Here is a 55893-nt window from a genome sequence, read left to right as displayed (position 1 = left end):
GATGCATTAGCGTGTGCAGGCGCGGCAGACACCAGACGGCGACCATACCGACGGCGATTGCGATCAGGGCGACGATCATGCCGCTGACGATATCGACGAAGTGCATCTGGCTATAGTGTGGGAGCGGCAGCGTGAAGTGGGGGTGGAAAAACAACCCGGTCGTCAGCGCGCCCGCAGCGGCGGCAAGCATCGGGGCAAACAGACGATCCCATAGCGGCGACTCGTTGCTGCTGTTGAGGGTTTGCGAAAAAATCAGCGCGGCGGCCACCGGGGTGCCGAAGAGGGCGCCGATGGTGCCTGAGGCCGCGAGAATGGTCCAGTCCAGAGAGCTGACCCGCGGGAACAGTCGGGAGCCGACGGCGACGGCCAGCGCAATATTCACCACCATAATCGGATGCTCCGGGCCGAGGCTGACGCCGCCGGCGAGGCCAAGGATCAGCGCCGCCAGCAGCCCGGGCAGCGCGCCGGTGGCAATGGGCGCGCCGATTAACGACTCGGTCGCCGGGTCCGGCCCGGCATGCCCCGGGCTGTAACGGACGACCAGGCCCACCGCGATCCCCGTCGCCGTGAGAATGGCGATGATCCACAGCGGGTTCTCGGCGCTTACTCCAAACTGCACAGGCAGATTGCTCCACAGGATGCGCTGCAGCAACGCGGCAACCTTCATCGCGCCGATCAGGATCAGACTGGAGGCGATGCCAATCAGGATAGCCGGCACCGACAGGATCAGCATTGTTCTGGCGCGAGGATGGAGCATGACAATGTCCTTGTTAAAGTTCAGGAGCACTACTTTGCCTTTGTCGGCGGGGACCGTCGATGCAAATGGTGCTGAAACGATAAAGTTAAGGCGGCGTCTGATACCCGTGGCCTCGTTAATAGGCTACTTTGCATTGATTACAAACTAAATGTGACCTGTGTCGCTAAACAAGGGGCGTCCGCGAGTTGGACGTTGTTGTTAAGCCGCCATGAATTTACAGTGTGCCAAAAGATTTATTTTGACTTTAGCGGAGCCGTAACGGAATGACAAAATTTGCTTTAGTAGGAGATGTCGGGGGGACCAACGCCCGCCTGGCGCTGTGTGATCTGGCGAGCGGAGAGATCTCTCGTGCAAAGACCTATTCCGGGCTCGATTACCCCAGTCTGGAGGCGGTGGTACGCGTCTATCTCGAGGAGCATCAGGTGACGGTCAGCGAAGGCTGTATCGCTATCGCCTGCCCGATCACCGGCGACTGGGTGGCGATGACCAACCATACCTGGGCTTTCTCCATCGCCGAGATGAAGCGCAACCTTGGCTTTGCGCACCTGGAGATTATCAACGATTTCACCGCCGTTTCAATGGCCATCCCGATGCTGAAAGCCGAGCACCTGATTCAGTTCGGCGGCAGCGCGCCGGTAGCCGGCAAACCGATCGCCGTTTATGGCGCCGGAACCGGGCTGGGCGTAGCCCATCTGGTACACGTTGATAAACGCTGGGTCAGTCTGCCGGGCGAAGGCGGCCATGTCGATTTTGCGCCGAACAGCGAAGAAGAGGGCATTATTCTGGAAGAGCTGCGCGCTGAGCTGGGGCATGTCTCCGCAGAACGCGTCCTCTCCGGTCCTGGTCTGGTCAACCTTTATCGCGCGATAGTCAAATCGGATGGTCGACTGCCGGAGAACCTGCAGCCGCGTGAGGTCACCGAGCGGGCGCTGGCGGATAGCTGCACCGACTGTCGCCGGGCGCTGTCGCTGTTCTGCGTCATTATGGGGCGCTTCGGTGGAAACCTGGCGCTGACCCTGGGGACGTTTGGCGGCGTCTATATCGCTGGCGGCATCGTGCCGCGCTTCCTGGAGTTCTTTAAAGCCTCCGGCTTCCGCGGCGGTTTTGAGGACAAAGGTCGTTTTAAAGCCTATGTCCAGGATATCCCGGTTTACCTGATCGTGCATGACAACCCAGGCCTGCTGGGCTCCGGCGCGCATCTGCGTCAGACGCTGGGTCAGGTGCTGTAAGCGCATTTCTCCCGGGCTACTGTCGTAGCCCGGCCAGGCGGGGCTCCCCGCCGTCTACAGATTCATCAGCTGGCGAAACTCTTTCACTTTACTGCGACTGACCGGAACCTGAAACTCCAGGTCGCGCAGGCGTAGCACATAGGTATTGTTAAACCACGGCTCAATTTCCCTAATTTTGCTGAGATTCACACAGTACGAGCGGTGACAGCGAAAGAACTGTGCGGTGGGCAGTTTGCTGCAGAATTCGGTAATGTTCATCGGCATGACGAATGACTCCCGGCGAGTGTAGACGAAGGTCATCTTCTCGTGCGCCTCGGCATAATAGATATCATGAATGCTGGTGACGATGATCCGCTCATCTTTTATCAGATTGATGGTGTCGTTTTCCCGAGGCGCCACGCTGGTCAACCCGGAAGCGGCGTTATTTTGCTGCTGCCAGGCGGCGGTCAGCTTCTGCAGCATATTGATGATGCGCGACTCCTGGTAGGGCTTCAGAATGTAGTCAAACGCCTCCAGCTCAAAGGCTTCCACGGCGTGTTCTTTCCACGCGGTGATAAAGACGATAAAAGGCTTATGGGCGAACTGGCTGATGTTCTGCGCCAGCAGAACGCCGTCCAGCGACGGAATATTGATATCGAGAAAGATGGCGTCGACCTTGTTGTGCTGGAGAAATTTCAGCACGTCCAGTCCGTCGTCAAAGCTGCCGACGATCTCCATCTGGCTGTGGGTGTTGATAAGCCAGGAGAGTTCCTGTTGGGCCAGAAACTCATCCTCCACAATGATAACTTTCATCTTTTCTCCGCTCATGACAACAGAGACTCCGTCAGCGCCTGCGGCGTAGAGTGATTGGGGACATAAAAAGCGATCTCCGTTCCTGGCGTCAGGGTGCGGATATGCAGCCCCTCGCCATAGAGAAGTTTCACCCGATGATGAACGTTGAGCAGGCCGATTTTGTTACCCGGCATTTCATCGGCTTCCACGCGGGCGACCACGGCGGGATCGATGCCGTTGCCGGTGTCGCGAACGCTGATGCGAACCCGATTTCCGCACTCATTGATGCCGATCGTCACCACGCCTTTCCCTTTACACGGCTGAATGCCGTGCACAATGGCATTTTCCACCAGAGGCTGGATAAGCAGGCTTGGGATCACGCAGCTGACGTCGTCGTCAATATCATAGATAACCGTCAGTTTGTCGCCGAATCGCGCCTGTTCAATGGCGATGTAATCTTTGATCTGATACAGCTCTCGTTTGATATCAATCTGCTCATCGTCTTTTAATTCGATGTTATAGCGCAGATAGCGCGACAGATTAAAAATGAGCTGGCGCGCGGTGTCCGGATTAAGGCGAATCGAGGAGGAGATCGCGTTCAGGGCATTGAATAAAAAGTGCGGGTTAATCTTGCTTTGCAGAGCGCGCAGCTCCGCTTTGTTGGCCATCTCCCGTAGCTGTTCGGCGCGGGAAACCTCCAGCTGGGTGGAGATGATTTGTGACAGGCCTATTGCCATCTCCTGCAGCGTCGAGGTGATGCGATGGGCGTGGCAGTAATAGATTTTTAGCGTACCGGTGACCACCCCTTTTTCCCACAGCGGAATGACCATCAAGGAGTGGATCTCCGGCGTGCGGTGGGCTTCATCATTGTTTTTAATAATGATTTTTCCATAACGGATGGCCTGTCGGGTGGTGGGACTGATGACATCGTTATGATGTTGATAGTTGGCTTCACCGACGCCCACGTAGGCCAGCACGTGTTCCGTATTGGTGATCGCCACCGCGTCGGCGGTAATGTCGCGGCGGATAATGTCGCAAACCTGGCGCAGAGAATCGCTGTTGACCTGACGGAACAGCGGCAGGGTTTTGTTGGCAATGTCGAGCGCCAGTTTCGCCTGCCGCGCGGCGCTGGCCTCCTTTTCCCCTTCCACGCTCTGCACCAGCAGCACGATAAAACCGATGCAGACGCTGCCGAGGATCATCGGGATACCAATTTTCGAGACAATATCCACGCCGAGGCTGAGGGAAGGGGCCCAGACCACCACCAGGATCATGGTCAGAGTCTCGCAGACCATTCCGGCCAGAATGCCGATTTTCCAGCGTTGATCGCGGGCCACTTTGCGGTTAATCAACCCCGACAGCAGGCCGGCGATGATGCTGGTGATAAAGCAGGGCACGGCGGTCACGCCGTCAATATCAATCAGATAGCGGTGCACACCGGCAATCACCCCGACAATGGCCCCCACCCAGGGACCAAACAGGATCCCGCCGGACATCACGGCGATGATGCGCACGTTTACCAGCGATCCTTCCACCGGCACACCGGACCAGGTACTGAAGAGCGCGAACAGCGAGAAAATGGCGGTGACAGCCAGCAGCTCTTTCGGCGTATGCGCCGACTTATGCAACAGTTCGCGGAACAGGCGCAGGCGAATGAGAAAAAACAGGCAAATAAGCATCAGGGCCGCACGATCATAGACCGCCAGCATCATAGTAAAGATTTCGTGCATGGGTGCGCCGCGTCAGTGGCCAGAAAAGGACATGATAAAAAACCTGACGACAGAAGACCAGCCGCAGAAAAATAATGAGGAAAAGGCGCACTTTTAAAAGGGGATTGAGGGGTGGGGAGGCGATGTACCGCCAGACGCCAGAAGAAACGATAAATACCCGTGATAGAAAAGATATCAATATGTTACCACTTGCAGACAAAACGGTATTCATTCCGCAGCGTACTGCCGTATTTAGCGCAGACGATACCCGTTTTTAACGCCAGTGATTATTTTTCGTCAGGGCACTCGACAACGTGATTTTTTTCAGGTTATTTTCTAAACGAGCCGCAACAGCGGCAGCGTCGCTCGGACGGTCCGGGCGCTAACGTTAATCAGAGGAACCTATGGCTGAATCCAGTCCTGAACGCCGTTTTACGCGTATCGATCGTCTCCCCCCGTACGTTTTTAATATTACTGCCGAACTGAAAATGGCTGCGCGCCGGCGCGGCGAAGATATTATCGATTTCAGTATGGGCAATCCCGATGGCGCGACGCCGCCGCATATCGTGGAAAAACTCTGCACCGTCGCTCAGCGGCCTGACACCCATGGTTACTCTACCTCGCGGGGGATCCCACGCCTGCGTCGCGCTATTTCGCGCTGGTATGAAGAACGCTATAACGTCGATATCGATCCGGAATCGGAAGCGATCGTCACCATTGGTTCGAAAGAGGGGCTGGCGCATCTGATGCTGGCGACGCTGGATCATGGCGACACCGTGCTGGTGCCGAACCCCAGCTACCCGATCCATATCTACGGCGCGGTGATTGCCGGGGCGCAGGTGCGCTCGGTGCCGCTGGTGGAAGGGGTGGATTTCTTTAACGAACTGGAACGCGCCATCCGCGAGAGCTATCCGAAGCCGAAGATGATGATCCTTGGCTTTCCCTCGAATCCGACCGCGCAGTGCGTCGAGCTGGATTTCTTTGAAAAGGTTGTCGCCCTGGCGAAGCAGTATGACATCCTGGTCGTCCACGATCTGGCCTATGCCGATATCGTGTATGACGGCTGGAAAGCGCCCTCCATCATGCAGGTGCCCGGCGCGCGCGATGTCGCCGTCGAGTTCTTTACCCTGTCGAAAAGCTATAACATGGCCGGCTGGCGCATTGGCTTTATGGTCGGTAATAAGACCCTGGTGAACGCCCTTGCCCGCATCAAAAGCTACCATGACTACGGCACGTTTACGCCGCTGCAGGTGGCGGCGATCGCTGCCCTGGAGGGCGATCAGCAATGCGTGCGGGATATCGCTGAACAGTATAAGCGCCGCCGCGATGTGCTGGTGAAAGGGCTCCATGAGGCCGGCTGGATGGTGGAGTGTCCGAAAGCGTCCATGTACGTCTGGGCGAAAATTCCGGAACCTTACGCCGACATGGGCTCGCTGGAGTTCGCGAAAAAGCTGCTTAACGAAGCGAAGGTTTGCGTTTCTCCGGGGATTGGCTTTGGCGATTATGGCGATACCCATGTCCGCTTCGCGCTGATCGAGAACCGGGACCGGACGCGTCAGGCGATCCGCGGCATTAAGGCGATGTTCCGCGCGGATGGCTTGCTGCCCGCCGCGAGCTAGCGCTTCGGCGAATACGCTATAACAAAAACGGGAGCCTCTGGGCTCCCGTTTTTTTTGACACCGCTGCAGTCTAGATCATCAGGGCAAAAGTACCGGCCCAAACGATGACCATAAAAGAGAGGCCCATAAAGAAGTATTTCACGACTCATCACTCCACGCGCTTATGCGACGTTCAAATGAATTAATTGTTCTGTTTTTCAAGGGCTGTCGCTGGTGAAATCTCACCCTGCGGCAGCTCGCAATTCTGTGCGTTAAGTGCTCCAGATGGCGCTAATGTACGCCTAAAAAATCAGGGAAACAAGAGGCATTTTTTTATTAATTTTTAGTTACTTACGAGTGTCGTGATTCGGCGACACATTAATTTCGCCCGGTAATAAATTTAGCGCCAGCGACGCTGCGAAAACGGGTTTCTCATCAGGGCGATTAGCGGGGCTAGTCAGGCTTGGCGCGCGGCATTCACGTTGCCACGCGCCACCGGTTTAATGCAGATCAGAGGCGCGCTGTCGCCACTCGGCAGGGTAGTGTGCCGGGATAAAGCGCAGCGTGATCGCCATGAGTAACAGGACACAGAGCGCATGCCAGGACCAGTCAAGGGTGTAGTTCCCGCTCAGGCTACGCAGCAGGCCGGAAAGCCAGGGCGACAGGCCGGCGATAATAAATCCGATACCCTGCATAAAGGCTACCAGCCGGCCGGCCACCGTCGGTTGTCCGGCATGATCGAGGGCCAGCACCAGGCACAGGGGAAACGCGCCGCCCAGACCGACGCCGCAGGCGAGAGCCCAGAGCGCGGAGAAGTGCTGCGGCAGCCAGATGAAGCCGCAGAAGCCAATCAGCTGGAGCGCCAGAGCACACAGCAGAAGCTGGCGCCGGTCATCCTGGCGAGCCAGCGCCGGCAGCAGCAGCGCGCCCGCGGTTTGCCCAACCGTCAGCAACGCCAGCAGCGAGCCGCTGTACTGGGCGCTGTCGCCAAGCTGCATATAATAGGGCGGCAGCCAGGCGATCAGACTGGCGTAGCCAGCATTGATCAGTCCGAAATAGAGCCCCAGCGTCCAGGCGCGGCGCTGGCCAATAATCGCTACCCGGGGGGCGGCGCTGGTCTGATGCGGAGCACGGGGCAGGTGCCGGCAAATCGCCAGCCAGCTGAGCAGGGCGAGGAGGGCGGGGAGCGCCCACCAGGCCAGCGCATCCCGCCAGGCTGTGCTGTGCGACGCCAGCCACGGCGTTAACGCGGCGCCTAACCCGCCACCGCCCATTAGCGCAGCTGACCATAGCCCCATTACCAGCGGCGTCCGTCGGGCGAATAAGCGCTTAATCACCGCCGGGATGGCAGCCTGGATGATGCCGATGCCAACGCCTCCTGCCAGGGCGCTGGTGAGCAGTAGGCCGCTATTCGGGGCGATTTCCCGCAACAGGGCGCCCGCCGCGATAATCAGCAGGCTTAGCGCAATGCTACGGTTTTGACCGACATGACGATCGACCCAGCCGCCGGCCAGCGCCAGCACGCCCATCGCTACCACCGGCAGGGCGGTCAGTAGCGCGGCCAGGGTATAGCTCATCCCGCTGGCGGCGCGGATCTCCGGAAGCAAAGGGCCGATGGAGGTGAGCAGCGGCCGCATATTTATGCCGATCAGCACCAGGATCCCCAGCGTCAGATTCTGTCGCAACACGGCTTTCATGGCTGCTGTTCCGCCCACCGCTGATAAACTGCCAGCCCCTCCGGCTGGGGGCGATGATGGATCGGCAACGTCTGCTGCGCCAGCGGCTGCTGCAACTGCTGATAAATCGCGGCGGTAGATAGCTGAAAAGGCTCTCCGTCCTGATTGCTGTTGGCGAAAAATACTTCCCGCACGCCGGTTAAATAGAGTGCGCTAAGACACATCGGACAAGGCTGTCCGCTGGCGTAAATAACGCATTCGCGCAGAACTTCGCTTCCCAGCCTGGCGGCAATATCGCGAACAGCATTCAGTTCGGCATGCGCCGTTGGGTCGCCGCTCAGATGAAAGGTGTTGACGGCTTCGGCGACAACCTCGTTATGGCGCACCATCACGGCGCCAAAGGGGCGACCACCGTGGGTTGTGTTGTGTTTTGCCAGCGCTAAGGCGCGCTGGAGATAGCGATCGTGAGCGGACATAGTCACTCCTGCACAAGATAATGTTCAAGGTAAAAGAGGCAACGGGTCGTGCGTAGAGGGTACGTAACTTGTTTCATAAGTTAAAAGACTTATTTATGATGAACCCTAGTTGAATTACTTATAGGTAAGCGGATGCTCCTGCGCCATCTTTCCTACTTTATCGCTGTGGCAGAACACCGTGGCTTTACCCGAGCCGCCGCGGCGCTGCACGTCTCCCAGCCGGCGCTGTCACAGCAGATCCGCCAGCTGGAAGCCATGCTGGAGGTTCAGCTTTTCGACCGCTCTGGCCGTTATATCCGGTTAACCGATGCCGGAGAGATCTGGCTGGAGTATGCCCGCCGGGCGTTACGCGATCTTGAGGAGGGGCGGCGCGCTCTGCATGACGCTGAGGATCTGCAGCGCGGCAAACTCCGCATTGCCATGACGCCGACCTTCACCACCTATATGCTGGGACCGCTGGTGGAAAACTACTATCGACGCTACCCCGGCGTGAAATTGCTGATCCAGGAGATGAACCAGGAGCGCATGGAAATGATGTTGCTGCAGGATGACCTGGATGTCGGCATCGCCTTTGACGACAGTCGTTCCCCGGATATTGTCGTTCAGCCGCTGCTGACGGAAACCCTCGCGCTGGTGGTGAGCCGCACGCATCCTCTGGCCAGAGAGAACGCGCTCAGGCTGCAGGCGCTCGACGAGCAGCCGCTGATTTTACTGAGCAGCGAGTTTGCCACCCGGGAGCAGATCGATCGTTATTGTCGTCGTCATCGGCTCGAACCTGACGTGCAGATGGAGGCCAACTCTATCGGCGCCGTTCTGTCGGTCATTCGGCGAACGCCCCTTGCGACACTGCTGCCGGCGGCGATCGCCGGGCAGTATGATGATGTGGTGGCGATTGAGCTGGAACCCGCGCTGCTGCAGCGAACGGCCTGTTTGCTCCAGCGCAGGGATGCGTGGCAGAGCGCCGCGGCACGCGAATTTATCGCCCTGGCGCGGGAGATTGCGCTAACGCTTGAGCAGGAAAACCGCCTGCCTCCTGCCTGAAGGCGTGCGTCGCTCGACGGCGAACCAGGATTAACGATGGGCTGCGTTGCTGGTGTCGGCCTCGTCGGGCAGGGCATTCTCTCTAAGCATGACTTCCTCCTTCAGCCTTTCCAGCACGTGATGAAAGAGCTGGGTCTTGTCTGGCTCAGCCATGGTCTGCAATTTCACATTAAATAAAGTATGGGACAGAATAAGATCGTGGATAAATTCCAGCAGTACCTCACTTTGCGGAAGTGAGGTTAATTCCTGATGGATATAACCGGTTTGTTGCCGTAGCGGATTTTTTGTGACATCCATCGGTCGGGCGCTAATGCTATGGGCAAATATTTTCTCAATTGCCTGACTGGTAATATAGAGCCGATTCAATGACAGGATGGGGTTTTCGGCTTCCTGCGGAATGAAGTGACAATAAACAAACGGTTTCTCAGGCAGCATCATGCTGAACCCGTTTTCACGATGAATATCGTTAGGCGCCTCCAGTAACGCCATTAAATTCCGGCCGTGCGGATGCCAGAGTCCTGAAGCTGTGACCTTGACGTTGAACTGCGTGACGGTATTCCCGCTCTGGGTTTCCATGACGGGAATATCGTCATCCATCCGCAAAATGCTATGGATATGCGAGTGTGGCGACCAGTAGGTTTCCAGCGTCTCTGATGAATTGAGTGGATTAAATGTGTCGGTTACCTCTTTTTCCTGATGAGAAAGGACGGCGAGTTTTAGTGTTCCCCGCGTCGGGTTAAGCTTCAGGCATAGATTGATCGCACCGATATCATGCCAGTGAAGAATGTCTTCAATTTCGCAGTTTAATAATTTTTGCGCCCGGGAAAGGGAACAATACTCCATTGGCGGTAAATTATTTAATTTCCAGATATTCCGTTCTGTTATATTCATAAGGATTGTTTATTGCAGAAAAATAGCGGTCAGTATTAGCAATGAAAATCTGATGGTCATGTGCTTTTTTTGTTAACGTCGCTGGTCTGATTGATGAAATTCATTCATGTTGAGAATATTATATCAATAAGATGATTATTCTTATTGTTACGTCAGCCATTCACTTGATGGTGTAATCCTATCATTTATTTCGCTCGAGAAAAATAGTTTGCTTAGCGCCTGAATACAACACTTTTTTGTTTTTTTATTAACGACCTCGACGAGAGGGAACGCATCATGAAGAGAATGTGGATCTTGAGATCAATGCCTGGACGACAGGGATAACGCAAACGGATACTCGCGGCATCCGTTTGCGGCGGCCAAGCTTACCGGGTTACAGAGGGATAGCGATCTCCTGGCTGCGCGATGGCATACCAGGCCATCATCTCCGCGGTACCCGGCTGACCTTCTGCTGGCGCCCAGTCCATAGTGTCGATTTCAGCAAGCGGTTGATAAGCGCCTTGTTTGACTTCAAATACCATCCCACCAGCGTCGAGTGAGAGCACCGTATGCCAGGTGCCAGGCTCCATTTCCAGCGCCGTGCAGGTTTCACCCAGCACCACCCGGTTAGTGATCGCGCCATGATCATCAAAATTTAGCACCACAAAGCGACCTTTCAACGGCAGCAAAAGTTCAAAGGTATGTCGGTGCCGGTGCGGGCGGATATAGGTGCCGGGTTCCATAGCGATAGCCAGACGCTGCACCGGGTCGCTCAGCTCAGGGTGAAAATTGCGATGGGCACGTAAGCGCGGGGAACTGGCCGCCGCTTCGCTCTGCTGCTGCATATCGCTAAGGGTGATCTGTTTCATATCAACGCCTGGCTCCTTTGTTGTCCAGAGAGTGTTGCATCGGCTGGGCGGCAGGTTGACGACCAGGCCACGCGATATTGTACGCATAAAGCGTGTTGCTGTCGGTTAATTGTCGAGGCTATAGAGTGCAGGAGGGCTTCTGCCAGGCAACCACGCAATTCCTACCTGCTTTTTTTGTCTGGTACAGGGCGCCGTCGGCACAGTTAAGTCATTCATTCTATACCGTTTTAGGATCCTCCGTTGTGGCAAGACCGATACTGATCGTGACGCTTTCGGGCAGTTTAACCCTGCTGCTGACGTCGCCTGGATTGATAATGGTCTGGCGGGTCCGCTCGGCGATGAGTTGCGCCTGCTGTTGGCCCACGTCAGACAGTAATAGCGCAAATTCCTCGCCGCCTGTTCTGGCCACAATATCATCTCTGCGAACCTGATCCTGAAGTACCCCGGCCACATACTGAATAACAAGATCTCCCTGAAAGTGACCATATTTGTCATTGATGCGCTTGAAATGATCGATGTCGCATAACAATTTAGACAATGGTTTTGCACAGAGACCCGTTGCATTTTTTTTATCAGCACAAGGTAAAAATAACGGCGGTTATACAGCTGCGTCAGATAATCACGAATCGAGTTCTGATAGGCATTCTCATATTTATTGTTGGATAATTGATAAAGATTAAACGCATTAAGGAAAATAATGATAATAAAGTTCAGAGTGCCCAGCGTTTCGAAAAGCCTCGTTTTATACCCTGTGTTCTCGCTAGCGACATCTGCGGTTGTTAAGAAAGAGAAGGTTAAGATATAAACGAAGTAGTAAAAATAGATTCCTGTCCAGAATATATTTCTGAAGCGGGTTAATGCCATCGTCGTTAAAAAAAGAACGTCCATATGTAAACCATTATATTACTGGCTAAGCGAATCGTTGGTTCATACAGGTGGATTGAGGAAAATCCAACAATCAGGACGATAGCTAAGGTCAGGCTTACACAGGCAAAGGTAATAATAATGTGATTATGGGAGGCCAGCAGGCGATGCGAACGAAACTTGAATACTAATGCCGCGGTGATGATTTAGGTGAGTGTTAACGCGTTGCGGTAAAAATAGATGAGTCTGATGGCCTGTTCATTAGGTCATACCTGTCAGGGCAAGAAAACTATGTTTTTATGATCGTGAATATCAATATTTTGAATGTCTGTCGGGAGTGAGCAGTATGCTTTTCGTGCGGTCGCTGCGGACGATGTCATTACGTTTTACAACTCGTCTTTTCCTGTGGGTTGTTCATTTTAGTCGCAAAATTATAACTGGTGTTTTCCTCTTTTTAAAAAGAGGAATGGCGCCACGGGTTTTATATCTATAAATAAATCACTTTGTGCGTTAACAGGAAGGGGGCATTGATGATCAGGTCGGTACCACCTTGAGTAGACTGTCTACAGGAGCTGCAGAAAAACCATCAAAAGTCGGCGTGGATCCGACATAAAGCAGGAGGGTTATGGTGTCCCCTGCAGGAATCGAACCTGCAACTAGCCCTTAGGAGGGGCTCGTTATATCCATTTAACTAAGGGGACAAGGCGGCACGAGTATAGCGTTTTTCGCCCGCCTGAGTAAGAGCTATACCGTCTGACTGCTTAAACCCTCGCCATTCTGAGCGCTTTTTTATGCCCGGTCGGCATTTTTGGCTTTTGCAGCGGCCTGCGCGCGGGCTTCCGCTTTTCGCTTGTTGCTCATGTCGTTACGGATCTGCGCATGGCTAAGCAGTGCGAAGATGAAGGTCCCGCCGCAGATATTACCCGCCAGCGTCGGCAGGGCGAAAGGCCAGATGAAGTCGCTCCAGGGCAGGCTTCCATTAAACACCAGATAGAGGATCTCCACCGAGCCCACCACGATATGGGTGGTATCCGCCAGGGCGATAAGCCAGGTCATCAGAATGATCACCACGATCTTGGCGGCGCCGGCGAGGGGAAACATCCAGACCATGGTGGCGACCAGCCAGCCGGAAATAATCGCATTGGCGAACATCTCCGTCGGGCTGTTTTTCATCACATCTTCGGCGATGCTGACGAAGGCCTGGCGGGTCGGCTCATCAAAAACAGGCATATAATTGAAGGCCCATGCGGCCACCGCGGTGCCGATGAGATTGCCCGCCAGCACCACCGACCATAGCCGCATGAGTAAACCGACGTTTCCGGGGGTGGGATTGTGCATCACCGGCAGTACGGCGGTGACCGTATTTTCCGTGAACAGCTGCTGGCGGGCCATAATCACGATAATAAAGCCGAAGGTATACCCGAGGTTCTCGAGTAAAAACCCTCCCGGGATCCCCTCCAGCTTGACGTGAAAAATCCCTTTCGCCAGCAACGAGGCGCCCATCGACAGACCGGCCGCAATCGCAGACCACAGCAGGGCCAGCGCATCGCGCTCCATCTCTTTTTCCCCTTCCTGACGAATATGTTCATGGATCGCCATCGCCCGCGAGGGAAGACGGTCTTCATCCACTTCTATCTCCTCCCCGCGCTGCTTTTCTTCACTTTCGACCTCACGTTCGTCGTCCGCTGGCTTTAATTTGTTATCATCAAGTTCATCCATTTCGTGGCCCTCGCTATCACTCTGTATAGTAATAGCGTAGCGGCTTTACCTGGCGTCTGGCTGGGCATACTCTGAAATCGCAAAAATGGTAACGTCAGATTTTTGTCGCTCCGCTAGAATAGGAGCCCCGCGATCTCGTTATTCCCAGGCTATGATCAAATCAACAACTTGGGTGATATAGACATCGTTCAACGTGCTGTTACAATCGCTCACATCTGTACGGGCGGAAACGTTGTCTTTCCGTCATGGATGGCAACTCGCGATAGCCATAAAAACCAGGGAGACATCTATGAATTATCGCCTGTCGGCGCTTGCGCTTGGCGCCACATTGCTGGTGGGATGTGCCAGTTCCAGCTCTGGCGATCGGCCGCAGGGGCGCTCAGACCCGTTAGAAGGGTTTAACCGCACGATGTTTGACTTCAACTTTAACGTGGTTGATCCTTACGTGCTTCGTCCCGTCGCGGTGGCATGGCGTGACTATGTTCCGCAGCCGGCGCGCAATGGCTTAAGCAACTTCACCAGCAACCTGGAAGAGCCGGCGGTGATGGTGAACTCCTTCCTGCAGGGCGACCCGTATAAAGGGATGGTCCACTTTACCCGCTTCTTCCTGAACACCATCCTCGGGATGGGTGGTCTGATCGATGTCGCCGGGATGGCTAATCCGCAGCTGCAGCGCGTTGAACCGCATCGTTTCGGCAGCACGCTCGGCCACTATGGCGTCGGCTATGGCCCGTATGTGCAACTGCCATTCTACGGCAGCTTTACCCTGCGTGACGAAGGTGGCGATATGGCCGATGGCCTCTATCCGGTGCTCTCCTGGCTGACCTGGCCGATGTCGATCGGCAAATGGGCGGTAGAAGGGATTGAGACACGCGCTCAGCTGCTGGATTCCGACGGCCTGCTGCGTCAGTCTTCCGATCCTTACATTCTGGTGCGTGAGGCTTACTTCCAGCGTCATGACTTTATCGCCAACGGCGGTAAGCTGACCCCGGCGGACAATCCGAACGCCCAGGCCATTCAGGATGAACTGAAAGATATCGATTCACAGTAATCTGCGAATAAAAAAAGGGTGAACATGATGTTCACCCTTTTTTGTTGCGCGCTGCTTATCAGAAGCGGTAGTTGAAGTTGGCGCCGTACAGCCAGGCGGTCCCTTCGGAGCGGAAGGTATACGGGCCTTCCTTGATTTCCACATGCTGCCCGTGCATATAGGAAATCCCGACGTCAACCGACGCATCCTTGTTGAACGCGTAGGTGGTACCCGCGCTCAGCCACAGGCGATCCTGGTCCGGAATGGAAATGGAGCGATTGTTGGCCGGTACCGGGCTGTCGTCGAAGGCGATACCGGTGCGGAAGGTCCAGTTATCGTCGTAATAATAGGTCGTCCCCAGCGCTACGCGGTAGGCGTCCTTAAAGCCTTCCTCTTTATAGAACAGCGTCTGGCCGTTGCTGCCGGTGGCTTTCAGCTCCTGGAACTGGCTCCAGCTGGTGTAGGTCAGACTATAGTGGACCGCCCACTGCGGCGCCACGCGGTTATAGCCCGACAGTTCCCACATTTCCGGCAGGTTAAGGGTCAGTGAACCGCCGGTGGTCTGGCCGTTAGTACCCGCCGGCAGACCGAAGTTGCCAAGGATCTGGTTATAGGCCGCTGGCAGACTGCTGCGATAGTTACCGTCGAAATCGATCTTGACCTCGGAACGGTAGGTTAAACCGTAGCGGTTGTTCTTATCCAGCTCATAGAGGATACCGGCGTTCCAGCCAAAGCCCCACGCATTGCCGTTAAGATGGGCGATCTGCGTGTCGGCTGGGATCTTCGCCACCTGGCCTGCCAGCGCCGGCGGCAACGCGCCAGAGCCAGCGACAATTTGGCCCAGATCGCCTGCATAGCGCTCGATCTTCGCCTTAGCGTAGACCGCATCGAAACCTAAGCCAAAGCTCCAGTTGCTGTCGAGGCGATAGGCGCCGCTCAGGTTGAAGTTAGCCGTAGTCAGGTCGGTTTTACCGCCCATGCTGCCGGCCGCATAATCATCGTTATACTCTGTTGCCAGGCCGTAGTTGGAGGTGATGGACGCCCCCCAACCGAACTGATCGTTAATCGGCGCGACAAAGTGGAAGTTGGGTACCCACGCCGTCGGGGCGATATTGTCCGAATTCAGGCTTTTGCCGGTGGGGGAAGTGCCGGAGACATTGACGCCCGGGTCGACAAAAACGGCGCCCGCCGACATAGTCGGACGGTCAAACATCATAATTAATGCCGGGTTACGACTGGCATTGCCTGCATCATCTGCGATAGCCCCTTCACCGGAATAGGCCCGACCCAGCCCTGATGAAGAGAATTCGTTGAGCTGGAAGCCTGCTGACCAGGCCTGGGTGGAAACAAGTGCGACAGCCACTGCAAGGGCAGATTGGGTAAAGCGGGTTTTCTGGCTCATGCCCATAACCTCATTGAGTTATTTTTTTTTAAACTATGTTACATGCCGTAACAGAAGCGCGGAAGTGTAGGGTCTGCGGTACAACAGAGAAATCAGACCAGTGCGCTGAGTATAGGTCTGACCAGATGAGTTGTTGCAAGTTTGTTTATGAAGTTTTTCAATTGTGATAACAGAAACGCGATCCAGCTGGCAAAATTGTCGGGGGGAAGGCGACGGAGAAAAGGTGATTTTTGTTTTAGATCATTTTTAAGTGTGATTTCTGTCACTTAACGCCGTGATAGCGATTCTCGGCTGGAGGCAAACCGGAGGGCGGGCGTAAAATAGGCACATTAATTGTCTGGCACCGCAGGTGCATATCCAGAGGAAATCTACGATGAGTAAATGTAGCGCTGATGAAACCCCGGTTTGCTGCTGTATGGATGTTGGGACCATTGTCGACAACACCGACTGCACCGCCTCATACAGCCGCGTATTCGCCAACCGCGCGGAAGCAGAGCAAATGCTCGCCGCGCTGAGCGAAAAAGCCCGCAGTGTGGAATCTGAACCGTGCAAAATTAATCCCGTCTTCGCCGACGTTGACGGCGGCGTAAAGCTGGATATCGATTTTGTGTTTAGCTGTGAAGCCGAATCCCTCATCTTCCAGCTGGGTCTGCGTTAATCCCTCCGCTTAGCGCCCCGTGAACGGGGCGTTATCTTTTCTGTTCAATGTGTTTTGGCTCGCAATTTTTCGCTTCCCCGATTGGCTTAATGTAAAAAATTAGTTAACAATGCTATCAGGTCAGACCACTTGGTTGTCTTGGTTAACAGGGGAGAGTTATGAGTCAGGCATTACCGCTTATCACCCGTCAGGGCGATCGCATTGCCATTGTCACAGGGTTACGCACGCCGTTTGCGCGTCAGGCGACGGCATTTCATGGCGTTCCTGCCGTTGATTTAGGAAAAATGGTGGTTGGCGAAATGCTGGCGCGCAGCGACATTCCTGTGGAAGCCATTGAACAGCTGGTCTTCGGTCAGGTCGTGCAGATGCCGGAGGCGCCGAATATCGCCCGGGAAATTGTGCTCGGTACCGGAATGAGCGTGCACACCGACGCCTACAGCGTCAGTCGCGCCTGCGCCACCAGCTTCCAGGCCGTGGCGAATGTCGCTGAAAGCCTGATGGCCGGCACCATCCGCGCCGGTATCGCCGGCGGTGCCGATTCCTCCTCTGTGCTGCCTGTCGGCGTCAGCAAAACGCTGGCCCGCGCGCTGGTCGATGCGAACAAAGCCCGCACGCTGAGCCAGAAACTGAAGCTGTTTTCCCGCCTGCGGCCGCGCGACCTGCTACCGGTCCCCCCGGCGGTGGCGGAATATTCAACCGGCTTACGGATGGGCGATACCGCCGAACAGATGGCGAAAAGCTGGGGGATCAGCCGGGAACAACAGGATGCGCTGGCGCATCGATCACACCAGCTGGCGGCTAAAGCCTGGGAAGAGGGAAAGCTGTCCGCGGAGGTGATGACCGCCTATGCGCCCCCCTTCCGCGAGCCGCTGGAGCAGGACAACAACATCCGTAAAAATTCAACCCTCGCAGATTACCAAAAGTTACGCCCGGCCTTCGACCGTAAACATGGCACCGTTACCGCCGCCAACAGCACGCCGCTGACGGATGGCGCGGCGGCGGTGATCCTGATGACCGAATCGCGGGCCAAAGAGCTGGGTCTGACGCCGCTGGGTTATCTGCGCAGCTATGCCTTTACCGCCATCGACGTCTGGCAGGATATGCTGCTGGGGCCCGCATGGTCCACGCCGCTGGCGCTGGAGCGCGCTGGCCTGACGCTGGCGGATCTCACGCTTATCGATATGCATGAAGCTTTCGCCGCGCAGACGCTGGCTAATCTTCAGTGTCTGGCAAGCGACCGCTTTGCCCGCGAGGTGCTGGGCCGCGCGCAGGCCACCGGTGAGGTGGATGAGAGTAAATTTAACGTCCTCGGCGGCTCTATCGCCTACGGTCATCCCTTTGCCGCCACCGGCGCGCGGATGATCACCCAGACGCTGCATGAGCTACGGCGACGGGGAGGGGGATTTGGTCTGGTGACGGCCTGCGCGGCAGGCGGTCTGGGCGCGGCGATGATTGTGGAGGCTGAATAATGGATACGGTTTCCGCTTTTAAGCTTGAGGTCCGTGCGGACAACATCGCGGTGATTACCATCGATGCCCCGGGTGAAAAAATGAATACCCTGAAGGCCGAGTTCGGCAATCAGGTGCGGGGACTGATACGCCAGATACGCGACGATAAGTCGGTGCGCGGCGTGGTATTTATCTCCGCCAAAGCCGATAACTTTATCGCCGGCGCAGATATCAACATGATTGCCCGCTGCCGCAGCGCGCAGGAGGCGGAAGCGCTGGCGCGCCAGGGGCAGCAGATTATGGCCGAGATCCATGGCTTGTCGATTCCGGTCATTGCCGCCATCCATGGCGCTTGTCTGGGCGGCGGACTGGAGCTGGCGCTGGCCTGCCATGGCCGCATTTGTAGCGATGACGAAAAAACCCGACTCGGGTTGCCGGAGGTACAGCTTGGTCTGCTGCCGGGTTCCGGCGGGACGCAGCGTTTACCGCGGCTGATCGGCGTCAGCACGGCGCTGGATATGATGCTCACCGGCAGGCAGTTACGGCCGCGCCAGGCGCTGAAGGCCGGTCTGGTGGACGAGGTGGTGCCGCAGACAATTTTACTGCAGGCGGCGGTGGAGCTGGCGCTGAAGGGGCGCCCGGCCAGCCGCGAGGTGCCTGTTCGCGAACGCGTGCTGGCGGGCCCCTTGGGTCGCCATCTGTTATTCCAGTACGTCGGCAAGCAAACGCAGCGCAAGACCCAGGGCAACTACCCGGCGGTGAAGCGAATTTTGCAGGTCGTCGAGAATGGTCTGGCCCATGGCTGCAGCAGCGGTTACGCCGAAGAGGCCCGTGCGTTTGGCGAACTGGCGATGACCCCGCAGTCGCAGGCGCTGCGATCGATCTTCTTTGCCAGTACCGATCTGAAAAAAGACCGTGGCGCCGAGGCGGAACCCGCTCCGCTGAGAAGCGTTGCCGTCCTGGGCGGCGGCCTGATGGGCGGGGGGATCGCCTATGTGACCGCCTGTAAAGGCGGACTGCCGGTGCGAATCAAAGATATTCAGCCGGGCGGGATCAACCACGCCTTAAAGTACAGCTGGGATCTGCTGAACAAACAGGTTCGCCAGCGTCGACTGCGCCCCAGCGAGCGCGATCGTCAACTGGCGCTGATCACAGGCACAACCGACTATCAGGGCTTTACCCATCGCGACGTGGTGATTGAGGCGGTATTCGAGGACCTGGCGCTGAAACAGCGGATGGTCAGTGAAGTGGAGCAAAACGGCGGGCCGCAGACTATCTTTGCCTCGAATACCTCGTCGTTACCGATAGGCGATATAGCCGCCCATGCCAGCCACCCTGAGCGGGTGATCGGCCTGCACTTTTTCAGCCCGGTGGAGAAAATGCCGCTGGTTGAGGTGATCCCGCATAAGGGAACCGATCCGCAGACCATCGCCACGGTGGTGCAACTGGCTAAACGTCAGGGGAAAACGCCGATCGTGGTGGCGGACAAAGCGGGCTTCTATGTAAACCGCATCCTCGCGCCGTATATAAATGAAGCGATGCGCCTGCTGGTGGAGGGAGAACCGGTTGAGGTGATTGATAAGGCGCTGGTGAAATTCGGCTTCCCGGTGGGACCGGTTCAACTGCTGGATGAAGTGGGTATCGATACCGGCACCAAAATTATTCCCGTGCTGGAGAATGCCTTTGGAGAGCGTTTCAGCCCGCCTGCAAACATCATTGACGCGATTTTGAAGGACGATCGCAAAGGTAGAAAAAATAATCGTGGTTTCTATCTTTATGAGACAAAAGGGCGTAAAAGCAAAAAACGACCCGACCCGGCAGTCTATCCGCTGCTGGACATCGACCGCCCCCAGTCGCGGTTGTCCGCGCAGCAGGTGGCGGAGCGCTGTGTGATGATGATGCTTAACGAGGCGGCGCGCTGCTTTGATGAGCAGATTATCCGTAGCGCGCGCGATGGTGATATCGGCGCCGTATTTGGTATAGGGTTTCCGCCATTTCTTGGCGGCCCGTTCCGGTATATGGATACTATCGGCGCGGGTGAAGTTGCCGCGATCCTGCAGCGCCTGGCCGCCCAGTACGGCCCACGTTTTACACCCTGTGACACTTTATTACGCATGGCCGAACAGGGGACCACCTTTTGGCCAGCGGATGAACGGATGACCTAAGTTATGGTCAAAGAAGGTAAATCCGGCTGCGGATGACGCTGTTGATTGGCTGTTTTGTAAACAATCATTGACTATACTTACGCCATTGAGGTAAAAAACAGCGTTTCATTCGTTGAATGGATCAGGCACAATGCCCGGCCACCGGGTCACCTGCGTATTGTCTTCGCAGGCCAAACTACGGTGCTTCTGGTTAACAAAAGCGGTGCAATATGCAAGTTTTTATTATGCGTCACGGCGACGCTGCCCTCGATGCAGCCAGCGACTCGGTTCGTCCATTAACCGTATGCGGTTGTGATGAGTCTCGTCAGATGGCAACCTGGCTGAAAGGTCAAAAAGTGGATATTGAGCGCGTTCTTGTCAGTCCCTATCTGCGTGCGGAACAAACGCTGGATATTGTTGGGGAGTGCATGAACCTGCCGAAACATGTCGACGTGATGCCGGAACTCACGCCGTGCGGCGATGTGGGAATGGTGAGCGCCTATCTGCAGGCGCTGGCAAATGAAGGCGTGGCGACGGCGCTGGTCGTCTCCCACCTGCCGCTGGTGGGGTACCTGGTCTCAGAGCTGTGCCCGGGGGAAACGCCCCCGATGTTCACCACCTCGGCTATCGCCTGCGTTAATCTGGACGCCGACGGCAAGGGTGAATACCTCTGGCAGAAAAGCCCCTGCAATCTCAAGATGGCCAACGCCATCTGACGACCCCGGAGCTCGCCGTCAAGGCAGCTCCGGCGGTTGCCACTCCTCGACCTCAATCAGAATCAGCAGTGCGGCGTCACCGCCGTACTCTTTTGGCGCCTGATGAAAAGCCATGATGTGCGGATGCTGCGCCAGCCACAGCGGGGTTTGCTGTTTGAGAATGTGCTTCCCGTGCCCGTGCATCACGCAGGCGCAAAACACATGCTCGCGGCGGCAGGCGGCAATCAGCGCGCCCAGTTCCTGTTTGGCCTGCTGCTGGGTGAGCCCATGCAGATCGAGAAACAGTTCCGGGGAATAATCTCCACGGCGCAGCTTTTTCAGCTCAAAATGGCTGACGTCGGCGCGGACATATTTTGTCGAGCCTTCGGTATTCAGTAACGGCTGAAACTCATCGGAAAAATAGTGGCTGTTGTCGGCCTGCTCCTGCAGCAGACGCTTAGGGGCAACCTCGGTGATTTTCTTGCGCTGCGGGCGGTGAACGATGGTGTCCTGTTTGATCTTCCGCGTGCCGGTCATCAGCTGACGGAACAGCGCCTGATCCTCCTCGCTAAGCGATGTCTTCTTTTTCATTGTCCGCTCTCATTAATACTTTGCGCTAGTTTACCCGACTCAATATCCCTTCGGGCAAGGAAAACCTGTTTTTTCCCCCGCCACCCCACGCAAGAATGCTGATTTATCGCCGTCTTCATGGCACACTAGCCGCCGAATTTATAGCAGAGTGTGCCCTGGAGGATGTCGTGGATAAAATTTTTGTTGATGAGGCAGTCAATGAGCTGCATACCATTCAGGACATGCTGCGCTGGGCGGTAAGCCGTTTCAGCGCTGCTAATATCTGGTACGGCCACGGGACTGATAACCCATGGGACGAGGCGGTACAGCTGGTGCTGCCTTCGCTGTATCTGCCGCTGGATATTCCGGAAGATATGCGCACTGCGCGCCTGACCTCCAGCGAGAAACACCGCATTGTAGAGCGGGTGATTCGCCGCGTGAACGAGCGTATTCCCGTCGCCTATCTGACCAACAAAGCGTGGTTCTGCGGCCATGAGTTTTACGTCGATGAGCGAGTGCTGGTGCCGCGCTCCCCGATCGGCGAACTGATCAATAACCAGTTTGCCGGGCTGATTACCCATAAGCCGCAGCATATCCTTGATATGTGCACCGGCAGCGGCTGCATCGCCATTGCCTGCGCCTATGCCTTCCCGGAAGCCGAAGTCGACGCCGTGGATATCTCCCCGGACGCGCTGGCCGTCGCCGAGCACAATGTGGAATCCCATGGCCTGATCCATCACGTGACGCCGATCCGTTCCGACCTGTTCCGCGACCTGCCGAAGCTACAATACGATCTGATCGTCACTAATCCGCCGTATGTCGATGAAGAGGACATGGCCGATCTGCCGGAAGAGTATGAGCATGAGCCGGTTCTGGGTCTGGCCTCCGGAAGCGATGGCCTGAAGCTGACGCGTCGCATCCTCGGCAATGCGCCGGATTATCTCAGCGACGACGGGATTCTGATTTGTGAAGTCGGTAACAGCATGGTACATCTGATGGAGCAGTATCCGGACGTGCCGTTTACCTGGCTTGAGTTTGATAACGGCGGCGACGGCGTCTTTATGCTGACCAAACAGCAGCTGATTGACGCTCGCGCGCACTTCGGTATTTATAAAGACTAAAAAAAACAACACGCCAACATAACGACAAAGAATGGAGCCGTGATGGCAGGAAATACAATTGGACAACTCTTTCGCGTCACCACCTTCGGCGAGTCGCACGGCCTGGCGCTGGGCTGCATCGTTGACGGCGTGCCGCCGGGCATTCCGCTGACCGAAGCCGATCTGCAGCACGACCTCGATCGTCGTCGCCCGGGTACCTCGCGTTACACCACGCAGCGTCGCGAGCCGGATCAGGTCAAAATCCTCTCCGGCGTCTTCGAAGGCGTCACCACCGGGACCAGTATCGGGCTGCTGATTGAGAACACCGATCAGCGCTCGCAGGATTACGGCGCGATCAAAGATCTGTTCCGTCCTGGCCATGCGGATTACACCTACGAGCAAAAATATGGTCTGCGCGACTATCGCGGCGGCGGTCGCTCCTCCGCCCGCGAAACCGCGATGCGCGTGGCGGCCGGGGCGATTGCCAAAAAATTCCTCGCCGCGAAGTTCGGCATCGTCATTCGCGGCTGCCTGACGCAGATGGGCGACATTCCGCTGGCTATTAAAGACTGGGATCAGGTTGAACAGAATCCTTTCTTCTGCCCGGACCCGGAGAAAATCGACGCTCTCGATGAACTGATGCGCGGTCTGAAAAAAGAGGGCGACTCCATTGGCGCCAAAGTGACCGTCGTCGCCGACGGCGTACCGCCGGGCCTTGGCGAGCCGGTCTTTGACCGCCTTGACGCCGATATCGCCCACGCGCTGATGAGCATCAACGCCGTGAAAGGTGTGGAGATTGGCGACGGTTTCGACGTGGTGAAGCTGCGCGGCAGCGAAAACCGCGATGAGATCACCAAAGCCGGATTCCAGAGCAACCACGCCGGCGGCATTCTTGGCGGCATCAGCAGCGGTCAGCAGATCGTTGCCAACATCGCGCTGAAGCCGACCTCCAGTATTACCGTTCCCGGTCATACCATTAACCGCTTTGGCGAAGAGGTGGAGATGATCACCAAAGGGCGTCACGATCCGTGCGTCGGCATACGCGCCGTACCGATCGCTGAGGCGATGCTGGCGATTGTCTTAATGGATCACTTTATGCGTCAGCGCGCGCAGAATGGCGACGTGACGACGACAATTCCACGCTGGTAACCATGAAAAACACCGTTATCGCCCTGCTGGCGCTGCTGGCCAGCGCCGGCAGCCTGGCCGCCACGCCATGGCAGAAGATATCCCAGCCAATCGGCGGCAGCGCGCAGTCGATTGGCGCGTTCTCCAATGGCTGTATCGTTGGCGCCGAGGCGCTGCCGCTGAACGCCGCCGGCTATCAGGTGATGCGTACCGATCAGCGTCGCTACTTCGGTCATCCGGATCTGGTTCAGTTTATTCAGCGCCTGAGCAATCAGGTGCACAATAAAGGCATGGGGACCGTGCTGATTGGCGACATGGGGATGCCGGCAGGCGGCCGCTTTAACGGCGGCCACGCCAGCCATCAGACGGGCCTCGATGTCGATATCTTCCTCCAGCTGCCGCAGACGCGCTGGACTTCGTCCCAGTTGCTGAAGCCGCAGGCCCTGGATCTGGTCGCCAGCGATGGCAAACGCGTGGTGCCGTCGCTGTGGAGTCCGCAAATCAGCCAGCTGATCAAGCTGGCGGCGGAAGATAGCGAAGTGACCCGCATCTTCGTCAACCCGGCGATTAAACAGCAGCTGTGTCTGGATGCGGGCAACGACCGCCAGTGGCTGCGCAAAGTTCGTCCCTGGTTCCAGCATCGCGCCCATATGCACGTCCGTCTGCGCTGCCCGGCGGGCAGCCTGGAGTGCGAAGATCAGGCGCCGCCGCCGGCCGGCGATGGCTGCGGTGCGGAGCTGCAGAGCTGGTTCGAACCACCTAAACCCGGGTCTACCCCACCTGTGAAGAAGACGCCGCCGCCGTTGCCGCCTTCCTGTCAGGCGCTACTGGATGAGCATGTGCTGTAATGGATAGTTTTATCGAGTTGTTTTCCGTATCGCCGCTGGTGCTGGTGGTGCTTTTCTTTGTCGCCATCCTGGCCGGTTTTATTGACTCACTGGCCGGGGGCGGGGGCTTACTGACCGTGCCGGCGCTAATGGCCGCCGGTATGCCGCCGGCCCAGGCGCTGGCGACCAATAAGCTGCAGGCCTGCGGCGGATCGCTGTCGGCGACCCTCTATTTTGTCCGCCGCAAGGTGGTCAATCTCGCCGATCAGAAGCTGAATATTCTGATGACTTTTATCGGTTCAACCGCCGGCGCGCTGCTGGTCCAGCACGTGCAGTCCGATATTCTTAAGCAGATCCTGCCGTTGCTGGTGATCGGCATCGGTCTCTATTTTCTGCTGATGCCGAAACTGGGCGAAGCGGACCGACAGCGTCGGCTCTACGGCCTGCCGTTTGCGCTGGTCGCCGGCGGCAGCGTCGGGTTTTACGATGGCTTTTTCGGCCCCGGCGCCGGTTCGTTTTATGCGCTGGCGTTTGTCACCCTGGCCGGGTTTAACCTGGCGAAGTCGACGGCCCACGCCAAACTGCTCAACGCCACCTCGAACGTCGGCGGCCTGCTGCTGTTTATTATCGGCGGAAAGGTTATCTGGGCCACCGGCTTTGTGATGATGGCCGGCCAGTTTATTGGCGCCCGCGCCGGCTCCCGGCTGGTGCTGAGCAAAGGGCAATCGCTGATCCGACCGATGATCGTTATCGTTTCGGCGGTGATGAGCGCGAAACTTCTCTACGACAGCCACGGGGCTGAGATTTTGCAGTGGTTGGGAATTCATTAATGCAACAGCAACACCATTATCAGCAGCTTATTGACCTCTTCGACAGCTGCTTTGCCGCAGATTTTAATACTCGCCTGGTGAAAGGCGACGATGAGCCGATCTACCTCCCGGCGGACGATGACACGCCATATCACCGTATCGTCTTCGCGCACGGTTTTTTTGCCAGCGCTCTGCACGAGATCTCCCACTGGTGCATCGCCGGCAAAGCCCGCCGCGAGCTGGTGGATTTTGGCTACTGGTACTGTCCGGACGGCCGCGATGCGATGACCCAAAGCCAGTTTGAGGACGTGGAGGTGAAACCGCAGGCCCTGGAGTGGCTGTTCTGCGTGGCGGCGGGATTTCCGTTTAACGTCAGCTGCGACAATCTGGAAGGTGACGTTGAACCCGATCGCATCGCCTTTCAGCGCCGGGTACATGCCCGGGTGATGACTCTGCTTGAACAAGGGATCCCCGAACGTCCGGCGCGTCTTATTCGCGCATTACAACACTATTATCAAACGCCGCCATTGACGGCAGAACACTTTCCGTGGCCGGAAGACCTGCACTAAGGCCACACATTACATGACAAGAGGTAAGATGATGATCGCGGAGTTTGAATCACGCATTCTGGCGCTGATTGACAACATGGTAGACCACGCCAGTGATGATGAACTGTTTGCCGGCGGTTATCTGCGCGGCCACCTGACGCTGGCGGTGGCTGAGCTGGAAGGTGAGGGCGAACATTCAGCGGAAGCGGTACACAGCAAAGTCAGCCATAGCCTGGAGAAAGCCATCGGCGCTGGCGAACTGTCGCCGCCGGACCAAATTCTGGTGCAGGGCATGTGGGAAAACCTGTATCAGCAGGCGAAAAATCAGGCCTGATCCATGATGTAGGTCGGGTAAGCGTAGCGCCATCCGACACGCTAACGGCGCAACCAGGATTTACCCTGTTTGCGCTGTGCTTCGCCGGGCTACCGTGTTGGTCGCCCGGATGAGGCCGGGAATGTCGTGCTTCCCAGGGATTTTTCTCCTCTTACGCTGTTACTTCACCGCTTTTCCCTTCAGCAGTTTTCTCACCCATAGCCGATTCGGATTCAGCGCCGCCAGGGTGCCGCTATCCAGCGGCAGCGGTTCAGCGCTCATCTGCGCCGCCAGCAGCTCAGCGCTTAACGGCGCGGTGCAAATGCCTCGCGATCCGAGGGCGCCAAGCATAAACAGGTTATGAAAGACCGGCGCGCTACCGGCGTTATCCTGCCGTTCGTGGAGGCTGGCGTATTGCGTCAATGTCGCCGCATAGTCCGGCACGTTGCCGACCATCGGCAGATGATCGCGGGTGGCGCAGCGCACGCCGCAGCGGGCGTCACTGGCGCTGATATCCACGTCCTGCGGCCACTCCGCGCCCGGGAAGCAGTCGATCAGCCGTTGCCGGTTGTGCTGCTGATCTTCTTCGCTGAAGGTGGTGTCGGTTTTGCCGCGATGGTAGCTGGCGCCAATGCAGTGCTGCTGATTTTGCGGATTCTGCGGCGTCAGGTAGCCGTCGTAGCACAGCACCTGGCGCAGGGCGGAAAGCCGCGGGGTGGTGGGTATATGGCTGACCTGGCCGCCAACGGGGTAGACCGGCAACGGCGCGGTTTGCGCAAAATCCGATATGCGGTGGCCGTTGGCCAGCACGACCGCCTGATGATAGCGCTGCCGGTTGAGCAGCCAGCCATCGCCCTCCGCGCTCAACGTCTCGACCTGATAACCATAATGCACGTGCAGTCCGCGAGTCGCCGCCAGCGCCAGTAGCTCGGCGGTGAGCTGCTGCGGGCACAGCCAACCGCCGGCCGGATAGGTTATGCCGCCGCAGCCGGTCTCGACGCCGGTCAGCTCCGCAGCCTGCTCCGCCGTCACCGCGCAGGCGATATCAGGGGGCAGCTCCAGGGCCAGCATCTGATTGATTTTGTGTGCGCTTTTTTCATCCCAGCCAAGCTGGGTGACCCCGCACCATTGATGATCGAACAGCACCGGCAGCGCGTCGTAGGTGCGGCGGGCGAAGGTAAAGGCGGCCGGGAAAAAGCGCGCCAGCGCCGGATCGTGCTGGCTTAACAGCGGGTAGAGCGCGCCCTGGCGATTACCGGAGGCGCCCTGCGCCGGGGCGTCGTCCGCACAGTAAAGGGTCACCTGCCAGCCGCGACGCAGCAGCGCCAGGGAGAGCAGGGCGCTGGCGATACCGCCGCCGACGATGGCCGCCTCGCGGGCCTCGCTCCCGGGGCGGGCGAACCAGGGCGCGCGCGCCGGAAAGGTCAGCGTTTGCGCCATCTCGCCGGTCAGCATCTCACGTTTGCGGCCGAAGCCTTTGGTTTTACGCAGGGTGAACCCGGCTTCCTGCAGGCCGCGGCGGACAAAACCGGCGGAGGTAAAAGTGGCCAGCGTCCCGCCGGGACGCGCCAGGCGCGCCATGGCATTGAACAGATCCTGGGTCCACATGTCGGGATTTTTCGCCGGGGCAAAGCCGTCGAGAAACCAGGCGTCCACCTGCTGATTCAGCGAATCATCCAGCTCTCTGGTCAGCTCGTTGATATCGCCAAACCACAGATCGAGCGTGACCCGTCCGCCGTCGAGCAGCAGACGATGGCATCCGGCGAAGGCCGAAGGCCATTGCGCCTGCAGCTGTTCCGCCCATGGCGCCAGCTCTGGCCAGCGCTGGTGCGCCAGGCGGAGATCTTCCGCCTTCAGCGGATATTTCTCAAAACTGATGAAATGTAACCTTTGCAGGGTAACGTCCGGGTTATCGCGAACAAAAACGTCAAACGCCTGCCAGAGGGTGAGGAAATTGAGCCCGGTGCCGAAGCCGCTCTCCGCGACGATCAACAGCGGGCGAGGGTGGCTGGAGAAGCGCTCCGGAAGGCGATTTCCGCCGAGAAAGACGTAGCGTGTCTCTTCCAGACCGTTGTCATTGGAAAAGTAAACATCGTCAAAATCTCGGGAAACAGGTGTACCCTCAGCATTGAATTCCAGGTTGGCGGGTTGTATAGCGTTTTGTTTCACGTAAGTTACTCGAATCACAAGGCGTAGCGCGATCTTAGCGATGTGTGCCTGAGGGCGCAAATTTATACACAAAATGTCTGATCGGACTTGTTCGGCGTACAAGTGTACGCTATCGTGCGACACGAAACTTAAAATAGTGCGACTTACAGAGGTATTTAATGAAACGTGCAGTGATTACTGGCTTGGGCATCGTTTCCAGCATCGGTAATAACCAGCAGGAAGTCCTGGCATCTCTGCGTGAAGGACGTTCAGGGATCACTTTCTCTCAGGAGCTGAAAGATTCAGGGATGCGCAGCCACGTATGGGGCAACGTCAAACTGGATACCACTGGCCTCATTGACCGCAAAGTAGTGCGCTTCATGAGCGACGCCTCCATCTATGCTTACCTGTCCATGGAACAGGCCGTTGCCGACGCAGGTCTGGCGCCGGAAGCATACCAGAATAACCCGCGTGTCGGCCTGATCGCAGGCTCCGGCGGCGGCTCCCCGAAATTCCAGGTCTTCGGCGCCGATGCCATGCGCAGCCCGCGTGGTCTGAAAGCCGTGGGTCCGTATGTGGTCACCAAAGCGATGGCTTCCGGCGTTTCCGCCTGCCTCGCCACGCCGTTTAAAATCCACGGCGTTAACTACTCCATCAGCTCCGCCTGCGCCACTTCCGCACACTGCATCGGTAACGCGGTAGAGCAGATCCAGCTGGGCAAACAGGATATCGTCTTTGCCGGCGGCGGCGAAGAGCTGTGCTGGGAAATGGCCTGCGAGTTCGACGCCATGGGCGCGCTGTCCACCAAATACAACGACACGCCGGAAAAAGCCTCCCGCACCTATGACGCCAACCGTGACGGCTTCGTTATCGCCGGCGGCGGCGGTATGGTCGTGGTGGAAGAGCTGGAACACGCCCTGGCGCGCGGCGCGCACATCTATGCGGAAATCGTCGGCTACGGCGCAACCTCCGATGGCGCAGACATGGTAGCCCCATCCGGTGAAGGCGCAGTGCGCTGCATGCAGATGGCGATGCACGGCGTTGATACCCCGATCGACTACCTGAACTCCCACGGTACTTCCACGCCGGTCGGCGACGTGAAAGAGCTGGGCGCGATCCGCGAAGTGTTCGGCGACAACAGCCCGGCTATCTCGGCGACCAAAGCAATGACCGGTCACTCGCTGGGCGCTGCTGGCGTGCAGGAAGCTATCTACTCCCTGCTGATGCTGGAGCACGGCTTTATCGCGCCGAGCATCAACGTCGAAGAGCTGGACGAGCAGGCTGCCGGCCTGAACATCGTCACCAAACCGACTGACGCTAAGCTGACCACCGTGATGTCCAACAGCTTCGGCTTTGGCGGCACCAACGCCACGCTGGTGATGCGTAAATACAACGCCTAATCGGCACGCGATGCACTGAGGGGAGCCACCGGCTCCCCTTTTTTGTCATCTTGACAGGGTAAGAGCCCGCAGGCACACTGCTGGCGGATCCATTAGTCTCTCCACTAATGCGTAAGCGTTTAACGTCAACCAACGCGCCTTAACCCTGATAGTCAGATGGAGGGGGCGTGTCGCTTTGCTCGCCTTACTCTGCGAATCTGGAGTAATGCATGTCCGCAGTCACTGAAACAACATCTCATTCATCCGCGAATTTGTCGCTTTTTCGCATTACGCTCGCCGTCTTTTTGACCTATATGACCGTCGGTTTGCCGCTGCCGGTGATCCCGCTGTTTGTCCATCAGGAGCTGGGATTGGGTAACACCATGGTCGGCGTAGCGGTGGGGATCCAGTTCCTCGCCACCGTTCTTACCCGCGGCTACGCCGGGCGCCTGGCAGACCAGTACGGCGCCAAACGCTCCGTCCTGCAAGGGATGCTGGCCTGCGCCCTGGCCGGCGCGGCCTGGCTGGCCGCTGCGCTGCTGCCGCTGCCGGTGTTCGCGAAGCTGGGCCTGTTGCTGCTGGGCCGTCTGATCCTCGGGTTTGGCGAAAGCCAGCTGCTGACCGGCAACCTGAGCTGGGGGATGGGGCTGGTGGGGCCGGCCCGCTCAGGCAAAGTGATGTCATGGAACGGCATGGCGATGTACGGCTCGCTGGCGGTGGGCGCCCCGCTGGGATTGTTAATTTACAGCCACTTTGGCGTGGCGGTCCTGGCCTGCGTCACCATGGGACTACCGCTTGTCGCCTTGCTCATCAACGGCACGGTGCGCAAAGTGGCGGCGCACGGCGGCGAGCGGCCTTCACTGTGGAGCGTCATCGGCATGATCTGGCGGCCGGGTATTGGCCTGGGCCTGCAGGGCGTCGGCTTTGCGGCGATCGGCACCTTCGTTTCTCTCTATTTTGCCAGTCAGAACTGGCCGATGGCCGGATTTACCCTGACGGCGTTTGGCGGCGCCTTTGTGCTGATGCGGGTGCTGTTTGGCTGGATGCCGGATCGATTTGGCGGCGTTAAAGTGGCGATGGTCTCGCTGCTGATAGAGGCGGTCGGTCTGACGCTGCTGGGGCTGGCGCCCGGCGTCTGGGTGGCGCTGGCCGGCGCGGCGCTGACCGGATGCGGCTGTTCGCTTATTTTCCCGTCGCTTGGCGTGGAGGTGGTGAAGCGCGTCCCGGCGCAGGTGCGCGGCACTGCGCTCGGCGGCTATGCGGCCTTTCAGGATATCTCTTATGGCCTGACCGGGCCGCTGACCGGTCTGCTGGCCACTTCGCTGGGCTACTCGTCGGTTTTCCTTGCCGGCGCCCTCTGCGCGGCGCTGGGGATCCTCGTCACCCTCATCTCATTTCGCCGCTAGGTTGTTGTCAGACCAGAAACCGCCGAAGTAAACACTGCGGCGTTTGGCATCAAAGGGTGCCGTGAACGCCGCCAGTGCCTGCTGGGCTACAGCAGGAGCCACAGCACCAGGAGCAGGACAACCGCGCCCAGCGCCAGCTGCCAAGGCTTAGCGGCCCATGTCCGCCGGGTCGCGGGCTCCTCCTGCGGGATCGCCAGCGTCTCCTGGGCGCGGGCTACCCGCAGCACAAACACCTTATTCAGCAGCGCCAGGATCTGCGCCGGGCTCAGCGTGGTCTGCGGCGTGACCTGCCAGTTGCGACGGGCAAAGTCGACAATCTTCTGCCACTCCGCGGCCTCCAGCGGCTGCTTGAGCGCCCCCTGCAGCGAGGTAAGCGTGGGCGCGCTTTGCGCGCTGAGCGTCTGCCGCGCCTGCAGCCAATACGAAAGCGGCGTGAAGTGCGTCGCCGGGATCAGCTCCCCGGACTTGACGCCGCAAAGTTCCAGCATGGACTGCCAAATCAGTTTGCTCGGTTCGCCGGTGGCGGCCGCCAGCTTAGTCACCAGCTGATTGAGCGTGTTGTGCTCGGCCGGCAGCAGTGGACGAAGGGTCGGCGGGCGCTGCTGCGGCTGCGGGATCGACAGCTGACCACGCTGCAGCAGATGCAGAATGTTCTCCAGTTGCGACTGGCTGAGGGCATGCAGCGCCGTTTGCCCATAATGCTGACGAATATAATCGCTCACCGCCTGGCGGTTATTGCCCTGGCCGAGCAGATCGCTGAGCTGCGCCAGGGTCTGGCGATGATGATGATTGTCCTGCGCGGCGGCCAGGCGCTGGTTGAGACTGGCCTCGGCGGCGCTGAAATGGCGGGCCAGCAGGGGCGTGTCGCCTTTCAGTCCGAGGTCATGTTTGACGCAGGCCCACACTTCCGCATTCTGCTGCGAGGTCAGCGCCACCAGGCGCGTGATCAGTCGCTCCAGGACGGTGCGTTGCTGCATGGAAAGCGAAGGTTCGCCGGTGGCGGCAGTGCCTGATGGGCCTCGCCCTGGAGGACGGTCTGGCATATCTGCAAGGGGGTGCGTCATGATTCATCCTTTCGATATCGCGGTGCTGGAACCAGGTGATGAGTATGCCTGGCGGCCAGATTATGGCACACTTCCCCGGTTAACTCTCGTTCTCAGACAGGTACTGAACTGTGAAAATCCTCGTTGATGAAAATATGCCCTATGCCCGTGAGCTTTTTAGCCGTTTAGGCGACGTGCAGGCGATCCCGGGCCGCCCGGTCCCGGCCGATGCCCTGACCGATGCGGATGCCTTAATGGTGCGCTCGGTCACCCGGGTCAATGAAGCATTGCTTGCCGGCAAGGCCATCAGGTTCGTCGGCACCGCGACCGCAGGCACCGATCATGTCGATCAGGCGTGGCTGCAGCAGGCGGGGATTGGTTTCTCCGCGGCGCCAGGCTGCAACGCCATTGCGGTGGTGGAGTATGTCTTTTCATCGCTGCTGATGCTGGCCGAACGTGACGGCTTCGCGCTGCGCGATCGCACCGTCGGGATTGTCGGCGTCGGTAACGTCGGCGGGCGGCTGCAAAAGCGTCTGGAGGCGCTGGGCATCAAAACTCTGCTCTGCGATCCGCCGCGCGCTGACCGCGGCGACGAAGGCGACTTCCGCTCCCTTGACGATCTGGTCCAGCAGGCCGATGTCCTCACCTTCCATACCCCGCTGTATAAAGAAGGACAATATAAAACGTTGCATCTGGCGGATGAGGCGCTGATTAGCCGCCTGAAGCCCGGAACGATTTTGATCAACGCCTGCCGCGGGCCGGTGGTGGATAACGCCGCGTTGCTGAAACGCCTGGAAGCCGGTCAGTCCCTGAGCGTGGTGCTGGACGTTTGGGAGCCGGAGCCGGATCTCAACATAGCGCTTCTCAAGCGGGTGGATATCGGCACGGCGCATATCGCCGGCTACACCCTTGAAGGGAAGGCGCGCGGGACGACGCAGGTATTCGAAGCCTATAGCGCCTTTATCGGTCATCCGCAGCAGGTGGCGCTGGACACCCTGCTGCCGGCCCCGGAGTTTGGCCGCATCACCCTGCATGGCCCGCTCGATCAGCCGACGCTGAAAAGACTGGTTCATTTGGTGTATGATGTGCGCCGCGATGATGCGCCGCTGCGGAAGGTGGCGGGCGTCGCCGGTGAATTCGACAAGCTGCGTAAAAATTATCAGGAACGTCGCGAATGGTCTTCGCTGTACGTGCAGTGCAGCGATGAGCAGGCGGCGACGCTGTTGCGCCAGCTCGGTTTTAACGCCGTGCATCATCCTGTTCGTTAATGTCTTCTTAATGCCCCTGCCGGATACTCCGGCAGGGCCGCTTTATTTCTGGAGTAAACCACCATGTCTGAAGGCTGGAATATTGCCGTACTGGGCGCAACGGGCGCCGTAGGCGAAGCCCTGCTCGAAACTCTCGCTGAACGCCAGTTCCCGGTGGGGGAGATTTTTGCTCTGGCGCGCAATGAAAGCGCGGGCGAACATCTGCGTTTTGGTGGCAAGTCGGTGATCGTCAAGGACGCCGCCGAGTTTGACTGGACCCAGGCCCAGCTGGCTTTCTTTGCCGCAGGCGTCGAAGCCAGCGCAGCGTATGTCGAAGATGCGACAAACGCCGGATGTCTGGTTATCGATCTCAGCGGCCTGTTTGCGTTGGAGCCGGACGTACCGCTGGTGGTGCCGGACGTGAACCCGTTCGTGTTAGGCGATTACCGCAACCGCAATCTGATTGCGGTGCCCAATAGTCTGACCAGCCAACTGCTGACGGCGCTGAAGCCGCTTATCGATCAGGGTGGACTGTCGCGCATTAGCGTCACTAACCTGCTTTCCGCCTCAGGGCAGGGGAAAAAAGCGGTGGATGCGCTGGCAGGGCAGAGCGCCAAGCTGCTGAACGGCATCCCCATCGATGAAGACGATTTCTTTGGCCGCCAGCTGGCCTTCAACATGCTGCCGCTGCTGCCGGATCGTGAAGGTAGCGTGCGCGAAGAGCGCCGTATCGTCGATGAAGCGCGCAAAATTCTTCAGGATGACGGGCTGATGATCTCCGCCAGCGTCGTCCAGTCGCCGGTCTTCTACGGCCATGCGCAGATGGTGAACTTTGAAGCGATGCGTCCGCTGGCGGCGGAAGAGGCGCGTGACGCCTTTACCCGCGGCGAGGAGATCGAACTTTCTGAAGAGGGCGAATTCCCCACTCAGGTTGGCGACGCCTCCGGCAACGCCCGTCTCTCCATCGGCTGCGTGCATAATGATTACGGTATGCCGGAGCAAGTCCAGTTCTGGTCTGTGGCGGATAACGTCCGCTTCGGCGGCGCGCTGATGGCGGTGAAGATCGCCGAGAAGCTGATTGAGGAGTACCTGTACTGATGTCTGAGATGGAGCAACAGCCGGTCTGTAAAATCGCGCTGGGCATCGAGTACGACGGTAGCAAATATTACGGCTGGCAGCGGCAAAACGAAGTACGCAGCGTGCAGGAGAAGCTTGAAAAGGCGCTCTCGCAGGTGGCGAACGAACCTATTACCGTCTTTTGCGCTGGCCGCACCGACGCCGGTGTCCATGGCACCGGCCAGGTGGTGCATTTCGAAACCCGGGCGCAGCGTAAAGATGCCGCCTGGACGCTGGGGGTAAATGCGAATTTACCTGGTGACATCGCGGTGCGTTGGGTCAAACATGTCCCGGCGGATTTTCACGCCCGGTTCAGCGCCACGGCGCGCCGCTATCGTTACGTCATCTATAATCATCGCCTGCGTCCGGCGGTATTAAGTCAGGGCGTCACGCATTTTCACCAGCCGCTCGACGCCGCGCGCATGCAGCGTGCCGCACAGTGTCTGCTGGGGGAGAATGACTTTACCTCGTTTCGCGCGGTGCAGTGCCAGTCGCGTACCCCGTGGCGCAACGTGATGCACATTAACGTTACCCGCTACGGCGCTTATGTGGTGGTGGATATCAAAGCGAATGCCTTTGTACATCATATGGTCAGGAATATTGTGGGCAGCCTGATGGAAATCGGGGCCGGAAACCAGCCGGAGAGCTGGATGGCAGAACTGCTGGCAGCAAAAGACAGGACGCTCGCTGCGGCAACGGCAAAAGCGGAAGGGTTGTATCTGGTGTCGGTGGATTACCCGGCCCATTATGATTTACCGGTGCTGCCAATGGGCCCGCTGTTTCTGGCGGACTAATAGGGTCATTAAGGGTAAAGACAAACATGGACTTGATTCACTTTTTAATTGATTTCATCCTGCATATTGATGTGCACCTGGCCGAACTGGTCGCCCAGTATGGCGTCTGGGTTTATGCCATTCTGTTTTTGATTCTGTTCTGCGAAACCGGGCTGGTGGTAACGCCGTTCCTGCCGGGGGATTCCCTGCTGTTCGTCGCGGGCGCGCTCTCGGCCCTGCCCACCAACGATCTGAATGTCCACCTGATGGTATTGCTGATGGTCATCGCGGCTATCGTCGGCGATGCGGTCAACTACACCATTGGCCGGCTGTTCGGCGAAAAGCTGTTCAGCAACCCGAACTCGAAGATTTTCCGTCGCAGCTATCTGGATAAAACCCATAGCTTCTACGAACGTCACGGCGGAAAAACCATTATCCTGGCGCGCTTTGTGCCGATAGTCCGAACCTTCGCGCCGTTTGTGGCGGGAATGGGGCATATGTCCTATCGTCATTTTGCGGCCTATAACGTCGTCGGGGCGCTGCTGTGGGTGCTGCTGTTCACCTACGCCGGCTATCTGTTTGGCGATCTGCCGGTGGTGCAGGAGAACCTGAAGCTGCTGATCGTGGCGATCATCGTGCTTTCCGTCCTGCCGGGCGTGATTGAGATTATTCGCCATAAGCGGGCGGCGGCGAAGCAGGCGAAGTAGTTTAGCCTGCGTTGCGCGTGACGGTGCACGAGCGTCACGCGCAGCGGTTTGACCACTTTTTTATCCCATGTTCCGGGATGATATGATTTAATGTGCAACATTCATGGTCTGTAAGAGGCAAAAATGGCATTATGCGCCCCTTACGACAAAACTGGCATCGACCAGGTTCAGGCAGAAAGGTTATCAATGAGCTGGATTGAACGAATTAAAAGCAACATCACTCCCACCCGCAAGGCGAGCATTCCTGAGGGTGTATGGACCAAGTGCGACAGCTGCGGTCAGGTACTCTACCGCGCCGAGCTGGAGCGCAACCTGGAGGTTTGTCCTAAGTGCGATCACCATATGCGCATGTCGGCGCGTAATCGCCTGCATAGCCTGTTGGATGAAGGTTCCCTGGTGGAACTGGGTAGCGAACTTGAGCCAAAAGATGTGCTGAAGTTCCGCGATTCAAAAAAATACAAAGACCGCCTGGCGTCCGCTCAAAAAGAGACGGGCGAAAAAGACGCGCTGGTGGTGATGAAAGGTACGCTCTACGCGATGCCGGTGGTGGCCGCGGCCTTTGAATTCTCCTTTATGGGGGGATCGATGGGTTCCGTCGTTGGCGCACGCTTTGTGCGCGCGGTGGAGCAGGCGCTGGAAGATAACTGCCCGCTGATCTGCTTCTCCGCCTCCGGTGGCGCCCGTATGCAGGAAGCGCTGATGTCGCTGATGCAGATGGCGAAAACCTCCGCGGCGCTGGCAAAAATGCAGGAGCGCGGATTACCGTACATCTCTGTGCTGACCGACCCGACCATGGGCGGCGTATCGGCGAGCTTTGCGATGCTGGGCGACCTGAACATTGCCGAGCCGAAAGCGCTGATCGGCTTTGCCGGTCCTCGCGTCATTGAGCAGACCGTACGTGAGAAGCTGCCGCCGGGATTCCAGCGCAGTGAGTTCCTGATTGAAAAAGGGGCGATCGATATGATCGTTCGCCGTCCGGAAATGCGTCTCAAGCTGGCCAGCATTCTGGCGAAGCTGATGAACCTGCCGGCGCCGGTTGCCGCTTCGGAAACGCCTCATGAAGGCGTGGTGGTGCCGCCGGCACCGGATCAGGAACCCGAGGCCTGATAAAGCAGAGGGCAGGGCCTGGCGGCGCTGCCCTTTTTTATTCAAACGCGTTAACCGTCAATTCTTGCGGGCATCATGGAAAAAGATCCTATTCCTCAGGCCACGTCGCCCCTGGCTACGTGGCTTTCTTATCTGGAACATCTGCACAGTAAAACCATCGACCTGGGGCTGGCGCGCGTCAGCGAGGTCGCGCGGCAGATGGATATCGTCAAACCGGCGCCGTTCGTCTTTACGGTCGCGGGCACCAATGGCAAAGGCACCACCTGCCGCACGCTGGAAACGGTCCTGATGGCGGCCGGCTATAAAGTGGGGGTCTACAGCTCTCCGCATCTGGTGCGCTACACCGAACGCGTGCGCATTCAGGGAGCGGAACTGCCGGAGGCGGCGCATACGGCCTCGTTTGCGGAGATTGAAGCGGCGCGGGGCGACATCTCGCTGACCTATTTTGAGTACGGCACGCTCTCTGCGCTATGGTTGTTTAAGCAGGCGCAGCTGGATGTGGTGATCCTGGAGGTGGGCCTCGGCGGCCGTCTCGACGCCACCAATATCGTGGATGCCGACGTCGCCGTGGTCACCAGCATCGCCCTCGATCATACCGACTGGCTGGGACCGGATCGCGACAGTATCGGCCGGGAGAAAGCCGGTATCTTCCGTGCCGGTAAACCGGCGGTGGTAGGGGAGCCGGATATGCCGCATACCATTGCTGAAGTGGCGCGCGAGAAGGGCGCGCTGCTCCAGCGCCGCGGCGTCGACTGGCGCTATGAGGTGGAAGGCGAGACATGGTCCTTCCGCGACGCGGGCGGAGCGTTAAGCCGCCTGCCGCTGCCTCAGGTGCCGTTGCCGAATGCCGCCACGGCCGTGGCGGCGCTGCGCGCCAGCGGCCTTGCCGTGGATGACGCTATCCTGCGCGCGGGGATCCGCGACGCGATGCTGCCGGGACGCTTTCAGATAATCAGCGACGCCCCGCGGGTGATCCTCGATGTGGCGCATAACCCGCACGCGGCGGCTTATCTCGCCGGGCGTCTCAAAACGTTAGCGAAAACGGGACGCGTGCTGGCGGTTATTGGTATGCTGCATGATAAGGACATCGCCGGTACGCTGGCCAATCTGACGCCGGAAGTTGACGTCTGGTACTGCGCGCCGCTGGAGGGTCCGCGCGGGGCGACGGCGGAGCAGCTGGTGGAACATTTGCGTGGCGGCACAGTCTATAGCAGCGTGGCGCAGGCATGGCGCGCGGCCATGGCTGACGCTAAAGCGGAAGATACAGTGCTGGTGTGTGGTTCATTTCATACGGTAGCGCAGGTAATGGAAGAGATTGACGCGGGGAGAATCGGTGGCGAGTAAGTTTCAGAACCGTTTAGTCGGGACAATCGTGCTGGTGGCGCTGGGGGTGATTATCCTGCCAGGGCTGCTGGACGGGCAGAAAAAGCATTATCAGGATGAGTTTGCCGCGATCCCGCTGGTGCCGAAACCCGGCGATCGCGATGAACCGGATATGCTGCCGGCGGCGACTCAGGCGCTGCCTTCGCAGCCGCCGGAAGGGGCGGCGGAGGAGGTGCGGGCTGGCGATGCCGCTGCGCCATCGTTAGATCCGTCGCGTATCCCGGTGAACAGCAACAGCTTCGATGACGTTCAGGAGCCGGTGGTTGCCGCGAAACCGCAGCCTAAACCCCAGCCGAAGCCGCAGCCGAAGCCGCAACAGCAGGCTGCGACGGCTACCCCTCCGCCGGCTAAGCCTCAGCAGCAGCAACCACCGCAGCAGCAGGCGGCCCTGCCGGCGCCGACCGGCAAGGCCTATGTGGTCCAGCTGGGCGCGTTGAAGAACGCCGATAAGGTGAACGAGATCGTCGGTAAGCTACGGGCATCGGGCTTCAAAGTCTATACGTCGCCTTCGACGCCGGTACAGGGTAAAATTACCCGTATCCTCGTCGGCCCGGATGCGTCAAAAGACAAGCTCAAGGGCCAGCTGGGCGATCTGCAACAGATCTCCGGGCTCAGCGGGGTGGTGATGGGCTTCACCCCGAACTGATGGTTTTTTCCGCCATGCGGAGAGAACGCGGCGGGGCTAAACGCCCCGTAAACCCTGTCTCAGCCGCCCTGAAGAGGCGAAAGGCAGTCTGGCGTTGAATGTTTTTTCAGCGCCATTTTTATTTCTGTAGGGCAAGGAAATCCCTACGCAAACGTTTTCTTTTTCTGTTAGAATGCGCCCCGAACTGGACGACAGGGCGTAAAATCGTGGGACGTATATGGTCTGGATTGATTACGCCATTATGGCGGTGCTGGGTCTTTCTTGCCTGGTCAGCCTGATCCGCGGCTTCGTTCGCGAAGCTTTATCGTTAGTCACGTGGGGTTGCGCGTTTTATGTCGCCAGCCACTACTACGCTGACCTGTCTGTCTGGTTTACGGGCTTTGAGGATGAACGGGTTCGAAATGGGATTGCTATTGCGGCGCTGTTTATCGTGACGCTCATCGTTGGCGCTATCGTGAACTATGTGATAGGCCAGCTGGTGGAGAAGACCGGTTTGTCAGGTACCGACAGGGTATTGGGGATCTGCTTCGGCGCGCTACGTGGGGTGCTGATCATCGCCGCTATCCTGTTCTTCCTTGACACCTTTACCGGGATGGCGAAGAGCGATGACTGGCAGCAGTCGCAGTTTATTCCCTATTTTACCCCCGTCATCAGATGGTTTTTTGAATACCTGCAAAGCTCGTCAAGTTTCTTGCCTAAAGTATAGACTTTGGGTCGTTGCTGAACGAGGAAAAGACGTATGTGCGGTATTGTCGGTATCGCCGGTGTTATGCCGGTAAACCAGTCGATTTATGATGCGCTAACGGTGCTCCAGCACCGTGGACAGGATGCCGCTGGCATCATCACCATTGATGCCAACAACTGCTTCCGGTTGCGTAAGGCTAACGGGCTGGTAAGCGACGTATTCGAAGCCCGCCATATGCAGCGTATGCAGGGCAATATGGGGATTGGCCACGTGCGTTACCCCACGGCGGGCAGCTCCAGCGCCTCCGAAGCGCAGCCGTTTTACGTCAACTCGCCGTATGGCATCACGTTGGCGCATAACGGCAACCTGACCAACGCCCATGAGCTGCGTAAAAAGCTGTTTGAAGAAAAACGCCGCCATATCAATACCACCTCAGATTCCGAAATCCTCCTCAATATTTTCGCCAGTGAGCTGGATAACTTCCGTCACTACCCACTGGAAGCGGACAACATCTTTGCCGCGATTGCGGCGACCAACCGCCTGATCCGCGGCGCGTACGCTTGCGTGGCGATGATCATCGGTCATGGCATGGTGGCCTTCCGCGACCCGAACGGCATTCGTCCGCTGGTGCTGGGCAAACGTGACGTAGGCGATGGCCGCACCGAGTATATGGTGGCCTCGGAAAGCGTGGCGCTTGACACCCTTGGCTTTGAATTCCTGCGCGATGTGGCGCCGGGCGAAGCGGTTTATATTACCGAGAAGGGCCAGCTGTTTACCCGTCAGTGCGCCGATAACCCGGTCAGCAACCCGTGCCTGTTCGAGTATGTCTATTTTGCCCGTCCGGACTCGTTTATCGACAAAATTTCCGTCTACAGCGCCCGCGTCAATATGGGGACTAAGCTGGGCGAAAAGATTGCCCGCGAGTGGGAAGATCTGGATATTGACGTCGTTATCCCGATCCCGGAGACCTCCTGCGATATCGCGCTGGAGATCGCCCGCATCCTTGACAAGCCTTATCGTCAGGGCTTCGTGAAGAACCGCTACGTCGGCCGCACATTTATCATGCCGGGTCAGCAGCTGCGTCGTAAGTCTGTGCGCCGCAAGCTCAACGCCAACCGTGCGGAGTTCCGCGATAAGAACGTGCTGCTGGTGGACGATTCCATCGTCCGCGGCACCACCTCGGAGCAGATCATCGAGATGGCGCGCGAAGCAGGGGCGAAAAAAGTGTATCTGGCCTCAGCCGCGCCGGAAATTCGTTTCCCGAACGTGTACGGTATCGATATGCCGACCGCCAACGAACTTATCGCCCATGGCCGCGAAGTGGATGAGATCCGCCAGATCATCGGCGCCGATGGCCTGATTTTCCAGGATCTCAACGATCTGATCGAAGCGGTGCGCGCGGAAAATCCGGATATTCAGCAGTTTGAATGCTCAGTGTTCAACGGCGTATACGTCACCCGGGATGTCGACCAGCAGTACCTCGACTACCTCGATTCCCTGCGTAACGATGATGCCAAAGCGGTCCAGCTGCAGAACGAAGTCGAAAACCTCGAGATGCACAACGAGGGTTAAGCCGTTCGCGCGTCGCGGGCCCGCCGTTTCTGATGGACGGCGGGCCTTTTTTTCGCCCGGCAACCGTGCGTCAATGGTTGCGCCAACGGCTATAATCCGGCAAAGTCTGCGGCACGACGCGCAAGGGGTAACTGAACGTGAAACGACTGATTATTGGCATTTCCGGCGCCAGCGGCGCCATCTATGGCGTGCGGATGCTGCAGGTGCTTCGGGATGTGCCGGATATAGAAACCCATTTGATCCTCAGCCAGGCGGCGCGCCAGACGCTGGCGATGGAGACCGACTTTACCGTGCGTGAAGTGCAGGCGCTGGCTGATGTGGTGCATGATGCCCGCGACATCGCCGCCAGCATCTCCTCCGGCTCGTTTAAAACCGCCGGGATGGTGATTTTACCCTGCTCAATGAAAACGCTCTCGGGTATTGTCCATAGCTACACGGATGGTCTGCTGACGCGGGCGGCGGATGTGGTGCTGAAGGAGCGTCGTCCGCTTGTGCTCTGCGTGCGGGAGACCCCGTTCCATCTTGGCCATCTGCGCCTGCTGGTGCAGGCCGCGGAGCTGGGGGCGGTGATTATGCCGCCGGTGCCAGCCTTCTACCATCGGCCGCAAAGCCTGGATGATGTTATCAACCAGACCGTCAACCGGGTGCTCGATCAGTTCGACATTAGCCTGGAACAAGAGTTGTTTACTCGCTGGCAAGGGGCACAGGATTGCACCAAATAGGTGCGTGAAATGTACGCTTGCGCTGCGGTGGTGCAAATTTGTCGCCCCGATCAAATCCTCGACATTTATTTCGTCTTTTTGCGCTCAGGCGCTGCGGTTTCGCCAGTAATGCTGGTATCTTCCCTTTTAAGACAATCCTGCAACTTTATTTTAACAAATTTAACCCTGTTCCCGGCACGCACCGGGAAGATGGCACAAAAACTGCAGGATTGCTCGGCAATCACCATAACAAGCAACGCACCACATCACGACACTTAAGGGTACTGTATGAAGAAGACGATTCTGGCTCTCTCTTTACTCGTGGGAATGAGCAGCACGGCCAGCGTGTTCGCTGCTCTGCCGCAGAGCATTCGCATTGGCACTGACGCGACCTATGCGCCGTTTTCGTCGAAAGACGCGAAAGGGGACTTTGTTGGCTTTGATATCGATTTAGGCAATGAACTGTGCTCCCGTATTAAGGTGAAATGTACCTGGGTCGGCAGTGATTTTGACTCCCTGATCCCCTCCCTCAAGGCGAAGAAAATTGACGCCATCATCTCCTCGCTCTCCATCACCGAGAAGCGCCAGCAAGAGATCGCCTTCTCTGACAAGCTTTATGCCGCCGACTCCCGTCTGATCGCGGCCAAAGGCTCGCCGATCCAGCCGACGCTGGAGGCGCTGAAAGGTAAACACGTCGGCGTGCTGCAGGGATCCACGCAGGAAGCCTATGCTAACGATCGCTGGCGCAGCCAGGGCGTTGACGTGGTGGCCTATCAAAACCAGGACCTGATCTATTCCGACCTCTCCGCAGGTCGTCTGGATGCGGCGCTGCAGGATGAAGTCGCCGCCAGCGAAGGCTTCCTCAAACAGCCCGCCGGGAAAGATTTCGCCTTCGCCGGCCCGTCGGTTAAAGACAAAAAGTATTTTGGCGACGGCACCGGTATCGGCCTGCGTAAGGACGACGCCGAGCTGAAAGCCGCGTTTGATAAAGCGCTGGGCGAGATGCGCAAAGACGGCACCTACGACAAAATGGCGAAGAAATACTTCGATTTTAACGTCTACGGCGACTAAGACTGCCGCAGGCCCGCGCTATCGGGTGGGCCTGCCGCCATGCTCGTGTAAAAGCCCTGAAAAGGTGCATCGCCAGACGCTGTGGATCATTTTAGTGCAAAGGCGGCCGCTTTTGTGGCTAAAAAATGCATAGTTAAGCGTTTGTGATGCAAAAAAATGGCCTTTCTGGTGCATAAATCTTTGCCCTCAAGGGGCGAATAATGGCACGATAACTGGTGTTAATAGTTCTAATAAACCCGTTAGAATGACAGTCTGTCGAGGATAGTTATGAAAAAACTGGCGTTGTCTCTCTCTTTAGCGCTGGCCCTTTCCAGCGTTTCCACGGTCTTTGCCGCTATTCCGCAAAAAATTCGTATCGGTACCGATCCGACTTATGCTCCCTTCGAATCGAAGAATGCGCAGGGGGAATTGGTGGGTTTTGATATCGATCTGGCAAAAGAGCTGTGTAAGCGTATTAATACCCAATGTACCTTTGTGGAAAACCCGCTGGATGCGCTGATCCCCTCTTTAAAAGCGAAGAAAATCGACGCGATTATGTCTTCGCTGTCGATTACCGAAAAGCGTCAACAGGAAATCGCTTTCACCGACAAACTGTATGCGGCTGATTCGCGTCTGGTGGTGAAAAAGGGCAGCCCCGTGACGCCGGACCTCGCCACCCTGAAGGGGAAGCGCGTGGGCGTGCTGCAGGGCACGACGCAGGAAACTTATGGTAATGAGCACTGGGCGCCGAAAGGTATCGAGATTGTCTCTTATCAGGGACAGGACAATATCTATTCCGACCTGACCGCCGGCCGTATTGATGCCGCTTTCCAGGATGAGGTCGCGGCCAGCGAAGGGTTCCTGAAACAGCCTATCGGTAAAGATTACCAGTTTGGCGGTCCGTCGATTAAAGACGAAAAGCTGTTCGGCGTCGGCACCGGTATGGGGCTGCGTAAGGAAGACAACGAACTGCGTGAAGCGCTGAATAAGGCGTTTGCAGAGATGCGTAAGGACGGCACCTACGACAAGCTGGCGAAAAAATATTTCGATTTTAACGTATACGGCGAATAATTCTCACGCCTCACCACTGCGCGTCCGATTCACGCGCAGTGGTGGATGACAGACAGGGTAGGCAGCATGCTGTATGGGTTTTCACAGGTTATTTTGCAGGGTGCGCTCGTCACCCTGGAGCTTGCGCTCAGCTCGGTCGTTCTCGCCGTCCTGATCGGGCTGGCGGGCGCGGGCGCAAAGCTATCGAGCAACCGTCCTCTGGCGCTGGTGTTTGAAGGCTATACCACACTGATCCGCGGCGTCCCCGACCTGGTGCTGATGCTGTTGATTTTCTACGGCCTGCAGATTGCGCTCAACAGCGTCACCGACGCGTTGGGCATGTCGCAGTTTGATATTGACCCGATGATCGCCGGGATAATTACCCTTGGCTTTATCTATGGCGCCTATTTTACGGAAACCTTCCGCGGCGCCTACCTGGCGGTGCCGAAGGGGCATATCGAAGCGGCCACCGCCTTTGGCTTCAGCGGCGGGCAGACGTTCCGGCGCATCCTGTTCCCGGCGATGATGCGCTACGCGCTGCCGGGGATCGGCAACAACTGGCAGGTTATCCTCAAGGCGACGGCGCTGGTCTCGCTGCTGGGGCTGGAGGATGTGGTCAAAGCCACGCAGCTGGCGGGCAAAAGCACCTGGCAGCCTTTCTACTTCGCCATCGTCTGCGGCCTGATTTATCTGGTGTTTACCACCCTGTCTAATGGCGTACTGCTGCTGCTCGAACGCCGCTATACCGTTGGCGTGAAGAGGGCTGACCTGTGATTGAAATTATTCAGGAGTACTGGAAATCACTGCTGTGGACCGACGGGTATCGCTTTACCGGCGTGGCGATTACCTTATGGTTGCTGATCTCTTCGGTGGTCATGGGAGGCATCCTGGCGGTCTTTCTGGCAATCGGCCGCGTTTCAAGCAATAAGTTCATCCAGTTTCCCATCTGGCTGTTTACTTACATATTTCGCGGCACGCCGCTGTACGTGCAGCTATTGGTCTTTTACTCCGGCATGTACACCCTGGAAATCGTCAAAGGCACTGAACTGCTGAACGCCTTTTTCCGCAGCGGGTTAAACTGTACGGTGCTGGCGCTGACCCTGAACACCTGCGCCTATACCACCGAAATTTTCGCTGGCGCGATCCGCTCGGTACCGGCGGGCGAAATTGAAGCGGCGCGGGCCTACGGCTTCTCTTCGGTCAAACTGTACCGCTGCATCATCCTGCCTTCCGCGCTGCGGATTGCGCTGCCGGCCTACAGTAACGAAGTGATCCTGATGCTGCACTCAACGGCGCTGGCGTTTACCGCCACGGTGCCGGATCTGCTGAAAATCGCCCGCGATATCAACTCGGCCACCTATCAACCGTTCACCGCCTTCGGCATCGCCGCGGTGCTCTATTTAATTATCTCGTATGTGCTGATTAGCTTGTTCCGCAAAGCGGAAAAGCGCTGGTTGCAGCATATCAAACCTTCTTCAACGCATTGAGAACGCCATGTCCGACAATAAATTAAACGTTATCGATCTGCATAAACGCTATGGGGAACACGAGGTGCTGAAGGGCGTCTCGCTGCAGGCGAAAGCCGGGGACGTTATCAGTATCATCGGTTCATCGGGTTCCGGGAAAAGTACCTTTTTGCGTTGTATTAACTTCCTTGAAAAACCGAGCGAAGGCACGATCGTCGTCAGCGGCCAGAATATTGGCCTGGTACGGGATAAAGACGGCCAGCTGAAGGTAGCCGACAAGAACCAGCTGCGCCTGCTGCGCACCCGGTTGACCATGGTGTTTCAGCATTTCAATCTGTGGAGCCATATGACGGTGCTGGAGAACGTCATGGAGGCGCCGATTCAGGTGCTGGGCTTAAGCAAACAGGAAGCGCGCGAACGGGCGGTAAAATACCTGGCCAAGGTCGGGATAGATGAACGTCAGCAGGCGAAATACCCGGTGCATCTTTCCGGCGGCCAGCAGCAGCGTGTCTCTATTGCCCGCGCGCTGGCGATGGAGCCGGAGGTGCTGCTGTTTGATGAGCCGACCTCCGCGCTGGATCCGGAGCTGGTGGGCGAAGTGTTACGCATTATGCAGCAGCTGGCGGAAGAGGGGAAAACCATGGTGGTGGTGACCCACGAAATGGGCTTTGCCCGCCACGTCTCTTCGCATGTCATTTTCCTGCATCAGGGAAAAATTGAAGAAGAAGGGCATCCGGACGCGCTGTTCGGCGCGCCGAAAAGCCCGCGCCTGCAGCAGTTTCTGAAAGGTTCGCTGAAATAAACGGCTCACCCGGCGTCCGCGGGCGCCGGGTGGGATCCACGCTCCAGCCGGTAGATCCAGTCATCGTAATCGACGCCGTTCAGATGATAGGCTTTCTCCAGCACCTGCGTGCGTACAAAGCCCTGCTTCTCCAGCAGGCGCGATGAGCCACGATTCTCTGCCAAAACCCAGGCATTGATAGCCCGCACCCCCAGCGTGCTGAAACCATAATCGCAGATCGCCCGCAGCGCTTCGCTGGCATACCCTTTTCCCTGAGCCTCGGGCAGCAGCGCATAGCCGACGTCGGCCTCGTGCGGATTTTTAGGGCTGATGCGAAGCCCAATATCGCCCAGCGCATCGCCGCGCTGATTACGCAGAACATACACGCCGGGATCGGCGCAGCGACTGGCGAACACGCTGCGCAACGCCTCCTCGCTTAACATTTCGCCCATAAAACGCATCACCTGCGGATCCTGGCGCAGGCGCAGAAAAAAGGGCCAGTCATCGGTAACAAAGCGGGTAAGCGAAAGGCGAGGCGTGGTGATGGTCGTCATAAAGCAGTCAATACAAAGAAGGAAAGGCCTACCTTAGCACTTTACTCCGCCTGGTAACACCGGCGAACCGGCCCGCTGGCGATGAACTCAGGCGCTTCAGGGCGCGGGTTGTCCGGGATAGGGCGACGCTGCAGCGCCAGGCTGAGACCATCCAGGCGTGGGGCATTAGCCAGCAGAATGGAATCAGGGGAGCCAATGCTCCCCCGTGTCAGCCATTAACTCAGCACATCCTTTAGCGCTTCGTCGAGATCGTACCAGCGGAAGGCGAAGCCGGCGGCTTCCAGCCGCTTAGGCAGCGCACGCTGACCGCCGAGCACCAGGACGGCGGATTCGCCCATCAGCAGGCGGATGGCGGCGGCGGGGACGCGGAAAATCGCCGGTCGATTGAGCGCATGACCCAGCGCGTGGGCGAACTGCTCGTTATGCACGGGATAGGGCGAAACCATATTGAACGGGCCGCGCAGATCGTTCTCCAGCAGCCACAGAATGCCGTTAACCATATCGTCGATATGGATCCAGGCCAGGTACTGTCTGCCGCTGCCGATAGGCCCGCCGAGGCCGAGCTTAAAGGCCGGGGTCATTTTGCCGAGAATACCGCCCCGCGGCGCCAGTACCACGCCGGTGCGAAGCAGACAAACGCGAGTGCGATTGCTTTGCGCTTCGCAGGCAATTTGCTCCCAGCGGGCGCAGAGCTTATGGGTAAACTCATTGTGCGGCGGCTCTTCTTCGGTCACCACCACTTCGCCGAGGTCGCCGTAATAGCCGGTGGCTGACCCGCTGATCAGCACGGAGGGAGGGGTGTCGCTGGCGTGGATCAGGCCCACCAACCGCTGAGTGAGATCCCAGCGACTATGGCATAAGCGCTGTTTCTGTTCGGCGGTCCAGCGTTTATCGGCGATGGGCTCGCCCGCCAGATTGATGACGGCATCGATGTCATTGAGGTGGTGATGGCCCTCGAAATCGCGCCACAGCGTGACGCGCGGATCGAGATGGGCGCGGGCGGTATCCGGATGTCGGGTGGAGACCGTGACGCTATGCCCGAGCTCCAGCAATCTGGGTATCAGATGTCGGCCAATCAGGCCGGTACCACCAGTAAGCAGGATCTTCATACCACCTCCCTGACATGGTTAGCGCCGCCAGCTCATGGTCATGGATACCGAGTCGGCATAGCGCAGCGCGTGAAGTTTATCGATCTCCACTTCAGCATATGTGACCCAGTGATGTTCGCATGCGATATTCAGCACATCCTGAGTTAATTTTTCCAGCAGCGAAAAACGACCATTCTCAAGATGGCTGATGATGCGTTTGGTAATGGTGCGGTAGTTCAACGCATCATTAATGTCCTCGCTGTCGCGCGCTTTATCGGCAGGGTAGTGAATGGCCACATTCACCACCACGTCCTGGCGGTTGGCGATCTCTTCCTCTTTAATACCAATAAAAGTACGCAGGCGCAGGTTCTTAATACGAATAATGGCGTCTGGTTGAGACATTGCAGGCTTCCTCCGTGGTGTAAGTCCTGCAATCATACAACAAAGCGCGACGGGCGAGCAGGGGGTTAATAAGACTGAATTTTTAGCATCGCTTCCACCGTCGCCGGCCGCTGCTTAATGCGCTCATACCAGTTATGCACCGCCGGATAGTTCGCCAGATCGATCCGCTGGCGGACATGGCAGTTCACCCAGGGCCAGGCGGCGATGTCGGCGATGCTGTAGTGGTCCCCGCCCAGCCACGGGCTGGATCCCAGGCGGTGATTCAGTACCCCGTAGAGTCGCTGGGTTTCCACCTGAAAACGCTCAATCGCGTAGGGCACGGTTTGCGGCGCTGAGTGGGAAAAATGCTGATTTTGCCCCAGCATCGGTCCCAGGCCGCCGACCTGCCAGAACAGCCACTGCAGGGTGGTATAGCGCGCCCGCAGCTCGCCGCTCAGCAGCTTGCCGCTTTTTTCCGCCAGATAGAGCAGAATGGCGCCGGACTCGAAGACGCTCAACGGCGCGCCGCCGTCGGCAGGCATGTGGTCGACGATAGCCGGAATTTTGTTATTCGGCGAAATCGCCAGAAACTGCGGATGAAACTGCTCCCCTTTACCGATATCGACCCGAATTAGCCGATAGGCCAGCTGCGCCTCTTCGAGAAAGAGGGTGATTTTGTGGCCGTTTGGGGTGGGCGCATAGTAGAGATCGATCATAATATTTCCCGCCGTCGTGGGTCGCAAACTGATCGAGTATAGATGAAGCTGCGCGACCCGGGAGAAAATCCGCGAGCGGCGCGTCGGTCTGTCGCCAGCCACGCAGCGGGCGAGCAGTGACATCGCCTGTAAGACAGGCTATGTTGGTTTATTGCCCTGTCTACCAACCCTGAGGAAGCTATGAGCCAGCCTGTGATTACCCTGTGGTCCGATGCCGATTTTTTCTCACCGTACGTGATGTCTGTCTATGTCGCGCTGCAGGAAAAGAGCCTGCCTTTTAGCCTTAAAACCATCGACCTGAACCGCGGCGAACATCTGCAGGCCGGCTGGACGGGCTATACAGCCACCCGTCGCGTACCGCTGCTGGAGGTTGACGATTTCGCGTTAAGCGAGTCTTCGGCGATTACCGAATATCTGGATGAGCGTTTCGCGCCGCCTGAGTGGGAGCGCCTTTATCCACACGATCTGCAAAAGCGGGCCCGCGCCCGGCAGATCCAGGCCTGGCTGCGCAGCGATCTGGTGCCCATTCGTGAAGAGCGATCCACCGCCGTGGTGTTTGGTGGAGTGAAAATGCCGGCGCTCAGCGAGGCAGGCAAGCGGTCGGCGGAAAAACTGTTTGCCACCGCGACCACACTGCTGGCCCACGGCGGGCAAAATTTATTCGGCGAATGGTCTATTGCCGACGCCGACCTGGCGCTGATGCTCAATCGTCTGGTTCTCAATGGCGATGAGGTGCCGGAGGCGCTGGCGGATTATGCGGCGTTCCAGTGGCAGCGGGCCTCAATCCAGCGTTACGTGGCGCTTTCCGCCAAACGCGGAGGCTGATAACCCGCTGCGCTTCCGCTATCATAGAGGCATCGTAACCAGTGGAGATGGAACCTATGAAGCTGATGTTTGCCTCCGATATTCATGGTTCGCTGCCCGCCACGGAACGCGTGCTTGAACGGTTCGCGCAAAGTGGCGCCAGGTGGCTGATCATCCTCGGCGATGTGCTTAATCACGGACCGCGCAACGCGTTGCCGGAAGGCTATGCGCCGGCGGAGGTGGCCGAGCGGCTGAACAGCGTGGCGGAGCGCATCATTGCCGTCCGCGGTAACTGCGACAGCGAAGTGGATCAAATGCTGCTTCGTTTTCCCATGACCGCACCCTGGCAGCAGGTGCTTGGCGAAGGCTATCGCCTGTTTCTGACCCACGGTCATCTGTATAGCCCGGACAATTTGCCGCCACTTGCCGCTGGCGATGTCCTGGCGTATGGCCATACTCATATTCCGGTTGCTGAAAAACGCGGGGCGATCTCTCTGTTTAATCCTGGCTCAGTGAGTATCCCGAAAGGGGGATATTCCGCCAGCTATGGGCTACTGGATGAGGGGCGTCTGCAGGTTTTAGCACTCAATGATAATCAGGTTATTGCAGAGGTCGCAATTTACCCGTAATTTAGCCCTCAATCATAAAGACGCGCCGCAAGAGCGCTTTTAAAGTAAGGTTTCCTGATGGCGGAACAGAATCATTTGGCAAGCACAGAATGGGTCGATATTGTTAATGAAAACAATGAGGTGATAGCACAGTCCAGCCGCGAGCAGATGCGCGCGCAGTGCCTGCGCCACCGGGCGACCTATATCGTCGTTCACGACGGAATGGGGAAAATTCTGGTGCAGCGACGCACCGAGACAAAAGACTTTCATCCGGGCATGCTGGATGCCACCGCCGGCGGCGTCGTGCAGGCTGATGAGCAATTGCTGGAGTCGGCCCGCCGCGAGGCGGAAGAGGAGTTAGGCATCGCCGGGGTGCCGTTCGCCGATCACGGCCAGTTCTACTACGAAGATAAATTCTGCCGCGTCTGGGGAAGCCTGTTCAGCTGCGTTTCCCACGGGCCGTTTGCCCTGCAGGAAGAAGAGGTAAGCGAGGTGTGCTGGTTAACGCCGGAAGAGATCACCGCCCGCTGCGATGAGTTCACGCCCGACTCCCTGAAAGCGCTGGCGCTGTGGATGACCCGCAACGCCGGTAACGAGTATGATGACGCGGAAGAGAGCGAGCGCGAATAATCGCGCGAACGCGTGGCAGCAAACGCTGTTCGCCTCCTGACAAAAAAAGGCAGCCATCTGGCTGCCTTTTGCTTTTCTCTCAGCGAGCGATTACTTCTGCTGCTGAGCTGACTGGATCGCGGTCAGTGCGATGGTGTAGACGATATCGTCTACCAGCGCGCCACGAGACAGATCGTTGACCGGCTTGCGCATACCCTGCAGCATCGGCCCGATGGAGATCAGGTCGGCAGAGCGCTGTACCGCTTTATAAGTGGTGTTACCGGTGTTCAGATCCGGGAAGATGAACACGGTCGCGCGGCCAGCTACCGGCGAGTTCGGCGCTTTGGATTTCGCGACGTCAGCCATCACCGCGGCGTCATACTGCAGCGGACCGTCGATCATCAGGTCAGGACGTTTTTCCTGCGCCAGGCGGGTCGCTTCGCGGACTTTTTCTACATCGCTACCCGCGCCGGAAGTACCGGTGGAGTAGGAGAGCATCGCCACGCGCGGTTCGATGCCGAAGGCAATCGCGGAGTCAGCGGACTGAATCGCGATTTCCGCCAGCTGCTCTGCGGTCGGATCCGGGTTGATCGCGCAGTCGCCGTAAACGTAAACCTGTTCCGGCAGCAGCATGAAGAACACCGAAGAGACCAGCGAGCTGCCCGGTGCGGTTTTGATCAGCTGCAGCGGCGGACGAATGGTGTTGGCGGTGGTGTGTACCGCGCCGGACACCAGGCCGTCGACTTCGTCTTGTTCCAGCATCAGGGTGCCGAGAACCACGTTATCTTCCAGCTGCTCGCGGGCGACCGCTTCGGTCATGCCCTTGCTCTTACGCAGTTCGACCAGGCGAGCCACGTAGCTTTCGCGTACCACTTCCGGGTCGACGATTTCGATACCGGCGCCCAGCTCAACGCCCTGCGCTGCCGCAACGCGGTTGATCTCATCCGGGTTACCCAGCAGCACACAGGTGGCGATCCCGCGTTCGGCGCAGATAGCGGCGGCTTTCACGGTACGCGGCTCGTCGCCTTCCGGCAGAACCACGCGTTTGCCGGCTTTGCGCGCCAGCTCGGTCAGCTGGTAGCGGAAGGCTGGCGGGGAGAGACGGCGGCTGCGCTCGGAGGTCGCGGTCAGCGATTCGATCCAGTCGGCGTTGATGTAGTTGGCGACGTATTCCTGAACTTTCTCAATGCGCTCGTGATCGTCAACCGGTACTTCGAGGTTGAAGCTCTGCAGGCTCAGGGAGGTCTGCCAGGTGTTGGTGTTGACCATGAATACCGGCAGGCCGGTGGCGAAGGCGCGTTCGCACAGCTTGCTGATGCGCGCGTCCATTTCATAGCCGCCGGTCAGCAGGATGGCGCCGATTTCCACGCCGTTCATCGCTGCCAGGCAGGCGGCAACCAGCACGTCAGGACGATCTGCGGAGGTAACCAGCAGCGAGCCCGCGCGGAAGTGCTCCAGCATGTGCGGGATGCTGCGCGCGCAGAAGGTCACGGATTTGACGCGGCGGGTGTTGATGTCGCCTTCGTTGATGATGGTCGCATTCAGGTGATGGGCCATGTCGATCGCTCGGGTGGCGATCAGATCGAAGCTCCACGGTACGGCGCCCAGCACCGGCAGCGCGCTGCCGTTTTGCAGCTGAGCCGGGTCGATCTTCACGACTTTCGCTTTGGATGAGTCGTCGAAGATTTCTGACAGGTCAGGACGGGTACGGCCCTGCTCGTCGACCGGCGCATTCAGTTTGTTGATGATAACGCCGGTGATGCTGGTGTTTTTCGCGCCGCCAAAGCTGTTGCGGGTCAGTTCAATACGCTCGTTCAGCTGTTCTGGCGTATCGGTGCCCTGCGACATCACGAAGACGATTTCCGCGTTCAGGGTTTTGGCGATTTCAAAGTTCAGCGCCTGGGCGAACTGATGCTTACGGGTCGGCACCAGGCCTTCCACCAGTACCACTTCCGCGTCCTGAGTGTTCGCGTGGTAGTTGGCGATGATCTCTTCCATCAGCACATCTTTCTGATTGCTGGAGAGCAGAGACTCAACGTGGTTCATCTTCAGCGGTTCAGCAGCGGTGGTGGTGGAGGAGCTGGCGCGAACGATGGTGGTGGTCTGGTCCGGGGCATCGCCGCCGGAGCGCGGCTGGGCGATAGGTTTAAAGACGCTCAGACGAACGCCTTTGCGTTCCATAGCGCGGATCACACCGAGGCTGACGCTGGTCAGGCCTACGCTGGTACCGGTAGGAATTAACATGATAGTACGGGACACGGTATATCCTCTTTCGTTACCGCCAGTATCAGGCGGGATACAAAACAGCACCACCAGCGACCCGTCATACTCCACGTTGCACGTGCGTTGGCTCTACTTGCTCACCCCGGTCGCGTACGCGCTGTACGCGCCGGGGATCTGCTGTGTCGCCGCCTTCCTGCAGCTCGAAGTATTGCGGGTCAGGGCTGGCGGTGTGGAATTATGCGGTCAGACGGCTGGCGTCTTGCGCGATGACCAGCTCTTCGTTGGTCGGGATAACCACGGCAGGACGGGTGCCTTCTTTGTTGATGAAGCCAGACTTGCCAAAGCGGGCAGCCAGGTTACGCTCATGGTCAACTTCAAAGCCCAGTACGCCCAGTTTGCCCAGCGACAGCTCACGCACCATCGCGGCGTTTTCACCGATGCCACCGGTGAAGATCACGGCGTCGAGACGGCCGTCCATCAGCGCAGTGTAGGAGCCGATGTATTTCGCCAGGCGGTGGCAGTAGACGTCCATCGCGCGTTTAGCGTCGGCTTTTTCCTGGTAGTTGTCTTCCACGTAGCGGCAGTCGCTGGTGACTTCGGTCAGGCCCAGCAGGCCGGACTCTTTGGTCAGCATTTTGTTGATGGCGTCAACGCTCATGCCCAGGGTGTCGTGCAGATGGAAGATGATGGCCGGATCGATATCGCCGGAGCGGGTACCCATCACCAGGCCTTCCAGCGGGGTCAGACCCATGGAGGTGTCAACGCATTTGCCGTTACGAATAGCGGAAACTGAACCACCGTTGCCGAGGTGGCAGGTGATGATGTTCAGCTCTTCAACCGGCTTGTTCAGGAACTTAGCGGCTTCCTGAGTCACGTAGAAGTGGCTGGTGCCGTGCGCGCCGTAACGACGAACGCCGTGCTCTTTGTACAGGCTGTACGGCAGGGCGTAGAGATAGGATTCTTCCGGCATGGTCTGGTGGAACGCCGTATCGAATACTGCCACGTTTTTGTCTTTCAGGTGCGGGAAGGATTTCAGCGCTTCAGCAATGCCGATCAGGTGTGCCGGGTTGTGCAGCGGGGCGAAGGACGCGGCGTCTTTAATGCCCTGAATCACGGACTCGTCGATGACTACGGAGCTGGTGTATTTTTCGCCGCCGTGGACGATACGGTGGCCGATTGCGGTCAGCTGAGCAGACAGTTCTGGTTTTTGTGCCAGAATAGTGTTAACGATAAAGTTCAGTGCTTCGCTGTGCGCGGCGCCCGCGCCTAATTCGGCTTCATGTTTGCCGCCGTCAATTTTCCATTTGATACGGGCTTCCGGCAGGTGGAAGCATTCCGCTAAACCGGACAGGTATTCGTCGCCGTTCACGGCGTCAAGGATAGCAAATTTCAGAGAGGAGCTACCGCAGTTCAGAACCAGTACTAACTTACTCGACATGGAAGTACCTTTTTATGATACGTGGCTAAAAAAACGTCAGTGTGTCATTAGCGTAGCGCAGGATGACCTCGACATTTATGATTAACATCATGCCTTGTTCTGTTTTCAGGCACGATGAGATAAGTACATTTGATTTTATGCCATTTTGCATAATTTTCAGCCAATGGCAGAATATGCGATAATTTGACTAGCCTGGCAAAAGAGTCTATCCGCCCTTTCAGGCGGGCACAGGATACCTGATTGCGGCATCCTTTGCCAAAATCTTTTGAACGATGTCATGCATAGTTGGTGTTTTGCACGAATTTTTTAAGTTTTATATGTAAAGTTGAGGTAAAGCCATGTCGACCCCTGAGAAACGCCCCGTTAGCTTCTTTAGCTTGTTCAACCGCGGGCAGCACTACGCCAAGACCTGGCCTCTCGACAAGCGCCTCGCGCCGGTATTTATTGAAAACCGTATCATTCGTGCCACCCGCTACGCCATCCGCATCATGCCGCCGATCGCCATTTTCACCCTCTGCTGGCAGATAGCGCTGGGCGGCCAGTTGGGTCCCGCCGTGGCCACCGCGCTGTTTGCATTGAGCCTGCCGATGCAGGGGTTATGGTGGTTGGGTAAACGTTCAGTGACGCCGCTGCCGCCTTCCATTCTTAACTGGTTCTACGAAGTACGCGGCAAACTGCAGGAGGCGGGGCAGGCGCTGGCGCCTGTCGAAGGCAAGCCCGATTATCAGGCGCTGGCTGACACGCTTAAGCGCGCCTTCAAACAACTCGATAAAACTTTCCTTGATGATTTGTAATTCACTACGGAAAACGCATATAAAAGAAGGCGCATGATTTATGCGCCTTCTTTATTTCACGCCCTACCGTGCTACAGGAGTCACAACATGGAAATGACCAATGCGCAGCGTCTGATTTTATCCAATCAGTACAAAATGATGACGATGCTCGACCCGGACAATGCGGA

59 protein-coding genes and 1 tRNA gene (2 of these 60 only partly in view) are annotated in these 55893 nt (G+C 57.8%); 38 read left to right on the top strand and 22 right to left on the bottom strand.

The window, feature by feature from the left end; all coding sequences use genetic code 11:
* Positions 1 to 757: the 5' portion of an ion channel protein gene (locus ABLX76_RS22895; protein WP_147733377.1), read on the bottom strand. 479 nt of this gene lie to the left of the window's left edge; 757 of the gene's 1236 nt are visible here — the first part of the coding sequence; it begins with the start codon at positions 755 to 757; its stop codon lies off the left edge, out of view.
* A gap of 263 nt (positions 758 to 1020) precedes the next feature.
* On the opposite strand from ABLX76_RS22895, the gene glk reads away from it, so the two are divergent.
* Positions 1021 to 1986 (top strand): glucokinase, encoded by a 966-nt coding sequence (gene glk, locus ABLX76_RS22890; RefSeq protein WP_004202027.1) that lies wholly within the window; start codon positions 1021 to 1023, stop codon positions 1984 to 1986.
* A 54-nt stretch (positions 1987 to 2040) separates the two neighbouring features.
* On the opposite strand, the gene ABLX76_RS22885 is transcribed toward glk, so the two are convergent.
* The gene (locus ABLX76_RS22885; protein ID WP_086076161.1) at positions 2041 to 2778 is read right to left on the bottom strand and encodes a LytTR family DNA-binding domain-containing protein; all 738 of its coding nucleotides are present in this window, start codon (positions 2776 to 2778) and stop codon (positions 2041 to 2043) included.
* 11 nt (positions 2779 to 2789) lie between these two features.
* Positions 2790 to 4487: a sensor histidine kinase gene (locus ABLX76_RS22880; RefSeq protein ID WP_087777309.1), complete on the bottom strand. Its 1698-nt coding sequence runs from the start codon at positions 4485 to 4487 to the stop codon at positions 2790 to 2792.
* Between ABLX76_RS22880 and ABLX76_RS22875 the strand changes: the two genes are divergently transcribed.
* Together ABLX76_RS22875 and alaC are read left to right on the top strand one after the other, a co-directional pair.
* Positions 4486 to 4584 carry a hypothetical protein gene (locus ABLX76_RS22875; protein ID WP_032428955.1) on the top strand — a complete coding sequence of 33 codons (99 nt, stop codon included), beginning with the start codon at positions 4486 to 4488 and terminating at the stop codon, positions 4582 to 4584. The two genes, ABLX76_RS22880 and ABLX76_RS22875, sit on opposite strands and share 2 nt — an antisense overlap.
* A 286-nt stretch (positions 4585 to 4870) precedes the next feature.
* Positions 4871 to 6085 (top strand): alanine transaminase, encoded by a 1215-nt coding sequence (gene alaC, locus ABLX76_RS22870; protein ID WP_004202031.1) that lies wholly within the window; start codon positions 4871 to 4873, stop codon positions 6083 to 6085.
* A 70-nt stretch (positions 6086 to 6155) separates the two neighbouring features.
* Here the strand turns inward: alaC and ypdK are convergent, their stop codons facing one another.
* The 3 genes from ypdK to ABLX76_RS22855 form a co-directional block, all read right to left on the bottom strand.
* Entirely contained in the window at positions 6156 to 6227 is a 72-nt protein-coding gene (gene ypdK / locus ABLX76_RS22865) for a membrane protein YpdK (protein WP_099119320.1), read from the bottom strand.
* A gap of 337 nt (positions 6228 to 6564) precedes the next feature.
* Positions 6565 to 7761 (bottom strand): CynX/NimT family MFS transporter, encoded by a 1197-nt coding sequence (locus tag ABLX76_RS22860; protein ID WP_023290578.1) that lies wholly within the window; start codon positions 7759 to 7761, stop codon positions 6565 to 6567.
* A complete protein-coding gene (locus ABLX76_RS22855; RefSeq protein WP_023290577.1) occupies positions 7758 to 8216 on the bottom strand; it encodes a nucleoside deaminase in 459 nt (152 codons plus the stop codon). The genes ABLX76_RS22860 and ABLX76_RS22855 overlap by 4 nt, the downstream gene beginning before the upstream one ends.
* A gap of 132 nt (positions 8217 to 8348) precedes the next feature.
* Between ABLX76_RS22855 and cynR the strand changes: the two genes are divergently transcribed.
* Positions 8349 to 9257 (top strand): transcriptional regulator CynR, encoded by a 909-nt coding sequence (cynR, locus tag ABLX76_RS22850; RefSeq protein ID WP_348875336.1) that lies wholly within the window; start codon positions 8349 to 8351, stop codon positions 9255 to 9257.
* Between the two features lie 30 nt (positions 9258 to 9287).
* Here the strand turns inward: cynR and ABLX76_RS22845 are convergent, their stop codons facing one another.
* From ABLX76_RS22845 to ABLX76_RS22825, 5 genes are all read right to left on the bottom strand, one after another.
* Complete coding sequence (locus tag ABLX76_RS22845) at positions 9288 to 10148, bottom strand: hypothetical protein (protein ID WP_348875335.1); 861 nt, start codon at positions 10146 to 10148, stop codon at positions 9288 to 9290.
* Positions 10149 to 10513: 365 nt separating this feature from the next.
* The gene (locus tag ABLX76_RS22840; RefSeq protein WP_023290574.1) at positions 10514 to 10996 is read right to left on the bottom strand and encodes a WbuC family cupin fold metalloprotein; all 483 of its coding nucleotides are present in this window, start codon (positions 10994 to 10996) and stop codon (positions 10514 to 10516) included.
* Positions 10997 to 11213: 217 nt separating this feature from the next.
* Positions 11214 to 11534 (bottom strand): GGDEF domain-containing protein, encoded by a 321-nt coding sequence (locus tag ABLX76_RS22835; RefSeq protein WP_065812255.1) that lies wholly within the window; start codon positions 11532 to 11534, stop codon positions 11214 to 11216.
* Between the two features lie 952 nt (positions 11535 to 12486).
* Positions 12487 to 12561, bottom strand: a tRNA-Arg gene (locus tag ABLX76_RS22830).
* An 88-nt stretch (positions 12562 to 12649) separates the two neighbouring features.
* The gene (locus ABLX76_RS22825) at positions 12650 to 13579 is read right to left on the bottom strand and encodes a formate/nitrite transporter family protein (RefSeq protein WP_023290545.1); all 930 of its coding nucleotides are present in this window, start codon (positions 13577 to 13579) and stop codon (positions 12650 to 12652) included.
* Between the two features lie 289 nt (positions 13580 to 13868).
* Here ABLX76_RS22825 and mlaA point away from each other — a divergent pair, with 289 nt between their 5' ends.
* Positions 13869 to 14630, top strand: coding sequence for a phospholipid-binding lipoprotein MlaA (gene mlaA / locus ABLX76_RS22820; protein ID WP_032453618.1), 762 nt, complete (start codon positions 13869 to 13871; stop codon positions 14628 to 14630).
* Between the two features lie 58 nt (positions 14631 to 14688).
* Here the strand turns inward: mlaA and fadL are convergent, their stop codons facing one another.
* Positions 14689 to 16011 (bottom strand): long-chain fatty acid transporter FadL, encoded by a 1323-nt coding sequence (fadL, locus tag ABLX76_RS22815; protein ID WP_348875334.1) that lies wholly within the window; start codon positions 16009 to 16011, stop codon positions 14689 to 14691.
* A 373-nt stretch (positions 16012 to 16384) separates the two neighbouring features.
* On the opposite strand from fadL, the gene ABLX76_RS22810 reads away from it, so the two are divergent.
* From ABLX76_RS22810 to sixA, 4 genes are all read left to right on the top strand, one after another.
* The gene (locus ABLX76_RS22810) at positions 16385 to 16669 is read left to right on the top strand and encodes a YfcZ/YiiS family protein (protein ID WP_023290542.1); all 285 of its coding nucleotides are present in this window, start codon (positions 16385 to 16387) and stop codon (positions 16667 to 16669) included.
* A 158-nt stretch (positions 16670 to 16827) separates the two neighbouring features.
* Positions 16828 to 18138 (top strand): acetyl-CoA C-acyltransferase FadI, encoded by a 1311-nt coding sequence (gene fadI / locus ABLX76_RS22805; protein ID WP_044524283.1) that lies wholly within the window; start codon positions 16828 to 16830, stop codon positions 18136 to 18138.
* Complete coding sequence (gene fadJ, locus ABLX76_RS22800; protein ID WP_348875333.1) at positions 18138 to 20282, top strand: fatty acid oxidation complex subunit alpha FadJ; 2145 nt, start codon at positions 18138 to 18140, stop codon at positions 20280 to 20282. Before fadI ends, fadJ begins: the two co-directional genes overlap by 1 nt.
* Positions 20283 to 20491: 209 nt before the next feature.
* Positions 20492 to 20977, top strand: coding sequence for a phosphohistidine phosphatase SixA (sixA, locus tag ABLX76_RS22795; RefSeq protein ID WP_004201794.1), 486 nt, complete (start codon positions 20492 to 20494; stop codon positions 20975 to 20977).
* Between the two features lie 18 nt (positions 20978 to 20995).
* On the opposite strand, the gene smrB is transcribed toward sixA, so the two are convergent.
* Entirely contained in the window at positions 20996 to 21547 is a 552-nt protein-coding gene (gene smrB / locus ABLX76_RS22790) for an endonuclease SmrB (RefSeq protein WP_004201792.1), read from the bottom strand.
* Between the two features lie 167 nt (positions 21548 to 21714).
* Here smrB and prmB point away from each other — a divergent pair, with 167 nt between their 5' ends.
* The 6 genes from prmB to ABLX76_RS22760 are packed head-to-tail and all read left to right on the top strand — an operon-like array spanning position 21715 to position 26272.
* Complete coding sequence (gene prmB / locus ABLX76_RS22785; protein ID WP_023290538.1) at positions 21715 to 22647, top strand: 50S ribosomal protein L3 N(5)-glutamine methyltransferase; 933 nt, start codon at positions 21715 to 21717, stop codon at positions 22645 to 22647.
* Between the two features lie 42 nt (positions 22648 to 22689).
* The gene (gene aroC, locus ABLX76_RS22780; protein WP_044524280.1) at positions 22690 to 23775 is read left to right on the top strand and encodes a chorismate synthase; all 1086 of its coding nucleotides are present in this window, start codon (positions 22690 to 22692) and stop codon (positions 23773 to 23775) included.
* A 2-nt stretch (positions 23776 to 23777) separates the two neighbouring features.
* On the top strand, positions 23778 to 24602 hold the full coding sequence (mepA, locus tag ABLX76_RS22775; protein WP_023290536.1) for a penicillin-insensitive murein endopeptidase: 825 nt from the start codon (positions 23778 to 23780) through the stop codon (positions 24600 to 24602).
* The gene (locus tag ABLX76_RS22770) at positions 24602 to 25411 is read left to right on the top strand and encodes a sulfite exporter TauE/SafE family protein (RefSeq protein ID WP_004201787.1); all 810 of its coding nucleotides are present in this window, start codon (positions 24602 to 24604) and stop codon (positions 25409 to 25411) included. The genes mepA and ABLX76_RS22770 overlap by 1 nt, the downstream gene beginning before the upstream one ends.
* Positions 25411 to 25959, top strand: a complete 549-nt coding sequence (locus ABLX76_RS22765; RefSeq protein WP_032453614.1) for an elongation factor P hydroxylase — start codon at positions 25411 to 25413, stop codon at positions 25957 to 25959. The genes ABLX76_RS22770 and ABLX76_RS22765 overlap by 1 nt, the downstream gene beginning before the upstream one ends.
* 31 nt (positions 25960 to 25990) lie before the next feature.
* Positions 25991 to 26272 (top strand): YfcL family protein, encoded by a 282-nt coding sequence (locus tag ABLX76_RS22760; protein ID WP_023290534.1) that lies wholly within the window; start codon positions 25991 to 25993, stop codon positions 26270 to 26272.
* Positions 26273 to 26431: 159 nt separating this feature from the next.
* Here ABLX76_RS22760 and mnmC read toward each other — a convergent pair whose 3' ends face one another.
* On the bottom strand, positions 26432 to 28420 hold the full coding sequence (mnmC, locus tag ABLX76_RS22755) for a bifunctional tRNA (5-methylaminomethyl-2-thiouridine)(34)-methyltransferase MnmD/FAD-dependent 5-carboxymethylaminomethyl-2-thiouridine(34) oxidoreductase MnmC (protein WP_080901575.1): 1989 nt from the start codon (positions 28418 to 28420) through the stop codon (positions 26432 to 26434).
* 158 nt (positions 28421 to 28578) lie between these two features.
* Between mnmC and fabB the strand changes: the two genes are divergently transcribed.
* Complete coding sequence (fabB, locus tag ABLX76_RS22750; RefSeq protein WP_002913291.1) at positions 28579 to 29799, top strand: beta-ketoacyl-ACP synthase I; 1221 nt, start codon at positions 28579 to 28581, stop codon at positions 29797 to 29799.
* A gap of 209 nt (positions 29800 to 30008) precedes the next feature.
* The gene (locus ABLX76_RS22745; RefSeq protein WP_048297943.1) at positions 30009 to 31184 is read left to right on the top strand and encodes an MFS transporter; all 1176 of its coding nucleotides are present in this window, start codon (positions 30009 to 30011) and stop codon (positions 31182 to 31184) included.
* Between the two features lie 86 nt (positions 31185 to 31270).
* On the opposite strand, the gene flk is transcribed toward ABLX76_RS22745, so the two are convergent.
* The gene (gene flk / locus ABLX76_RS22740; RefSeq protein WP_048336253.1) at positions 31271 to 32248 is read right to left on the bottom strand and encodes a flagella biosynthesis regulator Flk; all 978 of its coding nucleotides are present in this window, start codon (positions 32246 to 32248) and stop codon (positions 31271 to 31273) included.
* A gap of 110 nt (positions 32249 to 32358) precedes the next feature.
* Between flk and pdxB the strand changes: the two genes are divergently transcribed.
* The 10 genes from pdxB (at position 32359) to ABLX76_RS22690 (ending at position 42185) form a co-directional block, all read left to right on the top strand.
* Complete coding sequence (gene pdxB / locus ABLX76_RS22735) at positions 32359 to 33495, top strand: 4-phosphoerythronate dehydrogenase PdxB (protein WP_032453607.1); 1137 nt, start codon at positions 32359 to 32361, stop codon at positions 33493 to 33495.
* 63 nt (positions 33496 to 33558) lie between these two features.
* Positions 33559 to 34572 carry an aspartate-semialdehyde dehydrogenase gene (locus tag ABLX76_RS22730; RefSeq protein ID WP_023290529.1) on the top strand — a complete coding sequence of 338 codons (1014 nt, stop codon included), beginning with the start codon at positions 33559 to 33561 and terminating at the stop codon, positions 34570 to 34572.
* The gene (truA, locus tag ABLX76_RS22725) at positions 34572 to 35384 is read left to right on the top strand and encodes a tRNA pseudouridine(38-40) synthase TruA (RefSeq protein ID WP_032453605.1); all 813 of its coding nucleotides are present in this window, start codon (positions 34572 to 34574) and stop codon (positions 35382 to 35384) included. The genes ABLX76_RS22730 and truA overlap by 1 nt, the downstream gene beginning before the upstream one ends.
* Positions 35385 to 35410: 26 nt before the next feature.
* A complete protein-coding gene (locus ABLX76_RS22720; protein WP_002913221.1) occupies positions 35411 to 36070 on the top strand; it encodes a DedA family protein in 660 nt (219 codons plus the stop codon).
* Positions 36071 to 36256: 186 nt separating this feature from the next.
* A complete protein-coding gene (accD, locus tag ABLX76_RS22715; protein ID WP_004201773.1) occupies positions 36257 to 37177 on the top strand; it encodes an acetyl-CoA carboxylase, carboxyltransferase subunit beta in 921 nt (306 codons plus the stop codon).
* A gap of 75 nt (positions 37178 to 37252) precedes the next feature.
* The gene (folC, locus tag ABLX76_RS22710) at positions 37253 to 38521 is read left to right on the top strand and encodes a bifunctional tetrahydrofolate synthase/dihydrofolate synthase (RefSeq protein ID WP_049013210.1); all 1269 of its coding nucleotides are present in this window, start codon (positions 37253 to 37255) and stop codon (positions 38519 to 38521) included.
* Complete coding sequence (gene dedD, locus ABLX76_RS22705) at positions 38511 to 39206, top strand: cell division protein DedD (RefSeq protein WP_262962594.1); 696 nt, start codon at positions 38511 to 38513, stop codon at positions 39204 to 39206. Before folC ends, dedD begins: the two co-directional genes overlap by 11 nt.
* Before the next feature lie 217 nt (positions 39207 to 39423).
* Complete coding sequence (gene cvpA, locus ABLX76_RS22700) at positions 39424 to 39912, top strand: colicin V production protein (protein ID WP_023290523.1); 489 nt, start codon at positions 39424 to 39426, stop codon at positions 39910 to 39912.
* A 33-nt stretch (positions 39913 to 39945) separates the two neighbouring features.
* Positions 39946 to 41463, top strand: coding sequence for an amidophosphoribosyltransferase (gene purF, locus ABLX76_RS22695; protein WP_004180758.1), 1518 nt, complete (start codon positions 39946 to 39948; stop codon positions 41461 to 41463).
* Between the two features lie 137 nt (positions 41464 to 41600).
* Positions 41601 to 42185: a UbiX family flavin prenyltransferase gene (locus ABLX76_RS22690; protein ID WP_080901560.1), complete on the top strand. Its 585-nt coding sequence runs from the start codon at positions 41601 to 41603 to the stop codon at positions 42183 to 42185.
* 65 nt (positions 42186 to 42250) lie between these two features.
* Here ABLX76_RS22690 and ABLX76_RS22685 read toward each other — a convergent pair whose 3' ends face one another.
* Positions 42251 to 42412, bottom strand: a complete 162-nt coding sequence (locus ABLX76_RS22685; protein WP_032424512.1) for a hypothetical protein — start codon at positions 42410 to 42412, stop codon at positions 42251 to 42253.
* A 40-nt stretch (positions 42413 to 42452) separates the two neighbouring features.
* Between ABLX76_RS22685 and argT the strand changes: the two genes are divergently transcribed.
* From argT to hisP, 5 genes are all read left to right on the top strand, one after another.
* Positions 42453 to 43235, top strand: coding sequence for a lysine/arginine/ornithine ABC transporter substrate-binding protein ArgT (argT, locus tag ABLX76_RS22680; RefSeq protein WP_004180753.1), 783 nt, complete (start codon positions 42453 to 42455; stop codon positions 43233 to 43235).
* Positions 43236 to 43502: 267 nt separating this feature from the next.
* Complete coding sequence (gene hisJ, locus ABLX76_RS22675; RefSeq protein WP_002913209.1) at positions 43503 to 44285, top strand: histidine ABC transporter substrate-binding protein HisJ; 783 nt, start codon at positions 43503 to 43505, stop codon at positions 44283 to 44285.
* Positions 44286 to 44351: 66 nt separating this feature from the next.
* Positions 44352 to 45038: a histidine ABC transporter permease HisQ gene (locus tag ABLX76_RS22670; RefSeq protein WP_023290521.1), complete on the top strand. Its 687-nt coding sequence runs from the start codon at positions 44352 to 44354 to the stop codon at positions 45036 to 45038.
* Entirely contained in the window at positions 45035 to 45751 is a 717-nt protein-coding gene (hisM, locus tag ABLX76_RS22665; protein ID WP_002913207.1) for a histidine ABC transporter permease HisM, read from the top strand. The genes ABLX76_RS22670 and hisM overlap by 4 nt, the downstream gene beginning before the upstream one ends.
* Positions 45752 to 45758: 7 nt before the next feature.
* Positions 45759 to 46532, top strand: coding sequence for a histidine ABC transporter ATP-binding protein HisP (gene hisP, locus ABLX76_RS22660; RefSeq protein WP_002913206.1), 774 nt, complete (start codon positions 45759 to 45761; stop codon positions 46530 to 46532).
* A 5-nt stretch (positions 46533 to 46537) separates the two neighbouring features.
* Here the strand turns inward: hisP and ABLX76_RS22655 are convergent, their stop codons facing one another.
* Entirely contained in the window at positions 46538 to 47065 is a 528-nt protein-coding gene (locus ABLX76_RS22655) for a GNAT family N-acetyltransferase (protein WP_065804893.1), read from the bottom strand.
* 128 nt (positions 47066 to 47193) lie between these two features.
* Between ABLX76_RS22655 and ABLX76_RS22650 the strand changes: the two genes are divergently transcribed.
* Positions 47194 to 47301, top strand: coding sequence for a hypothetical protein (locus ABLX76_RS22650; protein WP_032453602.1), 108 nt, complete (start codon positions 47194 to 47196; stop codon positions 47299 to 47301).
* Here the strand turns inward: ABLX76_RS22650 and ABLX76_RS22645 are convergent.
* From ABLX76_RS22645 to yfcG, 3 genes are all read right to left on the bottom strand, one after another.
* Positions 47281 to 48174 carry a TIGR01777 family oxidoreductase gene (locus tag ABLX76_RS22645; RefSeq protein ID WP_087777297.1) on the bottom strand — a complete coding sequence of 298 codons (894 nt, stop codon included), beginning with the start codon at positions 48172 to 48174 and terminating at the stop codon, positions 47281 to 47283. The genes ABLX76_RS22650 and ABLX76_RS22645 overlap by 21 nt on opposite strands.
* An 18-nt stretch (positions 48175 to 48192) precedes the next feature.
* Positions 48193 to 48555, bottom strand: a complete 363-nt coding sequence (folX, locus tag ABLX76_RS22640) for a dihydroneopterin triphosphate 2'-epimerase (protein ID WP_002913200.1) — start codon at positions 48553 to 48555, stop codon at positions 48193 to 48195.
* A 65-nt stretch (positions 48556 to 48620) separates the two neighbouring features.
* Positions 48621 to 49250: a GSH-dependent disulfide bond oxidoreductase gene (yfcG, locus tag ABLX76_RS22635; protein WP_023290519.1), complete on the bottom strand. Its 630-nt coding sequence runs from the start codon at positions 49248 to 49250 to the stop codon at positions 48621 to 48623.
* A gap of 180 nt (positions 49251 to 49430) precedes the next feature.
* On the opposite strand from yfcG, the gene yfcF reads away from it, so the two are divergent.
* The 3 genes from yfcF to yfcD are packed head-to-tail and all read left to right on the top strand — an operon-like array spanning position 49431 to position 51292.
* Positions 49431 to 50075: a glutathione transferase gene (yfcF, locus tag ABLX76_RS22630; RefSeq protein ID WP_048336248.1), complete on the top strand. Its 645-nt coding sequence runs from the start codon at positions 49431 to 49433 to the stop codon at positions 50073 to 50075.
* Between the two features lie 56 nt (positions 50076 to 50131).
* Positions 50132 to 50683, top strand: a complete 552-nt coding sequence (yfcE, locus tag ABLX76_RS22625; RefSeq protein WP_023290517.1) for a phosphodiesterase — start codon at positions 50132 to 50134, stop codon at positions 50681 to 50683.
* A 57-nt stretch (positions 50684 to 50740) separates the two neighbouring features.
* The gene (gene yfcD, locus ABLX76_RS22620; RefSeq protein ID WP_002913197.1) at positions 50741 to 51292 is read left to right on the top strand and encodes an NUDIX hydrolase YfcD; all 552 of its coding nucleotides are present in this window, start codon (positions 50741 to 50743) and stop codon (positions 51290 to 51292) included.
* A 90-nt stretch (positions 51293 to 51382) separates the two neighbouring features.
* Here yfcD and pta read toward each other — a convergent pair whose 3' ends face one another.
* On the bottom strand, positions 51383 to 53530 hold the full coding sequence (gene pta / locus ABLX76_RS22615) for a phosphate acetyltransferase (protein ID WP_032453599.1): 2148 nt from the start codon (positions 53528 to 53530) through the stop codon (positions 51383 to 51385).
* Positions 53531 to 53729: 199 nt separating this feature from the next.
* Positions 53730 to 54932, bottom strand: a complete 1203-nt coding sequence (ackA, locus tag ABLX76_RS22610; RefSeq protein WP_048297933.1) for an acetate kinase — start codon at positions 54930 to 54932, stop codon at positions 53730 to 53732.
* 338 nt (positions 54933 to 55270) lie between these two features.
* Here ackA and yfbV point away from each other — a divergent pair, with 338 nt between their 5' ends.
* Both yfbV and ABLX76_RS22600 read left to right on the top strand, forming a co-directional pair.
* Positions 55271 to 55726, top strand: coding sequence for a terminus macrodomain insulation protein YfbV (gene yfbV / locus ABLX76_RS22605; RefSeq protein ID WP_002913194.1), 456 nt, complete (start codon positions 55271 to 55273; stop codon positions 55724 to 55726).
* A gap of 87 nt (positions 55727 to 55813) precedes the next feature.
* Positions 55814 to 55893: the 5' portion of a YfbU family protein gene (locus ABLX76_RS22600; protein WP_023290515.1), read on the top strand. It continues 415 nt past the right edge of the window; the window shows 80 of its 495 coding nt (coding positions 1-80); the start codon lies at positions 55814 to 55816; its stop codon lies beyond the right edge, outside the window.

The organism is Klebsiella sp. JB_Kp004 (assembly GCF_040065795.1).
GTDB lineage: Bacteria > Pseudomonadota > Gammaproteobacteria > Enterobacterales > Enterobacteriaceae > Klebsiella > Klebsiella quasipneumoniae.
This window is presented reverse-complemented; position numbering and strand designations above follow the sequence as displayed.

Bases quoted from the DNA above. Each gene is read 5' to 3' on its own strand.
- ABLX76_RS22825 (WP_023290545.1), bottom strand. From the start codon at position 13,579: ATGGATGAACTTGATGATAACAAATTAAAGCCAGCGGACGACGAACGT.
- sixA (WP_004201794.1), top strand. From the start codon at position 20,492: ATGCAAGTTTTTATTATGCGTCACGGCGACGCTGCCCTCGATGCAGCC.
- ABLX76_RS22880 (WP_087777309.1), bottom strand. From the start codon at position 4,487: ATGCACGAAATCTTTACTATGATGCTGGCGGTCTATGATCGTGCGGCC.
- glk (WP_004202027.1), top strand. From the start codon at position 1,021: ATGACAAAATTTGCTTTAGTAGGAGATGTCGGGGGGACCAACGCCCGC.
- truA (WP_032453605.1), top strand. From the start codon at position 34,572: ATGTCTGAGATGGAGCAACAGCCGGTCTGTAAAATCGCGCTGGGCATC.
- mlaA (WP_032453618.1), top strand. From the start codon at position 13,869: ATGAATTATCGCCTGTCGGCGCTTGCGCTTGGCGCCACATTGCTGGTG.
- ABLX76_RS22765 (WP_032453614.1), top strand. From the start codon at position 25,411: ATGCAACAGCAACACCATTATCAGCAGCTTATTGACCTCTTCGACAGC.
- ABLX76_RS22875 (WP_032428955.1), top strand. From the start codon at position 4,486: ATGGGTGCGCCGCGTCAGTGGCCAGAAAAGGACATGATAAAAAACCTG.
- argT (WP_004180753.1), top strand. From the start codon at position 42,453: ATGAAGAAGACGATTCTGGCTCTCTCTTTACTCGTGGGAATGAGCAGC.
- ABLX76_RS22730 (WP_023290529.1), top strand. From the start codon at position 33,559: ATGTCTGAAGGCTGGAATATTGCCGTACTGGGCGCAACGGGCGCCGTA.
- folX (WP_002913200.1), bottom strand. From the start codon at position 48,555: ATGTCTCAACCAGACGCCATTATTCGTATTAAGAACCTGCGCCTGCGT.
- purF (WP_004180758.1), top strand. From the start codon at position 39,946: ATGTGCGGTATTGTCGGTATCGCCGGTGTTATGCCGGTAAACCAGTCG.
- fadJ (WP_348875333.1), top strand. From the start codon at position 18,138: ATGGATACGGTTTCCGCTTTTAAGCTTGAGGTCCGTGCGGACAACATC.
- aroC (WP_044524280.1), top strand. From the start codon at position 22,690: ATGGCAGGAAATACAATTGGACAACTCTTTCGCGTCACCACCTTCGGC.
- fadL (WP_348875334.1), bottom strand. From the start codon at position 16,011: ATGAGCCAGAAAACCCGCTTTACCCAATCTGCCCTTGCAGTGGCTGTC.
- ABLX76_RS22720 (WP_002913221.1), top strand. From the start codon at position 35,411: ATGGACTTGATTCACTTTTTAATTGATTTCATCCTGCATATTGATGTG.
- ABLX76_RS22860 (WP_023290578.1), bottom strand. From the start codon at position 7,761: ATGAAAGCCGTGTTGCGACAGAATCTGACGCTGGGGATCCTGGTGCTG.
- ABLX76_RS22670 (WP_023290521.1), top strand. From the start codon at position 44,352: ATGCTGTATGGGTTTTCACAGGTTATTTTGCAGGGTGCGCTCGTCACC.
- cvpA (WP_023290523.1), top strand. From the start codon at position 39,424: ATGGTCTGGATTGATTACGCCATTATGGCGGTGCTGGGTCTTTCTTGC.
- yfbV (WP_002913194.1), top strand. From the start codon at position 55,271: ATGTCGACCCCTGAGAAACGCCCCGTTAGCTTCTTTAGCTTGTTCAAC.
- cynR (WP_348875336.1), top strand. From the start codon at position 8,349: ATGCTCCTGCGCCATCTTTCCTACTTTATCGCTGTGGCAGAACACCGT.
- alaC (WP_004202031.1), top strand. From the start codon at position 4,871: ATGGCTGAATCCAGTCCTGAACGCCGTTTTACGCGTATCGATCGTCTC.
- ABLX76_RS22840 (WP_023290574.1), bottom strand. From the start codon at position 10,996: ATGAAACAGATCACCCTTAGCGATATGCAGCAGCAGAGCGAAGCGGCG.
- ABLX76_RS22855 (WP_023290577.1), bottom strand. From the start codon at position 8,216: ATGTCCGCTCACGATCGCTATCTCCAGCGCGCCTTAGCGCTGGCAAAA.
- ABLX76_RS22885 (WP_086076161.1), bottom strand. From the start codon at position 2,778: ATGAAAGTTATCATTGTGGAGGATGAGTTTCTGGCCCAACAGGAACTC.
- accD (WP_004201773.1), top strand. From the start codon at position 36,257: ATGAGCTGGATTGAACGAATTAAAAGCAACATCACTCCCACCCGCAAG.
- folC (WP_049013210.1), top strand. From the start codon at position 37,253: ATGGAAAAAGATCCTATTCCTCAGGCCACGTCGCCCCTGGCTACGTGG.
- yfcG (WP_023290519.1), bottom strand. From the start codon at position 49,250: ATGATCGATCTCTACTATGCGCCCACCCCAAACGGCCACAAAATCACC.
- yfcE (WP_023290517.1), top strand. From the start codon at position 50,132: ATGAAGCTGATGTTTGCCTCCGATATTCATGGTTCGCTGCCCGCCACG.
- fabB (WP_002913291.1), top strand. From the start codon at position 28,579: ATGAAACGTGCAGTGATTACTGGCTTGGGCATCGTTTCCAGCATCGGT.
- smrB (WP_004201792.1), bottom strand. From the start codon at position 21,547: ATGAAAAAGAAGACATCGCTTAGCGAGGAGGATCAGGCGCTGTTCCGT.
- ABLX76_RS22760 (WP_023290534.1), top strand. From the start codon at position 25,991: ATGATCGCGGAGTTTGAATCACGCATTCTGGCGCTGATTGACAACATG.
- ABLX76_RS22655 (WP_065804893.1), bottom strand. From the start codon at position 47,065: ATGACGACCATCACCACGCCTCGCCTTTCGCTTACCCGCTTTGTTACC.
- ABLX76_RS22685 (WP_032424512.1), bottom strand. From the start codon at position 42,412: ATGGTGATTGCCGAGCAATCCTGCAGTTTTTGTGCCATCTTCCCGGTG.
- ABLX76_RS22810 (WP_023290542.1), top strand. From the start codon at position 16,385: ATGAGTAAATGTAGCGCTGATGAAACCCCGGTTTGCTGCTGTATGGAT.
- yfcF (WP_048336248.1), top strand. From the start codon at position 49,431: ATGAGCCAGCCTGTGATTACCCTGTGGTCCGATGCCGATTTTTTCTCA.
- ackA (WP_048297933.1), bottom strand. From the start codon at position 54,932: ATGTCGAGTAAGTTAGTACTGGTTCTGAACTGCGGTAGCTCCTCTCTG.
- hisJ (WP_002913209.1), top strand. From the start codon at position 43,503: ATGAAAAAACTGGCGTTGTCTCTCTCTTTAGCGCTGGCCCTTTCCAGC.
- hisP (WP_002913206.1), top strand. From the start codon at position 45,759: ATGTCCGACAATAAATTAAACGTTATCGATCTGCATAAACGCTATGGG.
- yfcD (WP_002913197.1), top strand. From the start codon at position 50,741: ATGGCGGAACAGAATCATTTGGCAAGCACAGAATGGGTCGATATTGTT.
- fadI (WP_044524283.1), top strand. From the start codon at position 16,828: ATGAGTCAGGCATTACCGCTTATCACCCGTCAGGGCGATCGCATTGCC.
- flk (WP_048336253.1), bottom strand. From the start codon at position 32,248: ATGACGCACCCCCTTGCAGATATGCCAGACCGTCCTCCAGGGCGAGGC.
- ABLX76_RS22845 (WP_348875335.1), bottom strand. From the start codon at position 10,148: ATGAATATAACAGAACGGAATATCTGGAAATTAAATAATTTACCGCCA.
- ABLX76_RS22645 (WP_087777297.1), bottom strand. From the start codon at position 48,174: ATGAAGATCCTGCTTACTGGTGGTACCGGCCTGATTGGCCGACATCTG.
- ABLX76_RS22745 (WP_048297943.1), top strand. From the start codon at position 30,009: ATGTCCGCAGTCACTGAAACAACATCTCATTCATCCGCGAATTTGTCG.
- mepA (WP_023290536.1), top strand. From the start codon at position 23,778: ATGAAAAACACCGTTATCGCCCTGCTGGCGCTGCTGGCCAGCGCCGGC.
- ABLX76_RS22770 (WP_004201787.1), top strand. From the start codon at position 24,602: ATGGATAGTTTTATCGAGTTGTTTTCCGTATCGCCGCTGGTGCTGGTG.